This is a genomic window from Vibrio sp. 1CM8B (assembly GCF_023161685.1).
GTDB classification, from domain to species: Bacteria; Pseudomonadota; Gammaproteobacteria; order Enterobacterales; family Vibrionaceae; genus Vibrio; species Vibrio coralliirubri.
In genome coordinates this window covers 1-57,671 of the sequence record NZ_JALNTU010000011.1, presented here as the reverse complement: position 1 = coordinate 57,671, position 57,671 = coordinate 1, and the positions used below count along the sequence as shown (strand labels likewise).

Genomic DNA, 57,671 nt, shown 5'->3' with positions numbered 1-57,671 from the left:
ACAACGTCACCCTGGGTAAGCACGATATCACTGACCAAGTTGTCGAGAACGCACTTGAGCAGTCTTTTGCTAACGAATTCGTAAATGAGCACGGCTTGGATTACATGATCTCTGATCGCTCTGGCGGTCTGTCTGTGGGTCAATCTCAGCGTTTGGCTCTGGCTCGCGCAATGATTCAAGACGGTCAGTTCTGGTTGCTCGATGAACCAACAGCCAGCCTAGATACTCGTAGCGAACAGTTGGTGATGAAAGGCATTAATAGCAACATCGAAAGCCGCACTGCCCTGCTTGTGACACACCAACTTGCCCCGCTTAAATCGGTCGATAACATTCTGGTTATGCGCGATGGTGGTCTTGTGGAACAAGGTCATTATTCTCAGCTTTCGACTGCGGGTGGTTTATTCGAAGAGATGCTTAACGCGAATTTAGCTCAACAAGATAATAAGGGTAATTTAGATGCGTGATTTACTGCCTTACCTGAAACTCTATAAAAAGCATTGGTTTGGCCTATCGCTAGGCATGCTATTGGCTTTTGCTACTCTGTCGGCTTCTATCGGCTTGTTAACGCTATCAGGCTGGTTCATTTCAGCTTCTGCGGTTGCTGGCCTTACGATTGCGCGTGAAACCTTCAACTACATGCTACCGGGCGGTGGTGTACGTGGTTTGGCAATGAGCCGTACTGCGGGTCGTTGGGGTGAACGTGTTGTGAGCCACAATGCGACATTCAAACTGTTAACTGATCTGCGTATCTTCTTCTTTAAGAAGCTGGCTCCGCTGATTCCAGGTCGTATTTCAAACCTTCGTGATGCTGACCTTCTCAACCGTTTGGTTGCTGATGTCGATGCCATGGACCACGTGTACTTGCGCTTAGTAAGCCCAGTGACGGTTGGTGTGTTCGGGATCTTCTTCCTGACTCTGTTCTTGATGTGGTTCGATAGCTCACTAGGTTTAATCTTAGGTTCTATCCTTCTTATCATGCTGTTGGTTTGGCCAATCTTGTTCTACAAATTGGGGAAACGTAACGGTGGTGAACTGACACAGAACAAAGCGGATCTTCGTGTCACTACGCTAGATTGGATTGAAGGCTACAGCGAACTGACTCTGTTCGGTGCTGAAGAGCGTTACCGTAATGCGATTCTAGAAACGCAACGCAAGCTGATGGCGAATCAGTTTGTGAACGCTAACCTAACCGGTATGGCTTCAGCAGCGCTAATGCTGTTCAACGGTTTGACGCTGGTTCTTATGCTTTGGCTTGCGGCTGACGGCGTGGGTGGTAATGCACCAGACCCGTTCATCGCGCTAATGGCATTCGCAACTATGGCAAGCTTCGAGCTATTAATGCCAATTGCAGGTGCGTTCCAGCATTTAGGCCAAACTCTGTCTTCAGCACGTCGCTTGAACGAAGTGATTCTGTCAGAGCCTGAAGTTCAGTTCGCTGAAGAGAAACTCGACATCAACAAGCCACTTGATATTACGTTCTCAAACGTGACGTTCAACTACCCTGATTCTGAGCGCAGTGTTCTGAACGCTGTCGACCTGACAATCCCTGCAACGAACAAGGTTGCGATTGTTGGTCAAACGGGTTCTGGTAAATCGACTCTGATTCAGCTTCTGACTCGCTACTGGGATCCTAAGAAGGGTTACATCTCAATTGCGGGCATTGAACTGACTCAATGGAATGAATCACAGCTTCGTGAATCAATCAGTGTGGTAAGCCAACGTGTCGACATTCTAAATGGTACTTTGCGTGACAACTTGTTGATTGCAAGACCAGAAGCAACCGATGATCACTTAGCGAATATCCTAAGAGATGTTGGCCTTGAAAAGCTGCTTGAGAATAACGCGCTTGATAGCTGGTTAGGTGACGGTGGTCGTCAACTGTCTGGTGGTGAGAAGCGCCGTATTGGTATCGCACGTGCGATTCTTCATGATGCTCCTATCCTGCTTCTAGATGAGCCAACAGAAGGCTTAGATAAGCAAACCGAGCAGAGCATCATGACGCTGTTCGAGAAGCACTTCGAAGGCAAGACGGTTATCTTCATTACACACCGTTTGATTGGTCTGGAATCGATGGATTCTATCGTTCTGATTGAACAAGGCGAGATTGTTGAAAACGGCTCTCATGAGAAGCTGTTAAACGAAGAAGGACGTTACTTCCAACTTCGTCAGGCAATCTAGCTTCCCCTTAAGCTATAAAGAAAACCATTCAAAGCCCGAGTTTATGCTCGGGCTTTTTGTTGCCTGTGATTCTAGTTTCGAACAACCATTCCCGCCTAAACAGTTGTTCATGTGCTGATTAGTTTTGCCCTTTCCTACAAAAACTTACCATTTATAAAGCAACGAGTTGCGCATAATTCAAGTCGTAGCACATTACTATGATCATCTTTCTAGGATAATACGTATCGATCAACCTCATGGAATAACCTCCCCTATAATAATGGAGAACAGTGTATGTCTTTACGATTAATCGCAACAACGATAGCGCTTGTAGGTGCTAGCTTTACCGCTCAAGCGAGCTCGGAATGTGAAGTATCGATTGATGCTAGTGATCAAATGAAATTTTCAACTGACACATTAAGCGTTCCAGCGAGCTGTAAAGAAGTGAAGCTGACGCTAAACCATACTGGCTCTATGCCAGCCCAATCAATGGGTCACAACGTCGTTATAACAGACACTGCGTCGCTACAAGCAGTGGGTATCGATGGTATGTCGGCAGGTATCGACAATAACTACGTAAAACCTGACGACAGCCGCGTTTACGCCTTCACTCGTGTTATCGGTGGTGGCGAGTCAACCTCAATCACTTTCAGCACAGAGAAAATGACAGCCGGTGGCGATTACTCTTTCCTATGTTCATTCCCGGGCCACTGGGCAATCATGAAGGGCAAGTTTGAGTTTAAATAACTCGACATTCAGAGAAAATCCGAGCCTTTGCTCGGATTTTCATTTCATACCAGCGAACTAGATTATACAACACACCAAACTGTTAAATGCTGGTGTATTATGAATCGATTCTTACTTAACAATATTGGAGATAGAGACCATAAGACTATTTATAGTCCTCTGTCTAAACATGCCATATTTGATTGTTCACCTACCCAATTAGGTTGGGAGCACTACAAAGATATCCATATTGGCGACCACGTTTTTATTATTGATTCATTTAGGCAAGTATCAAAAGAATTTAGAGTGACTATGATAGCCGATGAGGTTGCTTTGAAAGGTGATTGTTGGGGAGAGTTTGAATCAGTTACGGGTGGTGATGCTAGAGTACTATTTGGTGTTTTAGTCTCAGAACCTAAAGTAGATTATGGTGATTTCGTATTAGAGCATTCCGTTAAATACGGAAAAAAGTTTACCCCTGCGACAGGGAAACTTACCTCCCCTGGGTTTAATTGCTGCGCGTTTTAATGACTAATTTAAAAAAGCCCCAACCTAGGTCGGGGCTTTGTTATATTGGCTTCGCTTACAGCTTGAAGCGGCTGATTTCGCTTTCTAGCTCGTGAGACAGCTCAGAAAGTTGAGCAGCTTGCTCTGCAGCTTGGTGTGCTTCGTCTGCTAGCTCGTTAGACACGTCACGGATTCCTTCAGTGTTACGAGTAATCTCAGACGTTACTGACGCTTGCTCTTCAGCAGCAGAAGCAATCTGTGTTGCCATGTCGCTAATGCGTTCAACAGCAGCATGGATTTGCGTTAGGCTTGCAGCCGCTGAGTTAGCGTCATCAACACTGGTTTCAGCAAGTGTACGGCTATCATTCATGATGTTAACCGCTTTGCCTGTTGTACCTTGCAGCAACTCAATCGTTTGTTGAATTTCTTGCGTTGAACCGTGTGTACGTTGGCTCAGAACTCGAACTTCATCCGCTACTACTGCGAAACCACGACCTTGCTCACCGGCACGTGCTGCTTCAATAGCGGCGTTCAGTGCAAGTAGGTTCGTTTGTTCTGCAATACCTTGAATGTTAGACAAGATAGCGTTGATGCTGTTGCCGTGCTCTTCAAGCTCTAGAATCACGTTGGTTGCGATTTGAACTTCTTGAGCAAGGTTTTGGATAGAGCTTTGAGTCTGTGTTACTTGACCAGTACCGTGCTCACACGCGCCAACCGCTTCAGATGAGTTCTGTGCAGTGTGGTCTGCGTTACCTGCGATCTCTTGTGTTGCTGCAGCCATTTCGTTAACGGCTGTTGCTACCATGTTGATCTCGTCTTGTTGCATTTGGATACGAGCACTACGTTCTTCAGCTTGAGAAGCCGTTTGACGCGCTTGGTTACCCAGCGCAGCAGATACTTCGCTTAGCTTGATCACCATGGTGTGCATGTTGCCCACAAAACGGTTGAAGTTTGCAGCAAGCTGACCAATTTCGTCATCGCTCTTAGGCTCAAGACGTTGAGTAAGGTCGCCCTCACCTGAAGCAATTTCTTCAAGTGCTGCTGAAACGCGGTTTAGGTCGCGGAATAGGAAACTTACTAACCAAGACACAAGTACGATTACGATGAGCGTAATAATGACAGCAGTGATGATCAGCTGAGTAAGTAGCGTTGAGTGGTTCGCTTCTTCTGTTGCTTTGTCCATCTGAACCGCGAAGATCCAGTTAGTGTTAGGCACCTTCGTGAAGTAAAGCAGCTTGTCTGCGCCGCGCTCTTTGATGATCTCGATGCTACCCGTACGCACTGCGTTTTCGATGATAGGCATAGAGATATCGTTTGAAAGCTGGCTTACTGGCTTCAAGCTTAGTGCTGAATCTGGGTGTGCTAGGAATGTGCCGTCAGAGGCATCAATGAGCATTGCGTAAGCGTTGTCACCAACATCAAGGCTGATTACATCGTTAACCAATTGGTCGATAAGTACGTCTGCACCAACAACACCAACAAGTTGGCCGTTGTGGCGAACAGGTTCTGCGATCGTTACTAGAAGTGCTTTGGTGATTGCATCTTGGTAAGCCGTAGTAATGATTTGCTTACCTGCAGCGTTTGCTTCTTGGTACCAAGGACGTTGACGAGGATCGTAATCTGCACGGTTACGTTCAGGATGTGAACGGTACATTCCACCTTCTGGAGTACCTAAAAAGATATCGTCAAAGCCACCCGCTACACGAGCTTGTCTAAGGAAAGGGACAACATCACCTTCTCGTGAAAACTCATTAAATGCTGATGCGATATCAGTACGGATATCAATCCAGTTTTTAATACCTTCAGATGCTGCTTCAGATACGCTTTCAGCTCGTAGGTATACGCCATTACGAGTCTGTTCAAATAATTGGTTTGCTGATAACCAAGTCAACGCTGTAGCCATAACGACAACAGCAGATAGGCTAGCACCTATCAACTTCTGCTTTAGTGTTAGTTTCATGTCAAAGTTTCACGAGTGGTGGGAAATCCCGCGCATACTACCCAATATCAGTATTAAATTCGAGCAATTTTATAATTTAATATCGGAATATAATTTTAATCAAACCATAAGCTTACCTAATGTCAATTCCTTGGCTTGTCGCCAAATTTAAGGCGGCATTATCTCTGCGGTTATTAGAATTTTTATCGCACTTTACACGCTAAAAATGGACAGAAAACATGGTAAAGAAGAAACAAAAAAGGCAGAAGAGTTTCCTCTTCTGCCTTCATATTATTTACCACTCTACTGCGTATAAATTGCTGTAGATTTCAGCTTAAAAAGCCTAGCGCTTTTCTGTACGCATACCCATTAGCAAGCTCACACACATCAGTAATAGAATGATGGTGAATGGCAATGCTGTAGAGATTGCACCCGCTTGTAGAGCTTGTACTGCTTCAGTACCACCAACCCACAATAGAGCAACAGCAATAGCACCTTCAAGGAACGCCCAGAACACACGTTGAGGCACAGGCGTATCAACTTTACCACCCGCGGTGATGCTGTCGATTACTAGAGAGCCTGAGTCAGACGATGTAATGAAGAATACTAGAACCAATACAACCGCAATGATTGAAAGCAGAGTACCGAACGGCAGTGCATCAAACATTTGGAACATTGCTAGTGATACATCCGTTAGGCCGTCTTGACCAAGAATACCAACGTTATTCACGATTTGGTCAATCGCCATGCCACCGAATACTGACATCCAGATGATAGTCACTGTAGTCGGTACGATCAGTACTGCTGTGATGAACTCACGAACGGTACGACCTTTAGAAACACGTGCGATAAACATACCTACGAATGGAGACCATGAGATCCACCAAGCCCAGTAGAATACAGTCCAACCGTGCATCCACGTTTCATCTTCACGACCGTGAGGGTTACTTAGCGGAATGATGTTTTCAATGTATGCCATCAATGTTGTTGGGATAGAACCTAAAGTCACCGCGTAGCCGATTAGAGCCACTAAGATAAGCAGTAGGAAAGCAACCAACATGTTGATGTTACTGATAACTTTAACGCCACCATCAATACCACGAAGTACTGATACTACCGCCAATAAAGTCACCGCTGTAATCACAATAACTTGCAGACCTAGGCCCGCTTCAATGCCGAATACATGCTGAATACCACTTGCCGCTTGTTGTGCACCAAGACCTAACGATGTCGCCAGACCAAATAGCGTTGCAAGTACAGCAAGAATATCAACAATGTGACCTGCCCAGCCCCAAGCTCTATCACCTAAAATTGGGTAAAAGATAGAACGGATAGAAAGAGGCAATCCCTTGTTGTAAGAGAAAAACGCAAGTGACAGTGCTACTACGCCATAAATCGCCCAAGGGTGTAGACCCCAGTGATACATGGTTGCACCTAATGCCAGTTTTGCAGCTTCTGGTGTGTTTGGTTCAACACCTAACGGAGTTTCAAACCAACCCGTGAAGTAAGCAGCAGGCTCAGCCACACTCCAGAACATCAAGCCGATACCCATACCTGCGGCAAACAGCATCGATAGCCAAGAGATGAATGAGTAATCTGCCGTCGCATCAACACCACCAAGGCGGATTTTGCCGTATGGAGAAACAATCAAGCCCAAGCAGAAAATTACGAAAATATTACCCGACCAGATGAAAAGCCAATCAAACGAATTGATAATCTGGCCTTTAACGCCATCTAGTGCAGCCTTTGCTGAAGCGGTATCTGTAATAAGAACACCGATCAGGAACAAAGCGATAAGTCCCGCACTGATACCAAATACTGGGTTATGAACATCAAAACCCCATTTTTGGACGTTATCTTGACCGACAGTGTAATCCGTACTGTCGATACTGTATTTATCTATACCTTTAGTCATTATCCCTCTCTACGGAATACTATTAGGGTCTATTGACCTCGTATTCCTTACTTACCTGCGACTTAATCACAAACTCGAACCTACGATCCAAGTAGTACAAGCTGTTGTCACAATAATTCAAATACTTGGATGTCTGAAGTTTAGCAGGTTAACTTGTTGTTTTCAGTAAACCAGAATCGGTTCGATGGAATTTCAAACAATATTCACGTAATTACTCAAGTTTATGACGAAAAAAAGGTCGACCATGTCGACCTTTTTATCAAAAATACTTTTAACTCAAAGCATTTTGGTGCTTAACCAATTGATTTTCAGTTCGTAAACCTAGCAATAAGCTTAGGCACATAAGCAATAATATGAAGGCAAATGGTAGCGCCATTGATACCGTTCCAGCTTGCAGTGCTTGAATTGATTCCGTACCACCAACCCATAGTAGAACCGCTGCAATCGCGCCGCCCATCAACGCCCAAAATACACGTTGTGGAACCGGTGCATCGACTTTACCGCCAGAGGTAATGCTATCGATAACCAATGAACCTGAATCAGAAGAGGTGATAAAGAACACCATAATCAAACCAATCGATACTACTGAAAGCACAGAGCTCATTGGCAGTGCATCGTAAGTATGGAAAAGAGAAAGTGTAATATCTTGTAGGCCATTCACACCAATCTCACCCACCTTGTTCGCCACTTGATCAATCGCGATGCCACCGAAAATAGCCATCCAGATGATGATTACTGTCGTTGGGATGAACAATACAGCAACGATGAATTCACGAATCGTACGACCTTTAGAGATACGAGCGATGAACATGCCTACGAATGGAGACCAAGACATCCACCATGCCCAGTAGAATACTGTCCAACCTTGCATCCACGTTTCATCATCACGACCATGAGGATTACTTAAAGGAATGAAGTTTTCGATGTAGCCCATTAGCGCGGTTGGGATTGCTTTAATGCCCGCCATGCCACCAGCGATGGTAACGAAGATAAGCAAGCCCAAAGCAACCAGCATGTTCACATTACTCAGAAGCTTTACGCCACCGTTAATGCCGCGAACCACTGACATTGTTGCTAAGAAAGTGACCACAGCGATAACAATCAGCTGCATGCCAATCCCGCCATCGGTACCAAATACATGGTTAATACCACTTGTTGCTTGTTGAGCACCTAAGCCCAGTGAAGTTGCAAGGCCAAATAGCGTTGCAAGCACAGCGACGATATCAACGATATGACCAAACCAACCCCAAGTTCTATCACCCAAGATAGGGTAGAAAATAGAGCGGATTGATAGAGGTAAACCTTTATTGAAGGTGAAGAAGGCAAGCGCTAGAGCAACAACAGCATAGATAGCCCAGCCGTGTAAGCCCCAGTTATAAATGGTTGCGCCTAGCGCTAATTTAGCGGCTTCAGGTGAATATGCTTCGACACCTAATGGCGTTTCATACCAACCCGTGAAGTAAGCCACTGGCTCAGCCACACCCCAGAACATCAAACCAATACCCATTCCCGCGGCGAATAACATCGACATCCAAGATAGGTTGGAGTGCTCTGCTTTGGCATCATTGCCACCAATACGTATCTTGCCATACGGGGAGACAATGAGGGCAAAACAGAAAATAACGAAGATGTTTGCTGCCCACATGAAGAAACCATCGAAGTTACCGATGACTTTCCATTTGATTCCATCAAGCGCCGCTTTTGCAGTATCAGGGTCTGCAACTAGAAGTGCCAACAGGAAGATAATGATCGCTCCTGCACTGATTCCAAATACTGGGTTATGAACATCGAACCCCCATTTCTGAACGTTATCTTGTCCTACTGTATAATCGGTATTTTCAATACTATACCTATCTTTTACAGGCTCCATGCTTCCTCTCTAATTTGCAGCGCACTGTTTGCAACATTGCATTCGGCGCTTGAATTTCGAAAAGAAGAATATCAACCTGTCGCAAAAATACTAAAAAAACCTCCACAAAGGAGGCCTAAATTACACATTTAGTAATTAAATTACACATTTAATGTAATTTAGCGTAAGATCAGTCCACAAGCCCGGAACTGACCGCGTACTTAGCAAGCTCTGCTGTAGAGTGAATATCTAGCTTATGCTTAATATTTTGTCTATGGGTTTCGACCGTTCGATAGCTGATATTCAGTGCCTTCGCGACCTCTTTACTGCTCTCCCCTTTCGCGACTAATTTCAATACCGCTTCTTCACGTCTGCTCAATGGATTCTTCACAGATTGCGTCGGAGTAATTGGCTGAGTAAACAAATTCTGCGTTACTTTTTCACAGAAATAGGTCGAACCTTGATTGACGGTTTTGATTGCCTGCACCATTTTTTCAGCCGAAATCTCTTTCAACATATAGCCGACCGCACCCGACTGCATCACCTTCATGATGTATTCACGGTTGTTATGCATGGTCAGCATCAACACCTTGGCTTCAGGGTCTTCTTCTTTAATCAGGTGGGTCGCATCAATACCATTCATGATAGGCATGCTAATATCCATCAGCACCACATCAGGGCGCAGCGTTTTCACTGTCTCAACCGCTTCTAATCCATTACTGGCTGTGCCTATCACGCTAATATCAGGCTCGAGTTCTAATCTCGCCATAAAGCCATCCAGTACGACTTGGTGATCGTCAGCAATCACAACTCGAATAACTTCACTCATTCACTAATCCTTCTAGTGTCAGTAACACTGTAATTTCCGTTCCGAAACCAATCTCACTCATCAACTCAAAATCACCGCCGATGAACTCCACTCGCTCTCTCATGTTACGCAGTCCGATCCCTCGTTTCTCCATCGCTTTATAGGTATTGAAACCAACACCGTTATCTTGGATAAGCAGTTGCAACACGTTGCCAATTTGCTGAGCGATAACCGTTACCTTGGTCGCTTGCGCGTGTTTCTCTATGTTGTTCAATGACTCTTGCACCACTCGATACAAGGTCGTTGCGGCTTCTGATTTTAACTTACCCGGTTGAGTGCTAAATAAAGTTTCCACCTCAATACCGGAGTGCGCCTGAAAATCTAATAACAACGAAGACAATGCCGCTTCTAAGCCTATGTCATCCAGTGAACTTGGGCGAAGTTGATGTGAAATGTGCCTCACCTCTTCAATCGCTCGCATCAGTGAATGCTGTGACTTATTCAAATGTGCTTTGAGATCCTCACTCTGTAGCTTATTACCGAGTAGCTCTAAGTGACAACGACTCGACACTAATAATTGGTTAATACCATCATGTAACTCACGTGCTAGGTGTTTCTTCTCGTCTTCTTGGAACATCACCGTCTTATGCGCCAGTTCTTTGAGGTTGTTATCGGCAATACGATGTTCATGCATGTTGATGGCTAAGGTAAGCACGATAATAACCGCCACCGTCACACTCAAAATCACCACAATAGAAAAGAACGTGGTTTCAATATTCTTGTTTATCTCAGCCTGCATTGAAGCCACTTCTTGGTGCACATCTTCAATATACAAACCGGTGCCAATCATCCAATCCCAGCGTTCTAGCCATGCGGCGTAACTCAACTTAGACACCACCTCACCCGTCGATGGTTTTTGCCATAAATACTGGTGAAATCCTCCGCCCGTTTGTGCCTCTCTTAGCAGGGCTTCTATCAGAAAGTCGCCATCCTCGTCTTGCAGTTCAAGTAGGTTTTGACCAATCAATTCAGGCTGAATCGGATGAACTAAATTGGTTCCGTGGCGATCGTAGGCAAAGAAATACCCGTCCGACCCGTATCTAAGTTTAGACAATATGGCTCGAACTTCCGTTTTGGCTTGAGCTTCTTGGATGTCAGGGTCGTTGTAGATGTGCTCAATGGCATCGAATGCTAGGTCTACTGTGTCCTTGAGGGCGTTTTCACGTGACTTGATTAAGCTGTCTCTGAAGATTTCGACCTCTTTCGCGCCCAACGTTTTGGTTTGGTGTAACGAGATCCAACTAATACTCGCCGTTACCAATAGCAACGGGAGCAGCGTCAGCAAAATCAGCTTGGCTTTTAGAGGCATTCCTTTTCCTCACAAAAAACGGCTTACTGAACATCAATAAGCCGTTTTATTTTAGCAATTTATCGTTAACCCTTGAAACATATCATTCACATTCTTGGCTTCACTCACATTCCATAGAAGGCTGGAAATGCGAGAAGTGATCCAAGTACGAGGATCTGAATCAGAATGAATGGCATCACACCTCGGTAGATATCCTTCGTAGTTACGCCTTTTGGTGCCACGCCTTTTAGGTAGAACAGGCTGAAACCAAACGGCGGTGTTAAGAATGAGGTTTGCAGGTTCATCGCAATCAGGATAGCAAACCATGTCATGTTAATGCCCATCAACTCAGCAACCGGCGCAATGATTGGCACGATGATGAAACAGATCTCTACGAAGTCGATGAAGAAACCCAGAATCAGAATCACCAGCATGGTAATGATCAGGAAGCCCCATTTCTCACCTGGCAGTTGTAGCATCCACTCTTCAACCAGATAATCACCACCAGTGTAGGTAAACGCCATTGAGAATGCCGTTGCACCCAACAAGATAGCAAATACCATCGCCGTTACTTTCACCGTCTCTTTCGACGCCTCGTACACCATCGACCAACTAAACTGACCGTAAAGCAGTGCAAGTATCATCGCACCCGCGCCACCTAATGCCGCTGACTCTGTTGGCGTAGCAACACCTGCGAAGATAGAGCCGAGTACAACAATGATGAGCGCTAAAGGCGGAAGAATCGCTTTCAGTGCATTAAACACTTCTTGCTTACGGCTGATGGAGTCATCACGTTCAATCGGTTGAGCCGCTTCAGGGTGTAGCTTCGCGTATATCAAGATATAAACGATGTACGCGCCGACCAGCATCACACCCGGCCAAATCGCCGCTTGGAACAAGTCGCCAACCGGAACACCGAGTACATCACCTAATAAGATCAGTACGATAGAAGGCGGAATGATCTGCCCTAGCGTACCAGACGCACAAATAGTGCCGCAGGCTAAGCCTTTGTCGTAGTTGTACTTAAGCATTACGGGTAACGAGATAAGACCCATCGCCACTACCGAAGCCCCTACTACGCCGGTTGACGCAGCAAGCAGTGAACCTACGAGTACCGTCGAGATTGCGATACCACCACGAACACCACCAAACAGTCGGCCCATTGACTCAAGCAACTGCTCAGCAAGCTTGGTCTTTTGCAGAACAAGCCCCATGAAGACAAACAATGGAACGGCCATCAGCACCGTGTTTTCCATGATTGATTGAATTCGATATGGCATGAAGGCAAACATTTCGATGCCTTCAGCCCAAACACCAAAGATTAACGCGATACCACCAAAGGTGAACGCCACAGGGAAGCCAAGTAAAAGTGCAAACAAGGCTACGAAAAACATTACTATTCCAATCATGTTCAGCCTCTACTAATTCTTTGTATGAGTATTGTTTGCATGGATAAGATGCGGATTAAAAATCTTATTAAGTGAATGCAGGATTAAACCCACGCCACTGAGTGCCATTAGGAAGAATGACAGCGGGATCATAGCTTTGATGATCCAGCGATATGGCAAGCCACCCGGGTCACCTGAGGTTTCGCCGAGGTTATAGCTCTCTTTGGCCACATCAATACCAAACCAAGCAACCAGCAAACAGAAAGGCATCAGAAAGATAAGTGTGCCGAGCAGGTCAATAATCGCTTGCGCCTTGAAGCTCAGTTGCTCGTAGAACACATCCACTCGCACATGGCCACCAGCCTTGATGGCATAAGGAACACCTAATAGGAAAACGGCTGAGAAGAGGTGCCACTCCATCTCTTGGAAGGCGATTGAGACATCATTGAAGGCATATCTCATGACAACGTCATACACAACGTTGGCGATAAGTAGAATAAACAACATACTGGAAAGCCATCCCAGTGCATCACCGATACGATTAAACACGCGTTCAATATAAATTAGACTTCGCATTCCCGACTCCATGGAATTTGAAAAAACATCGCGCAGCGAGCTAACAAGCTGTTCGATGTAGAAAGGATTCTTGAGCGTAATACAGGATTTATCCTGCTTAGTTATTATGTTTAAAATGAACCCTCGGCTTATTCACTCTTAAATACTCAATAAGAAAAGCTTTGGGTTCATTAATCTTCAGTTCAACAACTGTCGATTATTTCGCTTGGCTATTTAGATAAGCTCTGTGTGAAATATCCGTCCATGAACGTACTTGCTCTAGGTAAGCTGCTTGTGAAGCTTGGATCTCTTTTGCTAACTCATCTTTCTCAGCATGGGCAGCGAGCAGGCGATCGTTCGCTTCTTTCAGTGCCGACATTACTTCAGGCGGGAAATCTTTAACTTGTACATCTGGGTATTCTGTTTTCATTGAAACCCAGTTCTTACCACTTTCGTGCGTTGCTTGTGTGTACATGTCGTAAGCCGCTGTACGCATGGCAACACGCAAGATTTCTTGTAGGTCTTCAGGCAGCTTGTTCCATGTGCGTTTGTTCACTAAGAATTGAAGCTCTGAACCCGGCTCATGCCAACCTGTGTAGTAGTAAGGCGCGATTTTGTGGAAACCCATACGTAAATCCAGTGATGGACCTACCCACTCTAGTGCATCAATCGTTCGGCGCTCTAGAGACGTGTATAGCTCACCTGGGGCAATGTTGGTCGGCTTAGCGCCTAGCTCTGCAAGAATCTCGCCTGCAAATCCTGGGATTCGCATTTTCAGACCTTGTAGATCTTCCACGCTGTTGATCTCTTTTTGAAACCAACCGCCCATCTGGATATCCGTGTTACCACCTGGGAACGACATCAAGTTGTGTGGAGAGTAAACCTGCTCCATCAACTCCATACCACCACCGTGATAGAACCACGCGTATTGTTCTGCTGGCGTCATACCGAAAGGCATAGAAGTGAAGTAAAGAGTGTTTGGAACTTTACCTTTCCAGTAGTAAGAGCCTGAGTGACCCATGTCGTATTGACCAGACTTAACCATGTCAAAAACGCCAAGAGGGGCTTTGTGTTTGTTTGCTGAATCGATTCTGATTTGCAGTCGACCATTCGACATCTTCTCAGCCATCGCTGCCATGTTCTTAGTTGCATCACCGAAAACTGGGAAGTTTGGTCCCCACGTTTCTGCAAGCTTTAAACGGTAAACCTTATCAGCAGCTGTAGCACCAGTAGCGACCAAAGCTAAACAAGCCGCAGCGGTTACTGCAACGTTTTTAAAAACTCGTGTGAGGGAGTTAGAAATGAGACTCATGTTCACGTCCTTTGTTGGGTTAACACTCTTTCTATGAGCATTTTTTATGATTCAACATAAGAGTGCACCGCGATGAGGCAACAAGATATCAGGGAGAGCACGCACGACGGACGCACACAAACTGCGTATTAGACCAAAGGATTAAGTAGAACTACGTAGGAGATGATTGAATAGTGTCGATTTTAAAGGAGTTTGGATATTCACCAAGGGAATGCGTATTGATAAATACCTAAGTAGTTATAATGAACCGCGATTAACAATTGATTCCCATTTCGTGATGAAGCTCTACCCATTGCTGCATTTTAGGGAAAGTCACCCGCGCTTTTTAGTAAGGCGCCCTACTTTAGGGCTTGCTGATGAGAAGCAAAGCTAGAAGTTAAAGTGAACAAGTTAAACGGTAGATTGGAATGGGAATAACCAGTAAATGAGAATAAGCGATAAATGAAGTTTATGACAGATACAAAAAAGCCTCGATAATCGAGGCTTAAAAACTTAACGAAGCGAATGTAATCCCACAGGATTAGATAGCTTTGTAGATAACCTTGTTACCTGCTAGCTGCTCTTTCGCTACTAGGTTTTCTTCAAGAAGTTTTTTCAATGCGCCTGTTGCCCATGAAGCTGCTTTCGCGTCTTCTTGACCAGCTGCTAGGCCGATACCTTTAGGGTTAATGCCTTCAGCATTGCTAACAACGATGTCTAGAACTTGTTGTTGCTTTGGAGTCAGTGCTACTGCAACTTCTTTTGTTGCTACTGTTTTCTCTACCGCTGGTTTTGCTGCTACAGTTTTTTCTGCTACAACTTTCTCTGCGACAGGCTTCGCTTTTTTCGGCGTTGCCACTGCTTTAACTACAGCCGCTTTAGTGCGTTTCTGCAGTTTAGCCTGCACCTTACGCTTATGAGCAAGTCTCATTGAATATTTCTCCAGTTCACTGCTCTTTTCGCAGTGGTGAAAATTTGAAGCGCGATTTATACCAAAAAACAGGAGCTATTTGTAGAGTGAAGCGTCGAAAGTCGACGAAAAATACCGATATTGTCTACTAGCGTCTATTATTTAAACATCGACTTATCAATTCAGGGTCATATACACTGGTTATCCATCCAGACAAAAATATGAAAACTTGGTGTTGCCTATGGACACTCGTCACCTAACAAATTTCTCTTTGCCCTCGTTCACACGTTCGTACCGTATTCTCGCCGTTATTTTAGGCTTCGTTTGCTTGATCATTGCACTCTACAGCGACAATCCAAAGTTACTGATCGTGGGTGCATTTTGCATTATTGCCCTACTAGGAACTGGCTATTATTTAATGTTGCGCAGCAGAGTGATGTTCACCCTCACACCGACTCATTTTCAACAACATTTTTATAAAGGGGGCTGGGTCTTAAAGTGGAACAACATCCAAAAAATTGGCCTTTGCACCTATGAACAAGATGGTTGGCACCAACCTCTGCCTTGGATTGGTATCAAGGTTAAAGATTACTCGCCCTACCTCGATTCGATCTGCCCCAAAATCACCTGTGAGTTATTGCTGAGCCAACGAGCACTTTTGTATCTAGGTGCTAAACAAGCGGGAAAAGAGTCAAACTTTGAAGATATGGTTTTAGACTCATCGCACTACCACACTCGTTGTACCGAAAACGGGTGTGTTGAATTGAGCCAATATAAAGAATCAAAGAGTAATGACGAGGTGCATTTCAACGCTCAACAAGCACAAATGGATGCGGATTCACACGATGAAGCAAATAATCAAAATGCGATAATCAAAGACTATTCAGGGTTACAGGCGATGCTCGCCAACAGGATGAAGTACCAAAGAGGCTTCCACGGTTATGACATTTTCATATCAACCCATGATTTGAATATTAGTGGAGAAGAGTTTGTTGGTCTGGCTCGACGCTACTTAGCCGCTGCCGAGCGCCTCTCTGATTAAAATCAAACCGGTTCATAAATAAACTCGCACCCAATAAAAAAGCTTAGCTTTCATAACAAAAGCTAAGCTTCATTTTCAATCGTTCTTTTACTAGGTCAGAGGCTTAGTAGAGTGGCATTTCATCTGCGACGAACGGGTTTGATGCACGCTCACGACCGAATGTCGATTCAGGGCCATGACCCGGAACGAATGTTACGTCACTGCCTAGCGGCCAAAGCTTAGTCTTGATTGAAGCGATAAGTGTATTGAAATCACCTTGTGGGAAATCAGTACGGCCAATTGCACCGTTAAACAACACGTCACCTACAAATGCTATACGTGCTTGCTCACTGAACAGTACAACGTGACCTGGCGTGTGGCCCGGCGTGTGAATCACATCGATAACTTGGTTACCAAAAGTCACTTTGTCGCCCTCTTCTAACCAAGTGTTTGGTTCAAAGGCTTTACACAGTGGGAAACCAAACATTTGGCTTTGATTCTCTAGGCCTTGCAACCAGAAATTATCAGCCTTATGTGGGCCAACAATTTCAACGTTCAACATCTCTGAAAGTGGCACCGTACCACCAACATGATCTAAGTGACCATGAGTCAGCACCAAGTTCACCACCTTCACACCTAGCTCTTCGATGATTGCAGCTAGCTGTTGGATGTCGCCACCTGGATCAACAACGATGCCTTCCATGGTTTCATCACACCACACAATCGAGCAGTTTTGAGCGAAAGAGGTAACAGGTACAACTTGATACTTAAGAGACATATACAAACCTTAGAGGGCAAACTGAAATTTGGGCAAACTATGACATTGGATGTCTACTTTGACAAGTGCCTACGGTATCGCCCTTCAACTCAGATTCGCTTTACCAGCTGCGTACTGGACCAGTATCAATATGGATAAAGTTGCTACGCGCATAATACCCCACACCACCTGCGTTCAGGCTTTTAGCTACGTCTCTCAGCTCTTTCAGATCAACACCATCAATACGGAAGTCGATTGCTTTACCTAACATATGGTAACTCTTTTTAGCCACACCACTCGACTTAGAACGAAGTGCTTCATTGGTCGCTGGAGAACGGTAACCAGAGATGATCTGAACTTCTTTTTGAATACCCAACACGTTTTGAATCTGAGTGATCTGATCAAACAGGTTCTTGTCCATTGGGTGAATTTCATTACGACGGAAATCGCGACATAGTTTGCTAAGGCGTGCCATTTCGTCACCGACATAGTTAGTGCCATCGAAATAACAAGTCTCTAAACGTTCACCAGTGTGAAGATTGTTCATGCTAATCGTTCTTGGTTGATCAGGGTATGAAGCAAAAGCGATAGAAGGAGTAAGAGAGGCGACAACAGCAGTACCACCAGCGTAAGTCAGAAACTGACGGCGTGAAAATAAATTTTGAGACATACAGCAAAAAACCAATTAGATCGAACGAAAAATGCACGATACATAATGGCATTTGCTGCGTCAACGTACAAAAACCGCACAAAACGTTAGTATTTGTAACCTTTGTACGGTTAGTTATTGATACTCATTATAATTTTATCAATAGAAGCTTGGTTGTCATTTTTTGGTCAAGATCACCTTAGTTGAACTCATTTCAATCAACCACCCTCTTTATCATATTGGTAGATATCACCGCGGTACTGTATGCCGCCCTCTTCAAACAACACGGTTTGATAGATGATATGCACTGGAATCCGCTTCTTGAGGCGAACCTTAGTATTCGGAGCGAGGTCAGCATTTTGGTTCGGGACTTTCCTTACCTTAGTGGCAAACAATAACTCAGCCAGTTCTTCTGCGTGTTCAACACGTATGCAACCTGAGCTATAAGCACGGAAGTCGTCATTAAACAGGCCTTTACTTGGTGTATCGTGCAGGTAAATGGCTCGCTTATTAGGTGTGTTGAACTTATACAAACCTAATGCATTTCGCGAGCCAGCCTGCTGACGCATCCGATATGGAAACGAATTGAAGTTGATTGTCTGCCAATCGATCTCTGTGGTGTCGACCGTTTCCATTGAACGCCAACCGTCAATCACTTGGAAGTTGTTCGTTTCAAGGTAGCTTTCGTCCGCTTTTACTTTAGGCAGTATGTCTTTGACCATGATTTTCCATGGCACATTCCAAGTCGGGTTTAGAATGACAGAATCTAGGTTTATCTCTAAAAGCGGTGTTTTTCGCGATTTTCTTCCCACGACGACTTTAGACTCAAACACCTCTTCGCCATCTTCCCAGTACTTCATGTCAAAACTCGGCACGTTAACGACGATAAGAGAGTCTCTGTCTCTTGGCCACAAACGAACACGTTCAGCATTCAGAGCCAATGAGGTTAATCGATCATCAAAGCCCATGTTGATCCACTTTATCGTGTCAGGGCCGATGATCCCATCGTCTGTAAGACCGTGCATACGCTGGAAGGACTTAATCGCCGTTTGCAGATCTCGATCGAACTTAGGGAAATCGACCGCGATCATCGAAGTATCAACACCGACCAAGGCAATACGTTCAACAAGAATGGCTTTATCTGAAAGCTGGTCGCCCAAGCGTTTCAAGCCTTTCTGTCTGTACCGATCAATCTTGAGCTCGGACGCGGTTTCTAATACTGAATAAGTCGCCTTGAATTGGTCGAAATCCCCCACTGGCGGTGCGTAAGACAACACCATCTCCAATAAGTAATCATTGGCGACACTGCTTTTCAGTCTCATCAGAATATGGGGCGAAGGCGCTGGTAATTTGGAATGTAGCTTACCCGAAAAGTACCACTCCTTACCGGCAAGTGGCGCATTTTCAACGTAGCTTAGGTAGTAGATAAAGGTATCGGTAAGTAATATGTCCAACTCTTGCCATTGAGCGTAGGATTGATAGTGACGGATTTGCTTAAGTTGTCGTTCAAAGAGCGGTGCCATTTGAGCTTGTTCGAGAAGCGACAATTGAAATTCAAACGCTTTAACCAGTTCTGGCGAATCCCAAAGGATAGGAAGAGAAGTGTCTTGATAAATACTCTGGGTAAGCTCTGGATAAATCAGCATAAAAGAGAGCTCTGAATCAGCCGGAATGAAACGGCTCTCGTCAGAACTCGTATAGCTCCATGCGTGCACAGAAACTAACACCAATAATCCACAGAAGTATTTCGCTAACATGCTTAACTCCATCCCCATAATCTAATAAGTATGGCAAAGAAATTGGAGTAAGCATGTTAATTTTTAAGGTGCTATATGCATCAAATTGACGACCAGTGGTTATCCCACTGAACCGTAGATTGCTGGGTCGATTTCTCATGAGGGTTTCGCTGGCTAACCACACTCCCCGCCCCAGAGCTGAGTCGAAACTCTCCATCAAGTAACACGGCACCAGAGGCATCCGACAATGCAGACAGCTCGACTAATTCTTTGCTCTCTTTAGACCAAATACCGTAGCAATTCCCTCTTGGCGAGGTCGCGATAATCCAATCATCTGACGCCGCAATACTTGCGATGTAGTGATTGAATCTTGCCCATTGCTCAGGCTCTGCGTTCAGTGATTCAAACTGCCCACCTCTAGTATGCATCGCCAAAAGCGAAGGATACTCGTCTGGCTCACCACGATATTGCTGACCACAAAGCACAGTTTCAGCACCATCATGGGCTAAGTGTCGAATACTCAGCTTCTTGTCTAGCAGTTCAACCTGATCAAGTAACACACCTTCAGGAGAAACATAACTCAAACTAGGCAGCATTGAATCGAGGTTTTTCGGTGTTCTGCCATCAGTATGAACGCCACCAACGCCAATCGCGAGATTACCATCAGGCATGATGATCACTTCATGTGGGCCGATACCAAAACCAATGAACTCTTCGACCTTACGATAGCCTTGCGCGACATCGTAAACGCCAATCACGCCTTGGCTGGTGTCCGTTTTCCCTTCGGTGGCATACAGTAACTTACCATCCAATGAGTAAACGCCATGACCATAGAAGTGGCGGTTGTTACCTTTCACTATCATTTTGATCTGCTGACCACTTTTATAGTCAAACACCATAAAATAGTCACCAGGACGACGAGCAAAAACCACCGCATGTGATGAGGTTGGGCAAATAGCAACGCCATGACCACGATCGGGGATTGGTAGTTGACTCATTGGCATTCCAAATTCGTCAGCCACAACTGCAGAATATTGACCACGACCATTCAGCGCACAACCAATCAACTGGGGATCATTAGATGTGCTCATGCCATCCTTTCGACTCGCACAGCCAAATGGAAGTACTGGAACAGCTGCGCAACCCAGTACGGCCTTGAGTAACGTTCTTCGTGTAGTATCAGTCACCATCGGTAGCATTAAATCCTATTACCACGCCAAGCTCTATCGCCACTTCTTCATGAATCAGGTACTTCAAACGTTCTAGTTTGTTGTATTGAGTCAGCACATCTCGGTAGCCTTCTTTGCTCTGCAGTAACTCAAACAAGCTTGAGTCTGTAGGCCAAGTATCTAAGGTTAGCGTGAACTGGGCTGCAACACGATCGGCAAGGTCATTTAAGCCCTTCTCTCTCAATAAACCATCAAGACCATTACCTTCAGCTAGGTACAATTTCTCTAGCGCCGCTACGTTCGCTTTCAACTGAGTCATTGAGGTCTGAGCGCGCCAAGATTCCGAGAAATATGGGCGTGGATGACCAATTTTAGCCATTGGGCGACTCAGCTTTTTCATGCTGTAATCAAGTTGGTTAGTCAGTAAAGCGATGTATTCAGATTCCCAACGCATCTCGTCTAACGCTAACCAAGGGTTAACCTGCCAAGCCTCAGCAATAGAGGCCGATTTCATCGCCAAGTTTTGTGCGATAGCTTGTGAAGATAGACAGCCAGACGCTTTATCTTGCAGTAGTGGAGATTGCTCGTCGTACAGAGACCACTCCAACGCACCTAACCCTTGAACAGTCACACTCTGCTGAGCAATTTCATCTTGAGACCAAGCTTTATCTTGCTGAGTCAGCTGGCGCATTTTTAGGCCGGTAGTGTTCTTTTTGTCTGGCCAGAATTGAACATTCCAGCTCTCTTCTAATGCCGCTGTTGGGCCTCTTTCTTGTCCTTGCAGTGCCATCCAACTGTTCATGGTGAGCTGCCACTGATTTTTCAAAGCATCTAACTCAACATCATTAGTTTGGCAGTACCCTTGCATCAAGACTTCCAGCTCGTTGGCTTGCTTGGCGAATAGGACGGCAGAATTAAACTCCTGCTGATAAACACTGCGACTAATATGATTCGTCGTGTCTGCTTGATAAGAGACACCGTTAACCTCAGATGAAGCGGCTTGCTCACCCGATGATTGACAGCCTGCTATGACTAATACCGATAAAGGCATTAACAAAAATTTATGTGCCATGCTGTTACCTTACTTCCTAGTTTTTCTTTTAATTATATGAGTTCAATAAATATGAAACGACCGCTGACCTCGTATTGCTACAAGTTCAGCGGTAGTCAGTCTTTTGTTAGCGGCTTTCTTAAGTAACTAAGCCGTTGGCTTAACTGAATTCAAGACAGCCTATAATGAGTCCAAAAACGCTAGTAGTGCTTCGCGTTCACTGCTACTCAAAGCTAATACTTTTTGTTTTGCCATTTCTGCTTCGCCACCATGCCAAAGTACCGCTTCCATAACGTTTCTTGCGCGACCGTCATGAAGTAAGAACGTATGACCATTAACTTCTTTGGTATAGCCTAATCCCCAAAGTGGTGTGGTACGCCACTCTTGACCATTAGCAAGATATTCTGGGCGATTGTCGGCTAAACCTTCACCCATATCATGCAAAAGCATATCGGTGTATGGGCTAATCAACTGTTTCGAAAGAGCAGGCAGACCCTCACGTTCTGCTGTGCGAATTTCAGCTTGGTGACAGCTTTGACAACCAATCTCTTTAAACAGCTTTTTACCTTGAACAACCGCTGGGTTCTCGACATTACGACGAATAGGTACCGCGAGATGCTGCGAATAGAACTCAACAAAATCTAAGATGTTGTCGCTAACTTCTGGCTCGCCACCATTTGGGAAATCATCACAGGTTGATTGCGCTGATGTGCAGTTTTCATTCGGGAATAAACTGCTTGTCAGGCCTAAGTCGCCGTTAAATGCCGCTGCGTTTTGCTGCATTAAGTTTGGCTGCCCAGCTTTCCAACCAAAACGACCTAGCACCATTTCATTGGTTTGAACATCAAGAACATAGTTAGCTTTACCCGACACGCCTTGCTTGTCAGCCAATTGCTGCTCTGCAAATCCTAGAATCGTTTCTTGTGGGATACTTTCAAGCAGACCAAGGCCAATCATTGGCGGCGCGACTCGAGCTGAGAATTCTGTTTTAGGGTGCATTTCACCGAAAGCAAGTTCAGTGATCTTTAAAGAGGGTTTACGCAGAGTAACAACCGTGCCGTCTTTGAATTCAACAGGAACATCCGTGTAGCTAATGTTCACTTTTCCCTCTGGTTTTACACCTTGAAGCGCAAAATCTTGTAGCTGACCGCCGTACGTCGGTTCGGGAATACCACCATCTCGAATGAAGGCTTGTCTCTGTTCTGGCGTTTCTGCTGGAATGCTTAAACGAACCAACATTGAAACCGCATTCTCATCGCCTTTTTCTGGCGCGTGGCCACGACCATCTTTAATATGGCAGTTTTGGCAGCCGTTGGTGTTAAACAGTGGGCCAAGACCATCACGAGCATCGGTTGATGAAGGTGCTGGAACCCAAGGGTTTCTAAAAAAGCTGTTACCTACGCTGAAATCTAAGCGTTTACTCATGGGTAGGTTGGCAGCAGGAAGAGAAAAAGCGTTCGCTCCCTCTTTCTTCACGGTCGTTTTGCCACCAGAGTAGGTTTCATGGGCGTGTAGCGGAGATAAGAAAAACAGTGCGGTTAATAGTGAGGCTGAGAGATACGACTTCATACATTGCCTTGCTGTGTATTTGATTTTAGTTTTTATGTGGGAGTGACTTTTTTGAGTAGCAAACAATTAAGGGCCCAATGAGAGCCCTTATATTTGTGTTCGCTCGGGTTCTTAGAACTCGTGATCCGCTGTGTCTGGGTTTAGGCTATCAATGCCAATCACACCCGCAGCACGCTCAATAGCAGCTGTTTGAGATACTAGCGCGACAATTGTTTTGTTAACTAGTGCGTTACCCGCAGCGTTGTCAGCAGCGATTAGCTGATCGAAGTGCTGGTTGTTTTTCTCTGCAGACGTTACTAGTTCGCCTACTTGTGCACGCGCTAAGTCAAACTGCTTTTGAATCTCTTTCGCAGCTTGCTCATCTTTTTGCTCTACTAGGTCGAACAGGCTTGGACCTGAAAGCAGAGTACCGTCTTCACGCTTGTATAGACCCGTGTAAACGTTGTAGATGCCTTGCTCGTTGTAGTAGTGAGAGTTGTGCGTGTTATCAGAGAAACAATCGTGCTCGTCTTCAGTAGAGTTTGCTTCTAGTGCAACCTTCATACGCTCACCCGCTAGCTCACCTAGAGACAGTGAACCCATGCCGAACAGCATTTTACGAAGACCATTCTCGCTAGATTCAGAAAGAAGCTCTTGACGGTAGTTGCCTTTCTCGCCTTCAGCCCACTGCTTTTCCATCCACTCTAGGTCTTGAATAAGTAGCTCAGCTGATGCTTTTAGGTATGCGCCACGACGGTCACAGTTGCCGTTAGTACACTCAGCACCAACAACGAAATCAGTGTAAGCACGCTCACCTGCACCGCTGTTTGTACCGTTTAAATCTTGGCCCCAAAGTAGGAATTCAATTGCGTGGTAGCCAGACGCTACGTTCGCTTCAGAACCGCCGATCTCGTTCAAGTCTGCGATTAGCTCTGGAGTAATGTTAGTTGCATCAACCGTAGTCTGACCAATTTGGAAAGTCTTATTAGCCACGATGTTTGCGCTAGCGCCTTCGTTACCAAGTTCATATTGGTAATCAGTCGAAACGTAATCAATCAGGCCTTCATCTAGTGGCCATGCGTTTAGTTGGCCTTCCCAATCATCAACAACAGCGTTGCCGAAGCGGAATACTTCTGACTGTTGGTATGGTACGCGAGACTCAAGCCAAGCTTGTTTTACTTGTTCGAAGTTGCCAGCAGAAGGAGAAGCTAAGAAGGTATCAATAGAAGAGTTCAACGCTTTTGCTGTAATTACTGAATCTGCAAACACTGCATGCGCAATATCTGCGTAATGTTCTACAACTTGATCTTGAGTTACTGCTGCGAAAGAAGAAGCAGAGGCAAAAATGAGTGACGAAGTTACGGCTTTTGTCACTAAAGATTTAATGGTCATGAAGCATCCTTGTTGAGCTTTAAATTATTATTCGTAGTAATAGTGCAAACTATTATCATTTACACTACGGATTGGAATAATACAAACTTACAATTTTATTGCAAGATAAATACAAAAAAACCTCACATTTGTGAGGTCTTTGAACATTTTTGTGTTATGCGCAACAAAGGAGGCTAATCAGATATCCAGGTTATGCTTACCGTGTGAGACTTTCGCCTTTAGGTAGCTTTCATTACCCGATTTGATATGAGCAGAGGTATTCACCACTTCTTCAATCTCAATACCAAAGGATTTTAGCTCATTGATCTTCTTAGGGTTGTTGGTGACTAAGCGGATTTTTGTGGTACCTAAAGCGCGTAGCATTTCAGCAGCTTCAGTAAAATCGCGTAGGTCATCGCCAAAACCTAGGTGGTTGTTGGCTTCATAAGTGTTCATGCCTTCGCTTTGCAGACGGTACGCATCGATTTTGTTGTACAAACCAATACCACGACCTTCTTGACGAAGATAAAGGATCACGCCACCCGTCTCACCCATAATTCTAATGGTTTCGTCTAGCTGCTCACCACAGTCACAGCGAGAAGAATGGAAAACATCACCAGTAAGACACTCAGAGTGCATACGAACAAGAGGTATGTCTTGTGTCTTGTCTGCTGATTTAAATATCACAGCAACATGCTCTTTATCTGTTTTCAACCCATGAAAAGACAGAAGTTCAGCATCAATACTGCTTGTTGCCCCTACTTTGAAATCTATTCTGGCACGTACTTCCGCCATAGCTATACTCACTTGAAAATTCGATGTATTTAACGACGCTACATTATATGTCTAGGCAATATTTTGTAGCTAACTATCTAATGATAGACACTATGAGGCTGTTAACAATTTTTTTCAAGGTCGACCTTGTACAAATTGTTATAATATAACAATTATTTTTCAGGTAAGAAAAAACCCCACATTGGGATGACCAACATGGGGTTATAAATTAAACAGTTGCGGCTAAAACTACACTTTTTTACAGAACGCTCAACTTACTTGAGTTTGCTTCCAGATGACAAGTTGCACCCAAGCATTCTCTAATTCGGTTAGCTCTTCTTGCGTAAGCGTAGAAATGCTCGACTTAGCACTGTATCTCTCTGCCCATTTATCTGACTGGACATGAGTATGGAACTCTTTCTTTAAATTTGAGATTACGTTATCCACAGATACATCCTTATATAGCAGTGCTTAGCCTTTATAATCGGTTAATGTTACAAAATACAGCTCAATTGGTAAACACTAATACACAATTTTTATGAGCTCTTCCTAACACTTTTTACTGACAAATATATAAATAAGAGAAATAATAGGCTCGGTAGCAACCAAAGTAATAGATTTGAAGCCGTCATTGCCGGTTTATAAAGTACAAATTCACCAAATCTTTCCGTCATATATTGAGTGATTTCACTATTGCTCTTCCCTGCTTTCACCATATTGAACACGACAAGGCGTAAGTCTTTTGCTATCGGTGAGTTGGATTCAATCAGATTTTGGTTTTGACATTGTGGGCAGCGTAACGTTTTCGCCAAGCTAATAGCGCGTTGCTGTTGCGCTGGGTTTTCAAACTCAAACAGTTCAACTTGAATACTCGTCTCTTTATTACTGGCAGTAAACAGATCTTCAGCCATAGTCGGAAGGCTAATCACTAAAAGAGCTGACAGCATAAACAACGTTTGTATTAGAGACTTCATCATCCATTCACACCATCAAAATACATCGCAAGTTCATCTTTCCATACCGTTTCATTAATCACGCCCAATAGCTTTTTAATGATCTGGCCATTGGCATCAACCAAATACGTTTCAGGTGTGCCGATTACGCCCAACTCTAACGCTAACTTACCTTGAGGGTCACTGATCACGGTTGAGTACGGGTTGCCATCGTTCGATAACACGTTAATCGCAGCCCCAGAGTTATCTCGATAATTAAGCCCGACGATGGGAATGCCTTTATCGTGAAGTTGAAGCAAAAAGGCGTGTTCGGTTTTACATATCCCGCACCAAGAAGCCCACACATTAACCAGTTGATAAGGATGCTGCGTGACATCAGCGAGCGTAATTTTCTGCTGACCACTGACGTCTTCACTATTTACTAACGCACTCGATGTAAATTCTGGAAATGCCCTTTGTTGTTCAGACACCATGGTCGACTGCTGCTTATTATCAAGCGCAAAGACAAACCCCAGCACCACAATCAATGCTAAGGCAATTAGACTAATTAGCTTGTTACGAACGCTGGTATGCATATTGAGACGCCTTAACGGTTTTCTTTTTGCGATGAGTCAATGAGAGCAAAGCGCCGATAATGGAGAACAGCCCACCAAACCAGATCCAGCGCGCATACGCCTTATACTGAACACGAAATGCGTAAGCGGTGGAATCGACTTTCTCGCCCATGGTGATATAAACATCACCATGCCAGAACCATTTCATTGCGGGCTCACTCATGTTCATGACTCGAACTTGGTAATGCCTTCTTTCCGGCGAAATAGAAAAGCGCTGCTCGCCAGACTCTAGGCTGAGTATCGCTTTTTCTGCGGTAAAGTTTGAAGCGACATACAGCTCAGTATCACGATGAGAAAGCTTCCAATCCATGAATTCGACTTCTATGCCTGGGCTTAACTTATAGCTGCGCTCAAACGAGTGGTAGCTATTCATGGCAGCACCTACCGCTAACACCGCAACCCCAACATGGGCAAAGGTCATCACCCAGACTTTGCGTTGGAACTTGGAACTGCGCGTTACCACCAAGCCATACACATGAGTGAGTAAAACCCAAAATGCGAATGACCATGTCATTAGTGCCATCACTTGAATCTTCTCTACTTGCAAAGTGTAACAGGCGAACCCGAGACCAATAGATGCTAGAGCGATCAACGTAATAACGCCTTTCGACGCTTGAGGCTTAATGCTCAACAATGGGGCAAGGCCGACGACGGCTAACGCAAGCAAAGCCAAAGGTGCAATCAAGAGGTTAAAATAAGGCGCACCGACCGAGATGTTTCCTAGGCCAAGCAACTCAAAGACCATTGGATAAAACGTGCCGAACACCACGACAGCAGTCGCGAGAACAAAAATAAGCACCGCAACTAAGCTCAAAAAGCTTTTGCTGGCGAAGCTAGTAATCGGATTAGATTCAAAAGACTCTCCTCTGACGATAAGCAGAGAAAATGAGCTCACCAGTACCAAAACCAATATAAGCAACAGTGCGATACCTTTGGTTGGGTCAACAGCAAAAGCGTGTACCGATGTAAGTACGCCAGAACGAACAATAAAGGTGCCTAAGATACTCAAACAAAACGTAATAAAAGCAAGACTGAGAGACCATTTCAGTAGTTGTTGCTTGCCCTTTGCAACGCCTAGGCTGTGCAGCAAAGCGGTCGAAGTAAGCCACGGCAACAAGCTGGCATTTTCAACAGGATCCCAGAACCACCAGCCACCCCAACCTAATTCGTAATAAGCCCACCACGAACCAAGAATGATCCCTGCAGTTAAAAAGATCCAAGCGACTAAGCACCAACTGCGACAATGGGCAACCCAATCAAACTCAATAGGATCAACAAGCAAAGCTGCGACAGCAAATGCCAGCACCACAGAAAAGCCGACATAGCCAAGGTAAAGCAATGGAGGATGAAAAATCAGACCGACATCTTGCAGCATGGGGTTAAGGTCACGCCCTTCTAGCGGCAATGTCGAGTTCATTTCAAATGGGTTTGATGCGAATAAGGTGAACCAAGCAAATATCGCGAGCAGTAGATTCATCACCCATAGCACTCGGCTTTGGTATTCATCCGAATAGTGTTTTTGTAAGGCGATAACGCCAGACCAGACGCTGATCGTCAGAACCCAAAATAACAAGGAACCTTCATGACCTGACCATACAGCTGCTAGCTTAAAAAATGAGGGTAATTGAGTATTTGAATGCTCAGCGACGTATAAGATAGAGAAGTCATCACTGACAAAGGCATAGCCAAGCAACGCGACAGAAGTGAGAGAAAACAGCGCACTTGAAAGAGAGAAACTGCGGATTAAACCTAGATTTTGCGTCCGTTTATTTAGCATTTGGTAAAACGAATGCACACCAATAATGCTGCTGAGTACAGCAACCAACACCAAACTAAACAGCCCCAAAGAACCGACCATATCACCTCAATAAGGCTCTACCTGAGCAGAGCCGATCTAAACACGCATCTCATGTTTATTAAGAACATGTTCATTAATAAGCAGATATTTAGTATCCAACATCTGCTCACTAATAAACTTGAGCGAAATTAAGCTATCGTTAACTGCCCTGCATAAAGGACAAAAGTTCGCAGCATTAATACGCCCATTAGGCTTAGTGAAGTCACCGAGAAAATATACACCGAGCTATGGCGGATTGAGGTTGGTGTAACGGCATTCAGCAACAACGGTAGAACCATGCCAACACCGATAACGCCATACCAGAACCAACTCGCCCAGAAACCACTGCCAATTGCGTTCCATACTGCTTGCTCACTTTGACCACCAGCGAAGATAAGCCCAGTAAAGAAAGTAATAAGAACAAACAACTCAAACATCACGACCGGACGTTCGAATCCGTGGATCCATGAAATACTCGGGCTATGAGGTGATTCCTTAAAGACCAACACACCAAATAAAATACACGCCGCCGCTCCTGAGGATAAGCTCGAGAATAAGAACAAAATCGGCAACACTGGGTTATTCAATAGTGGGAAAGTATTCAAAGCTGACAACAAGAATCCGGTATAAGCGGCAAGCATCAGAGCAAGAACAGCTAAGAAGATTTCCAAAGCATTCTCAAACACTTCCAATTTGCCAATCCAGTTACCGACAAAATCGAGTCGCCCTTTTAACCAAGCTTGGTCATTCAAGAACACGACAATTTGATCTCGGAATATAATGCCGATCCAAAGGAATAGGATCACCATATACACTTGGAATAAGATCACACCCATCGACATCACAGACGTTGGGTTATAGAAGATCATGATCTTCCAAAAGGATAACGGTTTTGTCAGGTGGAAAACCAAGATAAGCAGACCTGAAATGATCCCAAATGGCGCAAGAAAAGCGGTCGCCTTTAACACACCATTATGAGCAGGATCGCCTTCAATGACCTTACGTTTTAGGTAAATGGAGATCATTACGGCACCTGCCGACATCCCCGCGAGAAATAGATAGATTGCTATAATCCAGTCCCATACCACAGTACCAGACTGAAAAGCTGTGTCCCATGCACTCATAATCAAATCTCCCCTTTTTGGTGTGGCACTTTGTAGAGTTTTGGCTGAGTGCCTAGATAAGCTTTATCCCTGTAAACCACCTCAGATTTAAGCACCTGGTTTATCTCACTCTTAGGGTCATTTAGATCGCCAAATACTAGCGCCTTGGTCGGGCAAGATTCGACACAAGCAGGCAGCTTCCCTTGTGCAAGATTGGTATCACGACAGAAGTTACATTTATCAGCCGATTTATTCTCAGGGTGGAAGAAGCGCACTTGATACGGGCACGCTAACAAACAGTAACCACAACCGACACACTTCTCTTTATGCACATCAACGATGCCAGTTTTTTCATCTTTGTAGGCCGCGCCTGTTGGGCAAACCATCACGCAGGGTGCATTATCACAATGTTGGCAAGAGTTACGAGTAAAACGGTAATCAACATTTGGATATTCGCCTTGGGGTTCGCTCTTAATAATTTCTAAGCGCGACACGCCTTCAGGCACTTTGTTTACTTCACGACATGCTTCTGTACAAGCGGTGCAACCAATACACGCGGTCTCGTCATGAATCATTCCATAACGTTTAGCCCCGTCCTCTTGAACATTGGCTAGCGTTTTACGGCTTGTTACCGCCGCCGTTCCCGCAACACTTGTAGTAAAAATAACGGCACCAGCGCCAGCTAAAAAGTTTCTTCTTGAGCAGCTCATAGATTACTCCTCTTCTTTCTTCTGGTTGAAGTCTGAATGGCAATCCACACACAGCTTGATGGTTTGCTTTTTATCTAAGCCCAACACCTTTGCTTCAGTCGCATGAACATCATGACAGTTTGAACACGTTAAATTTTGTGCGTGAACGTCGTGGGTCCAGCTCGCTTCGCGCAGATCATCAGGCTTGTGACAATCGACACACTGGCTATTGGCATCTAAAATTAAGCTAGGATCTAGGTAAACCTTGTCGGTACCTGGTTGTGATTGAGCCTCACGATACTTCACCACTTTAGGCGCGCCTTCGCGGTGATCGGGGCTAATAGAACTATGACAGTCGGTACAATTTACTTCACGGCCAAGCAAAGCGTGTGCACTTTCACCATGTGAACCCAATACCGTTTCTTTTGAATCTTTATGGCATTGAATACACTTGTAATCTTTGTCACGGATTAATTCGACTTCATGTCTTGTTGATTCTCCTACTGGCGTAACAGCAGGCTCAGCAACAGCATGAATGGAATAACCATAGAGGCAGAATGCTAGAAGGGATTTAAGCATTATGACTATGGCCAATTTAATATTGCCCATTTTATCCTTTCCTTATACCGGCATTATTTAACTCTCAACTAAATAATATTCCGGTTAAACAAAAGTACCCTTAAACGATATTATTACCGCTTAAATGATATCAATTCTTATTTTGGATAAGCCACAACGCTTTCTATAGTTAGAATATACCTCTAATTGGGTAATACGAAATTTGAATGGGTTAATCTGTGAACGCAATCACCCTATTTATATCATGGTCAATCTAGGTAATTGATTGTTATATATGATAATAATTATCAATTGAACTTTGATACCCCTACCCAGCGATACCCCTTTAGGGGTATATAAACTTCAACGTGATTGAAGTCACTACCATTAATTGATCTAAGACAAGCTATATCCAACACGTAACAAAATGTGTTTGTTTATGAATTAATATAAACAGGAATTCTCCAGTTCTTAATTTGAATAGCAAACTCACAACGCTTGGTATAAGAATCAGTATATTGGAGATATCACTGTGAAAAAGCATTGGATACGTAATTCGGTCACAGCACTATTAATGGTTAGCGCGTCATTAGCAAGCGCAACCAGTTTTGCTGCGTCTGAACAAAAAGAAATTGGCGATCCTCGTAACGATCAGTTCGAGCAAAACCACCCAGATCAATATCATTCATGGAGACAAACTTCAGAAAGCGAAACGATTGAAGACGCACTAAAAGAAGATCCAAACATGGTTATCATGTGGGCTGGCTACGGCTTCGCAAAAGATTACAACAAGGCACGTGGTCACTTTTATGCGATTGACGATGTACGACAAACACTTCGTACTGGCGGCCCAACGGACGAAAGTTCAGGCCCTATGCCTATGGCGTGTTGGAGCTGTAAAAGCCCAGACGTAGCACGTGTTATCGAAGAGCGTGGCGAAGACGGTTACTTTGAAGGTAAATGGGCGCGTCTTGGCAACGAGATTGTGAATCCTATTGGCTGTGCAGACTGTCACGATACCCAAAGCGAAGGCTTTAAAAATGGTGAGCCAGCACTGAAGGTGACACGTCCTTATGTTGAACGTGCGTTCGATGCGATTGGTAAGAAGTTTGAAGACCAAGGTCGCTTAGATCAACAAGCTTCTGTTTGTGCTCAATGTCATGTGGAATACTACTTTACAGGGCCAACCAAAGGCGTGAAATTCCCTTGGGACAAAGGGACTCGTGTTGAGCAAATGGAAGAGTATTACGATGGAATCGGCTTTAAAGATTGGACGCACAAAGTATCTAAAGCGCCAATGCTAAAAGCACAGCACCCTGGCTATGAAACGTGGCGTGAAGGCATTCACGGCAAAAACAAAGTTGCTTGTGTTGACTGTCATATGCCGAAAGTGACCAAAGAAGATGGCACCGTTTATACCGACCATAAAGTGGGTAACCCATTCGACCGCTTCGAAGATACGTGTGCAAACTGTCACACTCAATCTAAAGAAACCATGCGTAACATCGTTTCAAGCCGTAAAGCGCAAGTGTTGAACATGAAGCTGACTGCTGAGAAACAAATCGTAGCCGCTCACTTTGAAGCAGGCGCAGCATGGGAAGCGGGTGCGACCGAGCAAGAGATGGAACCTATCCTACTGGATATCCGTCATGCTCAATGGCGCTGGGACTACGCTATTGCGTCTCATGGTGTTCATATGCACGCTCCTGAAATCGCTCTAGAAGTGCTAGGTACTGCCGTTGACCGCGCAGCCGATGCTCGTACGAAGATTGTTCGTCTACTGGCGAAGAAAGGCATCACTGATCCAATCGAGATTCCAGACATCTCGACCAAAGAAGCGGCTCAAAAAGCGCTTGGAATGGACATGGATAAGATGAACGCTGAGAAACAACACTTCTTAGACACGGTTGTTCCTAAATGGGAAGAGCAAGCTGAAAAGCGTGAAGCCAACTACGAATACTAGTTTCTTCAATTAGACCATTACGTAAAAACCAGTCACACTATTATTGTGTGGCTGGTTTTTTAGGTTTGGGGCAATACACATCAATATCTCGTGCCCAATCCACTCGCCAATTCAAGGAATAGACAATGAAAACCTTACTTTCACTTTCAGCATTATGTATCGCACTACTCAGTTCAGGCGTTCACGCTTCTGAGCGTGCTGAGACAGGGTGGGAATTAATAGAGAAAGGCGCATTAGTGGTTGATGTCAGAACACCAGCAGAGTTCGAACAAGGGCATCTAGACAACGCCATCAACTACCCTCTTTCTGAAGTGGCTACTCACTTCGCCAAGATAGATAAAGACCAACCGATCGTTTTGTATTGCCGCAGTGGTAATCGCTCAGGACAAGCCTATCAATTCTTGCAAGCTCAAGGGTTTACCCAAATCCATAACGCAGGTGGGTTGATTGAAATGCAGGAAAGTAAATAACTAAAGATTAACGACTATGCCAAGCCTAGCGGATCATCTGTTTGGCTTGGTTGATCGAGTGAATAATCGAAACACGATCTATCCCCTTTTGATTGGAATCGAGGATTTGAGTCCATGCATCAATCGCTTGTTGATAACGCATGCTAATGAAGTGATCGGTCGCAATCAGCATCAATGCCGTACGATCATTGGGATCAAGCCGCATGGAGTGATCCAGTAACGCATTCACATCATCGCTCATCGCTTGTGAACTAAGATAGTAAAGTGCCGTTGCTTTGGCTGCATAGAGGCCCGAAGGTGCTTGAGGATCTAACCGAATCGCATAGTCGTAGCAGGTGAACGCTGCATCAAATTCCCCTTTCTGCATATACACACCACCAAGCTTAAACCACAAGTCGGATTGATTCGGATCTTGTTTGAGGCTTTGCTGAAGCTCATCTTGGAAATCTGTTGCCGTGTAACTATTGTTATCATCTAAAGGAAGTTGAGGTATCTCTTGTTTCAGTTGAGACCAAACAAGCACGCTCAAAGCGACCGCAGTAATCGAAATCACTACATTGCTTTTTAGATGACTGCTGTTTTTGTTCGCCGCAATAACGACCACAATCAAAAACAAGCTCATTAGTACCAACGCAACCAACAACCAGATGTCCATTCCACACTCCTTTCTATCCACTCCCTACTCTATCGTTTTCATCTCTCCTCTATATTGATCAAGGTTTAGCTATCGAGATTTTATCGATCACGGCTCTGTTATAAAGTCACACCAAGCTCCACAAATAACAGGTAATAAAAAACCGAGCCCTTAGGCTCGGTTTTTTCAATGGTAAGCTTAATTACTTAGCGTAATAGAGATTACTCAGTGTCTTGCTCGCTATCACTTTCAGAGTCAGAAGCATCTGATGCTTGCTCTTCACTTGATTCAGCAACTTCAGCGTTGATAGTTTCAGCACCAGCTTCTTCAGCTTCGCCTTCTACAATCTCAGCTTCTTCTACTTCGTCGATACGTTGTAGACCTACAACATTCTCGTCTTCAGCAGTACGAATCAGTGTTACACCTTGAGTGTTACGACCAACTTGGCTAACTTCCGCTACGCGAGTACGAACTAGCGTACCTGCGTCGGTGATCATCATCATTTCATCGCCTTCTTCAACTTGAACAGCGCCAACAACTGGGCCATTACGTTCAGAGACTTTGATAGATACTACACCTTGCGTTGCACGGCCTTTCGTTGGGTATTCTGCTAGCTCAGTACGCTTACCGTAACCGTTTTCAGTCACAGTTAGGATATCGCCTTCGTTAGAAGGAACAATCAGTGAAACCACTTGATCGTCTTCTGGAAGCTTCATACCACGAACACCAGAGGCAGTACGGCCCATTGCTCGTACTTTGTCCTCGTTAAAGCGAACAACTTTGCCCGATTTAGAGAACAGCATGATGTCGCTATCACCGTTAGTGATATCAACGCCAATCAGTGAATCGTCGTCACGTAGGTTAACTGCGATTAGGCCGTTAGCACGTACGTTTGCGAATTGATCCAGTGATGTCTTCTTAACTGTACCGTCACCCGTTGCCATGAAGATGAATTTCTCGTTAGAGAACTCAGAAACAGGCAGGATAGCCGTAATACGTTCACCTTCTTCTAGAGGAAGAATGTTAACGATAGGCTTACCACGAGCAGTACGACTTGCTAATGGTAGTTGGTAAACTTTCAGACGGTATGTCTTACCACGAGTAGAGAAACATAGGATGTTATCGTGAGTATTAGCAACAAGCAGACGCTCAATGTAATCCTCATCTTTCATCTTAGTTGCACTCTTACCTTTACCACCACGACGTTGAGATTCGTAGTCGCTTAGGATTTGGTACTTAACGTAACCTGCGTTAGAAAGCGTTACTACAACGTCTTCTTGAGCAATCAGCTCTTCCATGTCGATGTCATGAACTGCCGCTGTGATTTCTGTACGACGCTCGTCGCCATAGATTTCACGTACCGCTTCAAGTTCTTCACGGATAACTTCCATCAAACGCTCAGTGCTTGCAAGAATGTGCATTAGCTCAGCGATTTCTTCTAGAAGTGCTTTGTACTCGTCTAGAATCTTCTCGTGCTCAAGGCCAGTTAGGCGGTGAAGACGAAGTTCTAGAATAGCTTGTGCTTGTGTTTCCGTTAGGAAGTATTGGCCATCGCGGATGCCGTATTGGTCTTCCAACCAATCAGGACGAGCCGCATCAGTACCAGCACGCTCAAGCATTGAAGCAACGTTACCAAGATCCCAACCGCGTGCAACTAAGCCAGCTTTTGCTTCAGCTGGTGTTGGAGCGTTACGGATAAGCTCAATGATTTCGTCGATGTTAGCAAGTGCTAGAGACAGTGCTTCAAGGATGTGTGCACGATCGCGCGCTTTCTTCAGTTCGAAGATAGTACGACGTGTCACAACTTCGCGACGGTGGTCTACGAAGCACTTAAGCATGTCTTTGATGTTGAACAACTGTGGTTGACCGTTGTTCAACGCAACCATGTTGATACCGAAAGTCGTTTGCAGTTGAGTTTGAGCGTATAGGTTGTTTAGAACCACTTCGCCTACTGCATCACGCTTACATTCAATAACAATACGCATACCATCTTTATCAGATTCGTCACGCAGTGCACTGATGCCTTCTACTTTCTTATCTTTAACCAGTTCAGCAATCTTCTCGATCAAACGAGCTTTGTTTACTTGGTAAGGGATCTCAGTAACGATAATGGTTTCTTTACCATTCTTCTCTACTTCGATATCCGCTTTTGAACGCATGTAAACCTTACCGCGGCCAGTCTTATAAGCATCAACGATGCCTTTACGACCACTGATAAGTGCTGCTGTTGGGAAGTCAGGACCAGGAATGTAGTCCATTAGCTCATCAATAGTGATCTCTTCATTATTGATGTAAGCCAAACAGCCATCAACAACTTCACCAAGGTTATGTGGTGGAATGTTGGTAGCCATACCTACTGCGATACCAGAAGCACCGTTTACCAATAGGTTAGGAATTTTTGTAGGAAGTACTGCTGGAATTTGTTCTGTACCATCGTAGTTCGGTACGTAATCCACAGTTTCCTTATCAAGGTCAGCCAGTAGCTCGTGAGCAATTTTCGCCATACGAACTTCGGTATAACGCATTGCAGCCGCGGAGTCGCCATCGATAGAACCAAAGTTACCTTGGCCATCAACTAGCATGTAACGCAGTGAGAACGGTTGAGCCATACGAACAATTGTATCGTATACAGCACTATCACCATGCGGGTGGTATTTACCGATTACATCACCTACTACACGAGCAGACTTTTTATATGGTTTGTTCCAATCATTACCTAGTACATTCATCGCGAACAAAACGCGGCGGTGTACTGGTTTTAGGCCATCACGCACATCTGGAAGGGCACGACCAACGATGACGGACATCGCGTAGTCTAGGTATGAACCTCTAAGCTCATCTTCAATATTTACGGGCGTGATCTCTTTCGCTAGATCGCTCATAGAGCCATTTTCCCTCTATAGTCAGATCGTATTTTTGAATACGTATAAGACCGAAAAATATAACACAAATTTACCTACGGAGGCATCACTTTCCCTCTCCTTTTACCATCTTGTGACCCTTGTAGCCAATCAATTGATGAGAAATTGCACCTCCGCATCATATCTTGCTGAAACATGGTCACTTTACATCCAATAAACTAGCAAAATTGTAGATCTTCTGGTCAGCGCGAAAAGGCAAGTTATAATGCCTGCAATTTCATGGATGCATTATTTAACTTGGAAATGCCGATTATGACTAAATCACAGAACGTAGACCCAGCAGAAATCAAGAAATTCGAAGACATGGCGTCACGCTGGTGGGATCTAGAAGGCGAATTTAAGCCGCTACATCAAATCAACCCACTGCGCCTAAATTACGTATTAGAGAAGACTGAAGGCCTGTTTGGCAAGAAAGTCCTCGATGTTGGCTGCGGCGGCGGTATTCTTGCAGAAAGCATGGCGGTTGAAGGTGCGATAGTAACAGGCCTAGACATGGGTAAAGAACCGCTAGAAGTCGCGCGTCTTCACGCATTAGAAACTGGCACCAAGCTCGATTACATCCAGAGCACTATCGAAGACCACGCAGAACAGAACCCACAGATGTATGATGTAGTAACGTGCATGGAAATGCTTGAACACGTTCCTGACCCGCAATCTGTTATCACTGCCTGTTCAAAATTGGTGAAACCGGGCGGCCACGTGTTCTTTTCTACATTGAACCGTAACTTCAAATCTTACTTGTTTGCGATTGTTGGTGCAGAGAAGCTATTGAAGATCGTTCCAGAAGGCACTCATGAACACGAGAAGTTCATTCGCCCTGCTGAACTTATCAAGATGGTCGATAACACTCCGCTGCAAGAATTAGGCATTACAGGCCTGCACTATAACCCGTTGACGAACACCTACCGTTTAGGCCAGAAAGTCGATGTGAACTACATCGTTCACACACAAAACTTTGGCTAAAAAATATCGGTAGCCCTACCGTAAAATCTTTTGTAAAAAAGACGAATGAAAAGAGTTGCAATTACCATAACTTTGCGACTTTTTTCAGTCTAAATTTCGTGCGCTAGCTTCCATTTTGACCACCTCGATTTAAATTTAATCGCCCAAAATCCATCGCCCATTTTGGCCAAAGATCAAGGGATTTTTTTTTATGGGCGTGCAAAAATAAAGCATCATTAAAAGCCGGCTTTTATACAATCAAGTCACATCTAACCTCATCAGTTAGTGGTCACTTACAGTTTTTTTTCAATCCACCACTTATCCACAAGCAACCCCATTTCTTTACCTTGAAAAATATCAGTTGTAGCACTATCTTGTAACCCAACAAACAAATGACCCCTATATGTTGTGTTTGAACTACAATGTATGGGTAGACCAAGATCACAAAGCCGAAACGTAATTTACAAAAATTACAAAGAAATACACAAAAACACGGCCTTGTTCAGTTTTGTTAGGGAAATTAAGCAGAATGAACCAACAACTTACTGTTACCAAGCGTAACGGGCGCAAAGAAACGATCGATCTAGAGAAGATCCATCGCGTGATTACATGGGCAGCTGAAGGCTTGCACAATGTTTCTGTATCACAAGTAGAATTGAAAGCTCACATTCAGTTTTACGATGGCATCACCACTACTGACATTCATGAAACTATCATCAAGTCAGCAGCGGATTTAATCTCTGAAGAGACTCCTGATTACCAATATCTAGCAGCACGTCTGTCTGTATTCCACCTACGTAAAAAAGCGTACGGCGAATACGAGCCGCCTGCACTGTATGACCACGTTGCAAAACTGGTTGATATGGGTAAATACGATAGCCACCTTATGGAAGACTACACGAAAGCTGAATTCGAAGAGCTTGACGAGTACATCGACCACAAACGTGACTTAGACTTCTCTTACGCAGCGGTTAAGCAGCTCGAAGGTAAATACTTCGTGCAAAACCGTGTAACGAAAGAAATCTACGAGAGTGCTCAGTTCCTTTACATTTTAGTTGCTGCGTGTCTATTCGCTAAATACCCGAAATCGACTCGTCTTGACTACATCAAACGTTTTTACGACGCATCGTCTACGTTTAAGATTTCTCTACCTACACCGATCATGTCTGGTGTACGTACGCCTACTCGTCAATTCAGTTCTTGTGTACTGATCGAGTGTGGTGACAGCCTTGATTCAATCAACGCAACAGCAAGCTCAATTGTTCGTTACGTATCTCAACGTGCTGGTATTGGTATCAACGCAGGTCGTATCCGCGCACTTGGTTCTGAAATCCGTAATGGTGAAGCGTTCCACACGGGCTGTATCCCTTTCTACAAATACTTCCAGACAGCAGTAAAATGTTGTTCTCAAGGTGGTGTTCGTGGCGGTGCAGCAACAGTGTTCTACCCACTATGGCACGGTGAAGTTCAGTCTCTATTAGTACTGAAAAACAACCGCGGCGTTGAAGAGAACCGTGTTCGTCACATGGATTACGGCGTACAACTGAACAAGCTTATGTACTCTCGCCTAGTTCAAGGTGGCAACATCAGCCTGTTCTCACCTTCAGACGTACCTGGCCTTTACGATGCGTTCTTCGAAAACCAAGACCGTTTTGAAGAGCTATACGTTAAGTACGAAAACGATCCTTCAGTGAAGCGTGAAACGGTTAAAGCCGTTGAGCTGTTCTCTCTGCTAATGCAAGAGCGTGCTTCTACTGGTCGTATCTACATTCAGAACGTTGACCACTGTAATACACACAGCCCGTTTGATTCTGAAGTTGCACCTGTTCGTCAATCGAACCTATGTCTAGAAATCGCGCTTCCTACTAAGCCACTTTCTAACGTAGAAGATGACGAAGGCGAAATTGCACTATGTACGCTTTCAGCATTCAACCTTGGCGCAATCAATGAACTAGACGACCTAGCAGAGCTTTCTGAGCTGGTTGTTCGTGCTCTAGATGCACTGCTTGATTACCAAGACTACCCGCTTCCAGCTGCATACAAGTCGACAATGAACCGTCGTACTTTAGGTGTAGGTGTAATCAACTACGCATACTACCTAGCTAAGAATGGTGTTAAGTACTCTGATGGCAGCGCGAATGGCCTGACTCATCGTACTTTTGAAGCAATTCAATACCACTTGCTAAAAGCATCTGTTGAACTAGCGAAAGAGCAAGGCCGTTGCCCATCTTTCCACGAGACCAACTACGCGAAAGGCCTACTGCCAATCGATACTTACAAAAAAGATATCGACTTAGTATGTGAAGAGCCACTGCACTACGATTGGGATTCTCTACGTGAAGAGATCATGGAGCACGGTCTGCGTAACTCTACGCTAACAGCGCTTATGCCTTCTGAGACATCGTCTCAAATCTCGAACGCGACTAACGGTATCGAGCCACCACGTGGTTACGTATCAGTGAAAGCATCGAAAGACGGCATCCTGAAGCAAGTGGTTCCAGATTTCCTAAATCTTAAAGAGAACTACGAGCTACTTTGGAACATTGGTTCTAACGACGGTTACCTACACCTAGTGGGTATCATGCAAAAATTCGTTGACCAAGCTATCTCTGCAAACACTAACTATGATCCAAGTGTTTACGACAGCGGTAAAGTACCAATGAAGAAGCTGCTTCAAGACCTACTAACAGCGTACAAGTACGGTGTTAAGACGCTTTACTACCATAACACTCGTGATGGTGCTAAAGACGACCAAGGCGATGCAGTTCAAGTGCCGGAAGAAGATTGTGAAGGCGGCGGTTGTAAGATCTAAACCGCAATAAACATTAAGACCCCAGAGAAGAGTTATCTTCTCTGGGTTTAAAGCATTAACAGGGTCCGTTTTATTACGGGTCTTTAAAGGATTTGAGGCATTTATGGCTTACAGTACTTTTTCTCAGCAAAAAAATGACCAACTAAAAGAACCAATGTTCTTGGGTCAGTCGGTAAACGTTGCACGTTACGACCAACAAAAATTCGAAATCTTCGAAAAGTTGATCGAGAAGCAGCTTTCTTTCTTCTGGCGTCCAGAAGAAGTAGACGTGTCTAGCGACCGTATCGACTACAACAAGCTTCCTGAGCATGAAAAGCACATCTTCATCTCTAACTTGAAGTACCAAACGCTTCTAGATTCTATCCAAGGCCGCAGCCCTAACGTTGCCCTACTTCCACTGGTATCTCTACCAGAAGTTGAAACTTGGATTGAAACTTGGTCTTTCTCTGAAACGATTCACTCTCGTTCTTACACGCACATCATCCGTAACATCGTGAATGATCCAGGCGTAGTATTCGACGACATCGTTGAAAACGAAGAGATTCTAAAGCGCGCTAAAGACATCGCTTTCTACTACGACGACCTAATCAAGCTAACGGCTGACTACCACCGCTACGGTGAAGGCAACCACAGCATCAACGGCGAAGACGTTAAGATTTCACTTCACGACCTGAAGAAGAAACTTTACCTATGTCTAATGTCTGTAAACGCACTAGAAGCGATTCGTTTCTACGTAAGTTTCGCATGTTCATTTGCATTCGCTGAACGTGAGCTAATGGAAGGTAACGCGAAGATCATCAAGCTAATCGCTCGTGATGAAGCACTTCACCTTACTGGTACACAGCACATGATCAACTTGCTACGTAACGGTCAAGATGACTTCGAATTCATGCAGATCGCTGAAGAATGTAAGCAAGAGTGTTTCGACCTATTCAAAGAAGCGGCTGAGCAAGAAAAAGAGTGGGCAGAATACCTATTCAAAGATGGCTCTATGATTGGTCTAAACAAAGACATACTTTGCCAATACGTTGAGTACATTACCAACATCCGTATGCAGGCTGTTGGTCTAGGTACTGCTTACCCAGCAGCAACGTCGAACCCGATTCCATGGATCAACGCTTGGTTGTCTTCAGATAACGTTCAAGTTGCTCCACAAGAAGCAGAAATCAGTTCTTACCTAGTTGGCCAAATCGACAACGAAGTAAAAGCTGACGACTTTGAAGGATTTGAGCTGTAATGCCAACAATCAAAATCAACAAGCTGACTTCTATTGAATCTAACCCTTCAAACACTCTATTGGAAACAATGGAACAAGCGGGGTTAGAGCCAGAATACAACTGCCGAGATGGCCACTGTGGCGCTTGCCGTTGCACGTTGGATTCTGGAGAGGTCGAGTACGTTGGTTTTGCTATGGCTTACACGCAAGGTAATGAAATATTGCCTTGCATCTGTAAAGCAAAGACTGAGCTATCGCTGAGTAACGTTATTCATAGAAACAAGCAAAAACGCGCATAAGCCAACTGGCTTTAGGTCGCTTTGTTCGAATATCTTCAATAAGAATTAAAAAGGGTCCGCTTCCTTTAGGAATGCGGACCCTTTTCTATTTATGTCTTTAGATATCTGAAACAACTCATACAGCACTCAGCCAAAGTCTTCCTGTTGGCTTGCGTCATACAAAGTCAAACGTTTATTGCCGAGTCAGGTTAAGAGTCACAGAGCCAATATAACAAGCGCTTCGGCACTCTCCACAGCCGTTACACTTATCTTTGTCCACTGTAGGCAACTCTCCTACTTCGATGTGTATCGCACCTGCTGAACACGCAGTTTGGCATGCTGAACAATCCATTTGCATGTAATTATTGCAGCTATCAGCAAAACTCGGCTTGAGGTCGATATAAGGTGTGACCGTTGGATGAAGTGCGCCAGTCGGACACACTTCAGTGCATTTGTTACACATAGAACAACTGTTGTAATCCAAATTCAGCAGCGCACTGCCCTCTAGCATTTCAATAACGCTATTCGGACACGCTTGCTCACACAGCTCACAACCGTCGCAAAGACGCTCAAACAGCACCTCGTCGACCGCTCTTGGCGGCCTTGCGTGCAAGCGCTGTGATATCTCTTCATAATTCGCGGCTGCTTTAACCGGTTTAGAAAGTCGAGTTAAAAAACCGCGTCTATTTGAATTTATTTGTTCAGACATTAGTCGATATATAACTTTTTAGTAGCAACGTTTAAATTATATTCAGATGTTAAGTACTTAAACCAATCTATTACATCAACCGATAGCTTTTTATAAAAAGATAGCTCTGATGCTTTATTTAATTTTTCTAAATAAGCAGAAGACCAAGTGAATAAGTGACTCTCAAGTAATTCACCAGCTGAATTGATATTTTTATTTTCTAACAAATACGCATGAGCGAATAACATTAAACCAAATTGATCTTCCGGCTCTCTTAACCCAGTGTCTAATTCAATCTGATTCAATTCTAAAAACTGGCGATACTCTACAGTAGAAGCACCGAACACAACGCGATCTTTATCTAAGTACACAGACCCCCAAGGCGGAGCAGGCATGTCTCCAACGCCTTCAAACAGGCGACTGAACTCTGCAGCGAGCGCATCTTCGTCTTCGCCTCTCAATGCCTGCAAGCATTCCTCAGAGAGCACTTCGCTCTCAACCAAAGCTTCAACAATGGTGACCAACTGTTCTTTACTTGTCGCTTGATAAAATAGCGAACCCAATAATTTATGCGTATCGATAATCATTATTATTTATACCGTTATAGGTTTAAAGATAATTATATTAATTAATCCATTTCATTCTTTGATCTATTTTATACATTCGATTTATAAGATTTAAATTTCGATCTTATTTGATGTTAATCAACCAACATTTATATATTAAAAGACAAAACCAAAACTACCTATAAAGTGCTAGTCATCAATAACAATAGGCATCTTAGAATGACGAATAAGAAAGAATCTGGGGTAATGAATCTTACTCGAAGAGGCTTCATGAAAGCTTCTTCTGCAGTAGGTAGTGCAGCCGCACTTGCGGGCGGTATCGCGTTACCTTTCAAATCCAAACCAGTAGCGGCTGCGGTTGCTGAGAATGTGGACGAGAAAATCGTATGGAGTGCATGTACGGTAAACTGTGGCTCTCGCTGCCCGTTACGTATGCATGTACAAAACGGTGAAATCAAATACGTAGAAACCGACAACACAGGTACTGACGAATACGGTCATCACCAAGTGCGTGCGTGTCTACGTGGTCGCTCGATGCGCCGCCGTGTTTACAACCCAGATCGCCTAAAATACCCAATGAAACGTGTGGGTAAACGTGGTGAAGGTAAGTTTAAGCGTATTAGCTGGGAAGAGGCTTACGATGAAGTCGCTGGCACCATGCAACGCCTTATCAAAGACTACGGTAACGACACTATCTACCTAAACTACGGTACAGGTACACTGGGCGGTACGGTTACTAAATCTTGGCCACCAGCTCAAACGTTGATTGCTCGTCTAATGAACCTAAGTGGTGGTTACCTAAACCATTACGGAGACTACTCAACAGCGCAAATCGCGAAAGGCTTGAGCTACACCTACGGTGGTTGGGCAAACAACAACTCTTTCTCTGACTTAGAGAACACTAAGCTTAACATCCAATTTGGTAACAACCCTGCCGAGACACGCATGTCTGGCGGCGGTCTGATCCACCACTACGTTGAAAGTAAAAACAAATCGAACGCAAGAACGATCATCATTGACCCTCGCTACACCGATACTGCTGGCGGCCGCGAAGATCAATGGATCCCAATTCGTCCTTCTACAGATGCGGCATTGGTAGCGGGTCTTGCACACGTGATGATCACTGAAGACCTTGTCGACCAACCGTTCCTAGACAAATACTGTGTAGGTTACGATGAGAAGACCCTTCCTGCATCAGCGCCTAAAAACAGCGACTACAAATCTTACATCCTAGGTTTAGGTGAAGATAGCGTAGAGAAGACACCAGAATGGGCTTCTAAGATCACCGGTATTCCCGTTGATACTATCGTCAAGCTTGGCCGTGAAATGGGCACAGCAAAACCGTGCGCAATCCACCAAGGCTGGGGCCTGCAACGTACTGCGAACGGTGAGCTAGCTTGTCGTGCAATCGCAATGCTGTCACTGCTCACCGGTTCTGTGGGTGTATCAGGTGGTTCTACAGGTGCTCGTGAGAGTGACATCAACATTCCGTTTGTGCGCTTCCCTACTGTGCCAAACCCAGTTGAAACGTCTATTTCAATGTTCATGTGGACAGACGCGATTTACCGTCACCATGAAATGACCGACATCACTGATGGTGTTCGCGGTGCAGAGCGCCTTAAAAACCCGATCAAGATGATCTGGAACTACGCAGGTAACTGCATCATTAACCAACACTCAGACATCAACAAGACTCACGCGATTCTTCAAGATGAAAGTGCGTGTGAAATGATTGTCGTGGTTGATAACCATATGACTTCTTCCGCGAAATACGCCGATATCATCCTGCCAGACTTAACAACGTCTGAGCAAGACGACTGGTGTATGGACGGTAAAGCGGCGAACATGCCTTACTTCATCTACGCGCAGAAAGCGATTGAGCCTCAGTTTGAAGCGAAATCTATCTACGAGATGTGTACTCAGCTTGCGAAACGCATGGGCGTAGAAAAAGAATTCACCGAAGGCCGTACTCAAGAGCAATGGATTGAGCACCTTTACGCTGAAACTCGTAAGAATGATCCAACACTGCCAACCTTCGAAGAGATGAAAGAACTGGGTATCTACAAACGTAGCTACGACCACCACTACATCGCTTACGAAGACTTCCGCAAAGATCCAGAAGCGAACCCACTGACCACACCAAGTGGCAAGATTGAGATCTACTCAGAGCAACTGGCTGATATCGCGAAGACTTGGAAGCTGAAAGAAGACGAAGTGATTCACCCACTTCCGATTTACGCGGACTCTTTTGAAGGTCATAACGATCCACTAGCAGATAAGTACCCACTTCAGCTAACCGGTTTCCACTACAAGGCTCGTACTCACTCAACTTACGGCAACGTTGCAGAAATCAAAGCAGCCGCACCGCAAGAGTTGTGGATCAACCCAATCGATGCAAAAGAACGTGGTATTGAAAGCGGCGACATGGTGAGTATTTTCAACGACCGTGGCGAAGTACACATTCCAGCGAAAGTGACACCAAGGATTCTTCCTCGAGTTGTCGCACTAGGCGAAGGTGCATGGTACGCACCCGATGGTCAGAAGATCGACCATGCAGGCTCTATCAACGTGCTGACTACTCAGCGCCCGAGCCCACTTGCTAAGGGTAACCCTCAGCATACAAACCTAGTTCAAATCAAAGCGCTAAAGAAAGCATAAGGTAGGTTGGAATGAAACAATACGGCTTTTACATTGATTCAAGTAAATGCACGGGTTGTAAAACCTGTCAGCTTGCTTGTAAAGATTATAACGATCTAGACATCAAAACGAACTACCGTCGTGTATACGAATACGCCGGTGGTGGCTTCACTCAAGATGGCGATACCTGGGTTCAGAAAGATGTCTTTTCTTACTACCTTTCTATCGCTTGTAACCACTGTACTAACCCAGCGTGTGTGAAAGTGTGTCCTTCGGGCGCGATGCACAAACGTGATGAAGACGGTTTGGTTGTGGTTGATGAGAGCGTATGTATTGGTTGTCAGCACTGTAGCAATGCGTGTCCTTACGGCGCACCACAATACAATGCTAAGAAAGGTCACATGACGAAATGCGATGGTTGTTACCAACGTGTTTCTGAAGGCAAACAGCCTATCTGTGTTGAGTCTTGCCCACTTCGTGCATTGGAATTTGGCGAAATCAATACACTTCGCGAGAAGTACGGCTCAGGTGCGGATGTGGCTCCACTGCCATCTTCAACAGAAACGCTACCAAACATCGTGATTAAGCTGAACAAAAACGCGAAACCGACTGGCGATACCAGTGGTCACCTAGCAAACCCGAAGGAGGTGTAAGATGATTTTTCATGAGTGGTCTTTAATCTTCTTTACGGTGCTGGCGCAAACTGCGGTTGGTGGTTACTTACTGATTGGCGCACGTGCACTGGTGCTTGGTCATGACGAAGAGAAGCTGAACAGTTACAAGGTTCCAATGTTCATTCTATGGGCATTAATGGGTCTAGGCTTCATGTTCTCGACAACGCACCTTGGCTCTCCACTGCGCGCGTTTAACGCTTTTAATCAGCTAGGTTCGGCTTGGTTGTCTAACGAAGTGTTCTTCGGTGCGGCATTCTTCGCTGTCGGTGGCCTGCAATGGCTATTGTCTGTGCTTAAGAAAGGTGGCGTAGCGATCCAGAAAGCACTGATGGTTGGCGCGATGGTACTGGGTGTTATCTTCATGTACGCGATGATCAACGTATACATGATCAACACAGTACCGACGTGGGACAACATCTACACACCACTGAGCTTCATCATGACGATGGTTGTGGGTGGCTTGCTGCTATCTCAGTTCGTGATTGTGTTCGCAAACGACAGTCGCTTTACGGTTGACCGTAACATCACCATGCTGGCTGTTATCGCAGTTGCTATCAGCTTGCTTGTGACAGTAGGAAAACTGAACCTAATCGGTGACATCCAAACTTCAGCGGCAAAAGCGTCGGAGTTAGTCGATGGTTTAGGTAGCTATGTGATTCTTCAAGTGGCACTGCTAATGGCAAGCTTGTTGATTTGGATTCTACCTATGCTGAACAAAGCAAAAGTGAACCCAGTTAACCTTGGCTTAGCACTAGTATTGTTCTTGGCTTCAGAGTTAATCGGCCGTGGTTTGTTCTACAGCCTACATATGACAAGCGGTTTGTAATCGAGTTCTTAGAGATATGAGTTGCGTATAAACATCGCTGCTTGTTTGGTTATCTAGAAGGCTAGATAAACAAAAGGCCCAACACCTATTTAGATGTTGGGCCTTTTTATTTCATTTTTTCTAGCGTTTTTAGTACAGACTTAACGAGTTCACTTACATCGTTAGCTTACATAGCTACTTAATGATAGCCGCTGGAATAAACATATCTTTCAATCGCTTAACCGAAGAGTAAGTACCAAACATCGGCTTATTGTCTAGATGCCTTCTCAGCATATCGGCGGCGACGGTCTTAATCACGTTGCGTTGGTCTTCACGCGAGTACTGACGATAAAACTCAAGTACCTGACCCCACTCGCCTGCTTCAGTCGACAATGCAACGCTGAATGTGTTGCCTTCCAGCTTACCAGTCACCAAAGCCAATTCGGTTCCGCACTTCTCTCTTGTTGCTCCAGCCAGAGCAAAGGTCGCGGCTAATGGATCGCTTTTTTCAAGCTCGCTCTCTTTTGGCTCAGCCATCACCCACGAGTGTCCGAAGCAATCTTCTATCTGCTCATTCAACTGCAGCCACGCTGACAGTGAACCTTTGGTCGACACTTCAGACACAGATAACGTCTTCTTTTTTTCCGCCATGATGTGTCCAATATGGTCAATCATCGGCTCATCGACACTAACGACATTACTCTCTAGCAGCTTGTAAACCATCTGCAGAAGCTTAACGCGAGTTTCTAGGTCTGCCTTAGGACCAAACAGTTTAACCTCAATGAATGGCAGATAAGAGCGATAACCCAACTCATAACCTTCTGGCAGCTTTAGTTGGTCCAAAACATCAGAGATACCAGACTCAGACAAACCAAACGTAAACAGTCGACTGCATTCAGAGGCAACCACTTGAGGGTAGGTACGCGACAAGTCAGGAAGAATCTCAAACGTGACCATGCGTTTGAACTCACTCGGTACACCCGGCGTGAAATAGAAAGTCGCATCGTTGATTTTCAGTTTGAAGCCACAAGCCGTCCCCACAGGGTTATCGACAATATCTGAACTCGCAGGTAACAAAGCTTGTTTAAGATTGCTGTCAGGCATGGGCATGCCACGTCCGGAGAACATCTCTTCCATACGAGAAAGCCATTCAGGGAACATGACGAGTTTCTGCTCAGAAGCCGTTGCAGCGGCTGCAGCACTCATATCATCGGTTGTTGGCCCTAGACCACCATTAACGATAACCACATCATAGTTAAAGCTCAGCATCAACAGTTCTTCAACAAGAGCATTCATTTGATCACCCACAGTTGAGCGCTTAGCAAGAGCAAAACCATGCTGATAAAACTCACCAGACATCCAAGCTGCGTTTGTATCTACAATGTCTCCATGAAGAACTTCTTCACCTGTACTTAACATTGCGATTTTCGTCATATTTCTATCCCTTGTTGTCATAAAAAGACACTGCATTATTTACAAACTGGTCTATGGTTGAATTTGGAGCAATTCGCCTTTTCACTAATATTAATAATGTTAAACCTAAGGTTTTCTTAGGAAAAGCTATAAATTATTAGTTCCCTAAATCAGGCATTTAATAGATAATTGTGACCCTGATCAATTCCAAACTTTCTCATGGAGACCCTTGTGGCCAAATCACCGTTACTAGCAAAGGTTACTGCTGCATTTACAATGCTAATGTCAGTTAACTCGGTTGCAAGCCAATACGACTTCGACCAGCCAATCAACCTTTCTTATTCGGATGAATGTGCTCAAGATTACTGTGTTAATGATAGCTTGTACACCTACAAGCCTAATACCAATTACGCACTGAGCGAATCAAGTGAAGAGTATGACTTCTCAATCCAACAACCAAAACACATGTTGGTAAGCCAAGAGAAAGATTGGGATTACCTAATGGGTCAAACCTACACTATTCTTGGCCTAAGTGTTGCAACGGTTGGTTTGATGACCTTCTTACCTGAAAGTATTACTAAATGGGACGACGACCAACGTGACTTAAGTAAGCTAGGTCAAAAGTGGAAAGACAACGTTTCTGCTGGTCCAACATGGGACCGTGACGAACACTTCCTAAACTATGTCATGCACCCCTATTTTGGTGGTGTTTACTACACAGCTGCACGTCACGCGGGTTACAACGAGTTTGAATCGTTTGTGTACTCTTGGACGATGTCGACCTTCTTCTGGGAATACGGCGTAGAAGCATTTGCTGAAGTACCTTCATGGCAAGATCTCTTCATCACACCTTTCTTCGGTGCGGTTGTGGGTGAAATAATGCTAGAAACCGAGCAAGATATCATTGCTTCAGGTGGCGAAGTGATGGGTTCTCAAACCATGGGTGATGTGTCGCTATTCTTCCTTAACCCTGTTGGCCATATCCATTACTGGGTAAGTGATGCATGGGGCGGTGACGCAGAAGTGAACCTGAATACTAACCCTTGGTGGGATAACCAAGACGCTGCACGTTTTGCTTACGATGCTGGCGCGCCATACGACTCTCAGTTTGTTGGTATGAACTTCAAAGTAACGTTCTAATTCGTCTCTAGGACTACTCAATATAAGTTGCTGAATCATCAATCACAGTGACAACTCTTCTAAAAAGCGGCTCTCTAGCCGCTTTTTTTGTGCCCTACTCTTCATTCTCTTTTTTTGCATCGAAGCTTAGTTTCAAAAATTGACCTAGGTCAAACATTGTTCGATGTAACCTTCTACACTGAAATTAAAGAACTTTATCGCGTGATATCAAACATTTAATTAGCAAAGAATAATTGAAACCTTGGGGGCTGATATGAACAGTACATTTATCGTAAACTTTATCGGAAAAGCATCACCAGCAACAATCAAACAGCTTGCTGCGGTTACTCACGAAAACGACGGCAAATGGCTCATCAGTAAAGTGAACTTTATTGAAGACCAAGTCGCAGGCGTACTAAAGGTTCAACTTCCAGCCATCAACGAATCGATTGTCAAAGAAGCTTTTAGCGCCAATCCGGATCTCATCGTGCAGTTTGTCGATTCCGATCATACGCACAATGCTCAAGACACAATCCATCACCTAAGACTCGATTCTAACGACCGAGCAGGTATCGTCAACGAAGTGACTCATGTATTGGATAGACAAGGGATCAGCATTCTCGATATGGACTGTCACCGCGTATTTATCGCAGGTGGTGGCGGTGTTAGCTCAAGCCTATTCACATCAAAAATCGCCGTTAAACTGCCTATCGAAGTACAGATCGACGACGTCGTTAATGAACTCGAAACGCTCAGTGAAGATACTCGGGTGATGATTGAAAGCTAAATAAACAAAATTGAAGAACAAAAAAGAGCAGCTCATTGGCTGCTCTTTTTATTGCTCTTAACTTGTAATTCAGTTACTTAACTGACCATTGTGATAATGAGCGTTTGAAGTCTTCATAACCGAATTCATTTAGCTTCTGAACTTCACCACTGCTACGTTCGCAGTAGATTGATGGCATTTTAAGGCCATTGAACCAGTTCAGTTTCACCATGGTGTAACCCGCGCTGTCTAACAGATGCAGCTTTTGACCAATCTTAAGTGGCTCATCAAAGCTCGCTTCGCAGAACTGATCGCCCGCAAGGCATGAACATGAGCCAATCACATAGTCGTGACTGCCTGTTTCTGAGGCTTCCAATACTGATGCTGGCTCATTGTAGATAAGCGTGTCAAGGCGGTGCGCCTCAGTCGCTGAATCCACAATCGCTGTTTTCTTCACGTTCTCAACAATATCGACCACTGTCACAACTAGATCGGTTGTTTTAGTGATGATCGCTTCACCCGGCTCAAGGTACATCTGCACGCCGTGTTTTTCAGAGAAGGCTTTTAGCGCAAGACCAAGCTTTTCGATATCATAGCCCGGCCATGTGAAGAACACACCGCCGCCCATGCTCACCCAATCTAACTTATCTAGGTGTTCACCAAACTGTTCAGAGATAGAGTCAAGCAGGCTAATAAAGGCATCGACGTCTTTGTTCTCACAGTTCATGTGGAACATCACGCCGTCAATAGTCTCAAAAATCTCGGGCTTGATATGGTCAGCTTGAACGCCTAAACGAGAGAATTGACGTGCTGGGTTTGCCAAGTCTTGCCCCGCATAGCTCACGCCCGGATTTAAACGTAAACCCAGTGACGCTTTACCTTCAACAATATGACGGTAAGCAGCAAGTTGGCTTTGAGAGTTGAAGATCATCTTGTCGCAGATGTCAGCAACTTCTCTCACGTCATCTTCGCTGTAACCGACACTGTAAGCGTGCGTCTCACCACCAAAGGTTTCGTGGCCAAGCTTCACTTCGTATGGGCCAGAGCTTGTCGTGCCATCGAGATAAGGTTTGATGATGTCAAACACACCCCATGTCGAGAAACACTTCAGTGCCAATACCAACTTCACACCTGAAATCTCTTTCAGCTGCTTAGCTATCTCTAAATTCGCGATCAACTTATCTTCGTTAATCATGAAATAAGGCGTTTTTAGTTCGTTGTTTTGCATGTTAATACCTTGCTGCCGTCGAGTTCACGAAGGCACATGATAATCGAACAAAGCCGACGCAACAGCATCGGCTTGTAATTATACGTTCTCGTCAATCATATGACTTTGAATGGAATTCGCAGAGCTTTGCCCTTGTCGCTAGGACAACGCGACGAGGGCAAAGAGCCAGAAATTACTTCAAAGTGTGGATCAGAGGTAAACCGGCTGTCGGCTCTAGCTCTTGAACGTGCCAATCTAGACCGATTTCCGGCATGGTTGCTAGGAACGGGTCTGGGTTTAGCTGTTCCATGTTGAACACGCCTTTGTCAGCCCATTCGCCACGGAAGAACTGAAGTGCAGCAGTAATCGCTGGAACACCGGTTGTGTAAGAGATCGCTTGGTGCTCTACGTCTTCGTAAGCCACTTCGTGGTCTGCGTTATTGTAGATGAATACGCTACGCTCTTTACCGTCTTTCTTACCTTGAACCCAAGTACCGATACACGTTAAACCTGTGTAACCCGGAGCTAGAGATGTTGGATCTGGTAGTAGTGCTTTAAGAACATGCAGAGGCTGAACCACAGTGCCGTCGTGCAGTGTTAGCGGATCTGGGCTAAGAAGACCGATATCACGCATGCAGTTGAAGTAATTCAGGTATGCATCACCAAAGCCCATCCAGAATTCGATACGCTTAGCTGGGATGAACTCTTTCATTGAACGAACTTCATCGTGCGCCATTGAGTAAACTTTGTGTGAACCACAGTTCGGGAATTCAAACTCAAGCATACGAGAGTGACAAGGTACTTGTTTCCACTCTTCATTTTCCCAGTAGAAAGAGTCGCCTTGGATCTCAAGCATGTTGGTTTCTGGGTCAAAGTTTGTCGCAAACTTCTTGCCGTGGTCGCCAGCATTCACGTCCATTACGTCAATTGAGTCAATCTCATCAAACAAGTGCTTAACCGCGTATGCAGCAAAGATTGATACCACACCTGGATCAAAACCAGCACCAAGAATACCTGTGATGCCCGCTTCTGCGAACTTCTCACGGTAGCCCCACTGCCAATCGTAAGCTTGTGGTACTTGTTGGCCTTCAGAACATAGGTCAACCGCTACCGATGTATCTAGGTAAGAGACTTTAGTTTGGTAACACGCTTCCATGATCGCCATGTTTACCCAAGGAGGACCAGCGTTGATCACTAGATCCGGCTGAACTTCTTTAATCAAAGCAACAAGCGCATCAACATCATCAGCGTCTACTGAACGTGCTTCTAGTTTCTTAGTTGAATCTTTAAGGTTGTTTTTGCCCTTGATAGATTCGATGATTTTTTCACACTTCGCGATTGTGCGAGAAGCGATTGTGATATCACCCAGTACTTCGTTATTTTGTGCTGCTTTGTGTGCAACAACCCAACCAACGCCGCCTGCACCAATTTGTAGAATAGCCATAGTTTTAATTACCCTTGTTGTTCTGCTAGCTCAATAGCTAAAGTTTGAATTTTGTTTATTAGAGATTTGAAATCTGATGTCGTTAAGCACGGATTCAAGATAGTAAATTTCAATGCACTTTTACCGTCGACGACCGTTTCGCCAAGCACGGCAACACCACGAGTCAGTGCTTCCAGTCTTAACGTTTGATTCAGTTTGTCTAAATCTAGCTCACCGTTTTCTGATTGCCCATTGCGAGGCACCGATCGGAACAGCACAGTAGACAGTGACGGCTCAGCAAGCAGTTCAAAATCGTCATGCTTCTGAATCAGGTCTGCAACTTGAAGCGTCTGCTCTAGGAGATGATCGTACATATCACCCAGCTGCTTTGGCCCAACGTTTTGCATCGTCATGAAGACTTTCAGTGCATCAAAACGCTTGGTGGTCGCAATAGACTTATCGACTAGATTTGGCAGTTCATCGTGTTCGCGGTTCAAGTAGTCTGCGTGATGCAGTAGGTACTTAAAGTTCGCTTTGTCTTTCAGCAGCACAGCACCACAGCTGATTGTTTGAAAGAACAACTTGTGGAAATCAACACTCACTGAATCCGCTTTCTCGATGCCTTTCAGGCGAGCTTTATGGCTACTTAAAATAAGCGCACCACCGTAAGCACTGTCGACATGGAACCAAAGATCTTGTTGGTTGGCGATGTCAGCAATCGCTTCAAGGTTATCAATAGCACCGTGATCGGTTGTACCCGCAGTACCGACAACCGCAAAAGGAATCAACCCTTGTGCTTTAAGCGCTTTCACTTCTGCATCTAACAAGTCAGGCTTGATAGTGCCGTTTGCATTGGTGTCAACACAGCACACTGCCGCTTCGCCTAACCCTAGTAGAGAGGCTGACTTTTGAACCGTGAAGTGAGATTTCTTTGAACATAAGATACGCAGCTTGCTCGCGTATTCTGGTAAGCCAAGCTTTTGGATAGAATGACCATTGTGCTTATCCGCGACCCAGTCTCTCGCAAGCAATAAACCCATTAGGTTACTTTGCGTGCCGCCGCTGGTGAAAACACCGTCAGCTTGTGCGCCAAGTTGGTATTTGTCACACATCCAATCCACAACGCGCTGCTCAACATAAGTCGCAGCCGATGCTTGGTCCCATGAATCCATTGATTGATTCAACGCCGCGATAATCGATTCCGCAGCTACCGAAGCCATGAGAGGTGGAGTGTGAAGGTGTGCAATACAGTCAGGGTGTTGCACGAAGATGGAGTTTGCAGCGACAAGGTCCGCAGTGCTATCTACAACATCAACCAAAGCGTGTTGATTGTTATCAAGGTCGACAGCATTGATGGATGCTTCTAACACTTTTGGATCTAAACCCGAATAAGGGGTTTCAACCTGTTCAAAAACCGCTTTCATCGCTTGAGTGGTTTGGTTCATCACGTTAGCAAATTCGTCGCTACCGCCTAAACCTGTCTGAATGAAATACTTGTTCCATTCTTGGTTTGCTTGTTCGCTTGAAGCTGGGTCTTGTTGTAGACCACCACCAGCTGCGATGATCGCTTCTTCCATGACGCGCAATGCAAAGTCGATCTGCTCAAAAGAGATAATCATTGGTGGAAGGAAGCGAATAACCGAACCATCACGGCCGCCCTTTTCGACCATCAAGCCGCGCTCTAATGCTGCTCGTTGAATCGCAAGAGTCAGTTCGCCGTCTGATTGTGGTTCACCAAACTTGTTAAGCTCACCATTTGGTTGCTTGATCTCAGCGCCGAGCATCAGGCCTTTACCGCGAACTTCAGCGATACAGTTCACACGAGATTGAATCTTCTCAAGCCCGTGACGTAAGTATTGACCTGCGATGTTCGCGTGCTCAACCAAACCATCTCGCTCAATGATTTCCAACGCCTTAGCGCCAGACACCATTGCTAACTGATTACCACGGAATGTACCGGTGTGCTCACCCGCTTTCCATGTATCAATGCTCTTATCGAACACAAGCAGCGACATAGGCAGTCCGCCACCAATTGCTTTAGACAAGCATAAGATATCAGGGTTAACGCCTGACTCTTCAAACGCAAATCGATGACCCGTTTTACCCACACCACACTGAATTTCATCAAAAATCAGTAGGATACCGTGCTCGTCACAGATGCGACGTAGGCCTTGTAACCAAGATGCTGGAGCAGGAATCACACCGCCCTCACCTTGCACTGGTTCAACGATCATCGCGGCTGGTTTCATGATGCCAGACTCGTCATCGTTCAACATACGCTCGATGTAACGAATGCTCGCGTTGGCACCCGCTTCACCACCAATGCCAAACGGGCAGCGGAGGTTGTATGGGAAAGGCATGAAATGTACGTCAGACATCAAACCACTACGACGTTCTTTAGTGCCGAGGTTACCCATCATGCCCATAGTGCCGTTGGTCATACCATGGTAAGCACCACGGAAAGCAAACATGGTGTTGCGACCTGTCGTTTGCTTAGCGAGCTTGATCGCCGCTTCCACAGCGTCAGCGCCAGATGGGCCACAGAATTGAAGAACCGAGTTATTTGAAAAGTCTTGAGGAAGAAAAGCTTTAACTCGCTTGATAAACGTCTCTTTTGCTTGAGTCGTGATATCAAGTGTTTGGTATGGCAAACCAGAATCGAGCTGGTCTTTCAGTGCTTGGTTAATCTCAGGGTGGTTATAACCCAGAGAAAGTGTACCTGCACCGGCTAAGCAATCGAGAAAGAGTTGGCCACGAGTATCTTCAACTAAAGCGCCACATGCTCGTTTAATAGCAATAGGTAAGCGTCTTGGGTAAGAGCGAACATCCGACTCATGCTGTTCTTGCTCTAGCAAAATAGCGTCAGGTGTCAGGTCGTACGTTCCCTCTAAGATAGGAACCATAGTTGAAAATGAATTTGCGATAGTATTGATATCGACTTCAAAGGCGGTAGTCATAAAAGTCCCCTTGAATGTGTTCATACTCACCTCCATCAGACGCAATTACCCACCAACTCTCGTTAAATTTGGAGAGAGTTCATAGCGAAGCACGCGTATTGTCTAGAAATGAGATATAGCTGTACGCTCGCATAAGTCAAATGACGAATACGAAATTAAGCCGTCTTAAGACAGCGATAAATTGTTAGCGTGAGCTCAAGGTTCAGTAATGCTACTGTTTTGAAGAATTGGACATTTTTGCAGGATCGGGCAGCTATGAGGAGCTGGTCCCTTTGGAAATGCAGAGCTGATTAGCAATGTTGTAATTAGTGTGTTCAATGTTGGGTTTCCCATTAACATGGCGAACTGCGCCATAAGTATCCCGTCTATCAGCTAAAGGACTAGCCAATACCTACCCTACGTAATGTCCCAATCAGCAAGAATGGTCACTACGCGTATCCCCCAGAAGCAATCGTTGCTCTTCTTGAACATTGTTCATTCCGAGATTGCGCGGGAAAGTAACATAAAGTGAAATGAACGATCAATAGTTTTTAATAATAGCTTGATAAATAGCAGCGGTGGCTAAGGAATTGCTGAAAATATCGTCAACACTAAGTTTAGGAAAGAGATCCCCGGTTCATTCGTTCCTCACGCCCGAGGATGACGACGTAGGGTTACAAACGTCACTAGAGAAGCTTTGAGGCTGTGGCGCCTTTACGTAATTCCCTAGCACGAGGAACGAGTTCATAGGGAATCTCACTTTTAAAAACGAACTTGATTGCGAAATTTTGAGGCAAGAATAAAAATGAATTTTTAGCGCGGATTCGAACAAGAAGAGTTCTTAAACGTAAAAGCTATACGTCAGAAACCAAAAAGCCCGAACATTTCTGTTCGGGCTTTTTAATTTGGAGCGATACATCGGGTTCGAACCGATGACCTCAACCTTGGCAAGGTTGCGCTCTACCAACTGAGCTAGTA

At 44.8% G+C, this 57,671-nt stretch carries 48 protein-coding genes (1 of these 48 running past the window's edge); 16 read left to right on the top strand and 32 right to left on the bottom strand.

What is annotated here, in order from left to right:
- From cydD to MSG36_RS18490, 4 genes are all read left to right on the top strand, one after another.
- On the top strand, positions 1 to 464 hold the final stretch of the coding sequence (gene cydD / locus MSG36_RS18505) for a cysteine/glutathione ABC transporter permease/ATP-binding protein CydD (protein ID WP_048613625.1). Its footprint begins 1,321 nt before the window's first position; the window shows 464 of its 1,785 coding nt (coding positions 1,322-1,785); its start codon lies beyond the left edge, outside the window; the stop codon is at positions 462 to 464.
- Positions 457 to 2,178, top strand: a complete 1,722-nt coding sequence (cydC, locus tag MSG36_RS18500; protein WP_248369219.1) for a cysteine/glutathione ABC transporter ATP-binding protein/permease CydC — start codon at positions 457 to 459, stop codon at positions 2,176 to 2,178. Before cydD ends, cydC begins: the two co-directional genes overlap by 8 nt.
- A 273-nt stretch (positions 2,179 to 2,451) precedes the next feature.
- Entirely contained in the window at positions 2,452 to 2,904 is a 453-nt protein-coding gene (gene azu, locus MSG36_RS18495) for an azurin (RefSeq protein WP_017063577.1), read from the top strand.
- Between the two features lie 99 nt (positions 2,905 to 3,003).
- Positions 3,004 to 3,411, top strand: coding sequence for a hypothetical protein (locus tag MSG36_RS18490; RefSeq protein WP_248369217.1), 408 nt, complete (start codon positions 3,004 to 3,006; stop codon positions 3,409 to 3,411).
- A gap of 55 nt (positions 3,412 to 3,466) precedes the next feature.
- Here MSG36_RS18490 and MSG36_RS18485 read toward each other — a convergent pair whose 3' ends face one another.
- The 9 genes from MSG36_RS18485 to MSG36_RS18445 form a co-directional block, all read right to left on the bottom strand.
- Positions 3,467 to 5,350 (bottom strand): methyl-accepting chemotaxis protein, encoded by a 1,884-nt coding sequence (locus MSG36_RS18485; protein ID WP_048613181.1) that lies wholly within the window; start codon positions 5,348 to 5,350, stop codon positions 3,467 to 3,469.
- Positions 5,351 to 5,672: 322 nt separating this feature from the next.
- Entirely contained in the window at positions 5,673 to 7,244 is a 1,572-nt protein-coding gene (locus MSG36_RS18480) for a BCCT family transporter (protein WP_048607163.1), read from the bottom strand.
- 271 nt (positions 7,245 to 7,515) lie between these two features.
- The gene (locus MSG36_RS18475; protein ID WP_248369214.1) at positions 7,516 to 9,114 is read right to left on the bottom strand and encodes a BCCT family transporter; all 1,599 of its coding nucleotides are present in this window, start codon (positions 9,112 to 9,114) and stop codon (positions 7,516 to 7,518) included.
- Positions 9,115 to 9,283: 169 nt separating this feature from the next.
- Positions 9,284 to 9,922, bottom strand: a complete 639-nt coding sequence (locus tag MSG36_RS18470; RefSeq protein ID WP_048659561.1) for a response regulator transcription factor — start codon at positions 9,920 to 9,922, stop codon at positions 9,284 to 9,286.
- Positions 9,915 to 11,270 (bottom strand): cache domain-containing protein, encoded by a 1,356-nt coding sequence (locus MSG36_RS18465; RefSeq protein WP_048664744.1) that lies wholly within the window; start codon positions 11,268 to 11,270, stop codon positions 9,915 to 9,917. The genes MSG36_RS18470 and MSG36_RS18465 overlap by 8 nt, the downstream gene beginning before the upstream one ends.
- A 104-nt stretch (positions 11,271 to 11,374) precedes the next feature.
- Positions 11,375 to 12,658, bottom strand: a complete 1,284-nt coding sequence (locus MSG36_RS18460) for a TRAP transporter large permease subunit (protein ID WP_248369211.1) — start codon at positions 12,656 to 12,658, stop codon at positions 11,375 to 11,377.
- A 12-nt stretch (positions 12,659 to 12,670) separates the two neighbouring features.
- A complete protein-coding gene (locus MSG36_RS18455; protein WP_050635125.1) occupies positions 12,671 to 13,213 on the bottom strand; it encodes a TRAP transporter small permease subunit in 543 nt (180 codons plus the stop codon).
- A 196-nt stretch (positions 13,214 to 13,409) separates the two neighbouring features.
- Positions 13,410 to 14,504: a TRAP transporter substrate-binding protein gene (locus MSG36_RS18450; protein WP_050711965.1), complete on the bottom strand. Its 1,095-nt coding sequence runs from the start codon at positions 14,502 to 14,504 to the stop codon at positions 13,410 to 13,412.
- A gap of 520 nt (positions 14,505 to 15,024) precedes the next feature.
- Complete coding sequence (locus MSG36_RS18445; RefSeq protein ID WP_248369208.1) at positions 15,025 to 15,414, bottom strand: MarR family transcriptional regulator; 390 nt, start codon at positions 15,412 to 15,414, stop codon at positions 15,025 to 15,027.
- 220 nt (positions 15,415 to 15,634) lie between these two features.
- On the opposite strand from MSG36_RS18445, the gene MSG36_RS18440 reads away from it, so the two are divergent.
- Positions 15,635 to 16,435, top strand: a complete 801-nt coding sequence (locus MSG36_RS18440; RefSeq protein ID WP_102432396.1) for a DUF2982 domain-containing protein — start codon at positions 15,635 to 15,637, stop codon at positions 16,433 to 16,435.
- A gap of 103 nt (positions 16,436 to 16,538) precedes the next feature.
- Here MSG36_RS18440 and MSG36_RS18435 read toward each other — a convergent pair whose 3' ends face one another.
- From MSG36_RS18435 to nrfB, 15 genes are all read right to left on the bottom strand, one after another.
- A complete protein-coding gene (locus MSG36_RS18435; RefSeq protein WP_102432395.1) occupies positions 16,539 to 17,192 on the bottom strand; it encodes an MBL fold metallo-hydrolase in 654 nt (217 codons plus the stop codon).
- 100 nt (positions 17,193 to 17,292) lie between these two features.
- On the bottom strand, positions 17,293 to 17,841 hold the full coding sequence (locus tag MSG36_RS18430) for a YcbK family protein (protein ID WP_248369205.1): 549 nt from the start codon (positions 17,839 to 17,841) through the stop codon (positions 17,293 to 17,295).
- A 197-nt stretch (positions 17,842 to 18,038) separates the two neighbouring features.
- Positions 18,039 to 19,577 carry a L,D-transpeptidase family protein gene (locus MSG36_RS18425; RefSeq protein WP_102530454.1) on the bottom strand — a complete coding sequence of 513 codons (1,539 nt, stop codon included), beginning with the start codon at positions 19,575 to 19,577 and terminating at the stop codon, positions 18,039 to 18,041.
- 80 nt (positions 19,578 to 19,657) lie between these two features.
- Positions 19,658 to 20,746, bottom strand: a complete 1,089-nt coding sequence (locus tag MSG36_RS18420) for a DUF1513 domain-containing protein (RefSeq protein ID WP_248369203.1) — start codon at positions 20,744 to 20,746, stop codon at positions 19,658 to 19,660.
- Complete coding sequence (locus MSG36_RS18415) at positions 20,736 to 21,797, bottom strand: imelysin family protein (protein WP_248369200.1); 1,062 nt, start codon at positions 21,795 to 21,797, stop codon at positions 20,736 to 20,738. Before MSG36_RS18415 ends, MSG36_RS18420 begins: the two co-directional genes overlap by 11 nt.
- 159 nt (positions 21,798 to 21,956) lie before the next feature.
- Positions 21,957 to 23,345, bottom strand: a complete 1,389-nt coding sequence (locus tag MSG36_RS18410; protein ID WP_048607186.1) for a di-heme oxidoredictase family protein — start codon at positions 23,343 to 23,345, stop codon at positions 21,957 to 21,959.
- 111 nt (positions 23,346 to 23,456) lie between these two features.
- Positions 23,457 to 24,716 (bottom strand): imelysin family protein, encoded by a 1,260-nt coding sequence (locus MSG36_RS18405; protein WP_017063566.1) that lies wholly within the window; start codon positions 24,714 to 24,716, stop codon positions 23,457 to 23,459.
- Between the two features lie 177 nt (positions 24,717 to 24,893).
- A complete protein-coding gene (gene ribA / locus MSG36_RS18400) occupies positions 24,894 to 25,490 on the bottom strand; it encodes a GTP cyclohydrolase II (RefSeq protein WP_017632055.1) in 597 nt (198 codons plus the stop codon).
- Positions 25,491 to 25,739: 249 nt separating this feature from the next.
- Positions 25,740 to 25,916 carry a hypothetical protein gene (locus MSG36_RS18395; protein ID WP_017060980.1) on the bottom strand — a complete coding sequence of 59 codons (177 nt, stop codon included), beginning with the start codon at positions 25,914 to 25,916 and terminating at the stop codon, positions 25,740 to 25,742.
- Positions 25,917 to 26,005: 89 nt separating this feature from the next.
- Complete coding sequence (gene nrfF / locus MSG36_RS18390; protein ID WP_052879085.1) at positions 26,006 to 26,446, bottom strand: heme lyase NrfEFG subunit NrfF; 441 nt, start codon at positions 26,444 to 26,446, stop codon at positions 26,006 to 26,008.
- Positions 26,443 to 26,997, bottom strand: coding sequence for a DsbE family thiol:disulfide interchange protein (locus MSG36_RS18385; protein WP_086969576.1), 555 nt, complete (start codon positions 26,995 to 26,997; stop codon positions 26,443 to 26,445). The genes nrfF and MSG36_RS18385 overlap by 4 nt, the downstream gene beginning before the upstream one ends.
- Complete coding sequence (locus MSG36_RS18380; protein ID WP_086969574.1) at positions 26,978 to 28,894, bottom strand: heme lyase CcmF/NrfE family subunit; 1,917 nt, start codon at positions 28,892 to 28,894, stop codon at positions 26,978 to 26,980. The genes MSG36_RS18385 and MSG36_RS18380 overlap by 20 nt, the downstream gene beginning before the upstream one ends.
- Positions 28,895 to 29,022: 128 nt before the next feature.
- Positions 29,023 to 29,997, bottom strand: coding sequence for a cytochrome c nitrite reductase subunit NrfD (nrfD, locus tag MSG36_RS18375; RefSeq protein ID WP_048607198.1), 975 nt, complete (start codon positions 29,995 to 29,997; stop codon positions 29,023 to 29,025).
- Positions 29,998 to 29,999: 2 nt separating this feature from the next.
- Complete coding sequence (gene nrfC / locus MSG36_RS18370) at positions 30,000 to 30,686, bottom strand: cytochrome c nitrite reductase Fe-S protein (RefSeq protein ID WP_048659577.1); 687 nt, start codon at positions 30,684 to 30,686, stop codon at positions 30,000 to 30,002.
- Between the two features lie 3 nt (positions 30,687 to 30,689).
- The gene (gene nrfB, locus MSG36_RS18365) at positions 30,690 to 31,274 is read right to left on the bottom strand and encodes a cytochrome c nitrite reductase pentaheme subunit (protein WP_086969572.1); all 585 of its coding nucleotides are present in this window, start codon (positions 31,272 to 31,274) and stop codon (positions 30,690 to 30,692) included.
- 481 nt (positions 31,275 to 31,755) lie between these two features.
- Here nrfB and nrfA point away from each other — a divergent pair, with 481 nt between their 5' ends.
- Together nrfA and MSG36_RS18355 are read left to right on the top strand one after the other, a co-directional pair.
- Positions 31,756 to 33,186, top strand: coding sequence for an ammonia-forming nitrite reductase cytochrome c552 subunit (gene nrfA / locus MSG36_RS18360; protein WP_170930195.1), 1,431 nt, complete (start codon positions 31,756 to 31,758; stop codon positions 33,184 to 33,186).
- A gap of 125 nt (positions 33,187 to 33,311) precedes the next feature.
- A complete protein-coding gene (locus MSG36_RS18355; RefSeq protein WP_052879081.1) occupies positions 33,312 to 33,656 on the top strand; it encodes a rhodanese-like domain-containing protein in 345 nt (114 codons plus the stop codon).
- Positions 33,657 to 33,681: 25 nt separating this feature from the next.
- Here MSG36_RS18355 and MSG36_RS18350 read toward each other — a convergent pair whose 3' ends face one another.
- Together MSG36_RS18350 and gyrA are read right to left on the bottom strand one after the other, a co-directional pair.
- Positions 33,682 to 34,311, bottom strand: a complete 630-nt coding sequence (locus tag MSG36_RS18350; protein ID WP_086969570.1) for a tetratricopeptide repeat protein — start codon at positions 34,309 to 34,311, stop codon at positions 33,682 to 33,684.
- A 200-nt stretch (positions 34,312 to 34,511) separates the two neighbouring features.
- A complete protein-coding gene (gyrA, locus tag MSG36_RS18345) occupies positions 34,512 to 37,172 on the bottom strand; it encodes a DNA topoisomerase (ATP-hydrolyzing) subunit A (RefSeq protein ID WP_048613586.1) in 2,661 nt (886 codons plus the stop codon).
- A gap of 291 nt (positions 37,173 to 37,463) precedes the next feature.
- Between gyrA and ubiG the strand changes: the two genes are divergently transcribed.
- The 4 genes from ubiG (at position 37,464) to yfaE (ending at position 42,480) form a co-directional block, all read left to right on the top strand.
- Positions 37,464 to 38,174 carry a bifunctional 2-polyprenyl-6-hydroxyphenol methylase/3-demethylubiquinol 3-O-methyltransferase UbiG gene (ubiG, locus tag MSG36_RS18340; protein WP_048613216.1) on the top strand — a complete coding sequence of 237 codons (711 nt, stop codon included), beginning with the start codon at positions 37,464 to 37,466 and terminating at the stop codon, positions 38,172 to 38,174.
- 508 nt (positions 38,175 to 38,682) lie between these two features.
- Positions 38,683 to 40,965: a class 1a ribonucleoside-diphosphate reductase subunit alpha gene (nrdA, locus tag MSG36_RS18335; RefSeq protein WP_017060992.1), complete on the top strand. Its 2,283-nt coding sequence runs from the start codon at positions 38,683 to 38,685 to the stop codon at positions 40,963 to 40,965.
- Between the two features lie 103 nt (positions 40,966 to 41,068).
- Positions 41,069 to 42,202 (top strand): class Ia ribonucleoside-diphosphate reductase subunit beta, encoded by a 1,134-nt coding sequence (gene nrdB, locus MSG36_RS18330; RefSeq protein ID WP_017063554.1) that lies wholly within the window; start codon positions 41,069 to 41,071, stop codon positions 42,200 to 42,202.
- Positions 42,202 to 42,480 carry a class I ribonucleotide reductase maintenance protein YfaE gene (yfaE, locus tag MSG36_RS18325; protein ID WP_010438115.1) on the top strand — a complete coding sequence of 93 codons (279 nt, stop codon included), beginning with the start codon at positions 42,202 to 42,204 and terminating at the stop codon, positions 42,478 to 42,480. The genes nrdB and yfaE overlap by 1 nt, the downstream gene beginning before the upstream one ends.
- Positions 42,481 to 42,652: 172 nt before the next feature.
- On the opposite strand, the gene napF is transcribed toward yfaE, so the two are convergent.
- Both napF and MSG36_RS18315 read right to left on the bottom strand, forming a co-directional pair.
- Positions 42,653 to 43,168, bottom strand: coding sequence for a ferredoxin-type protein NapF (gene napF / locus MSG36_RS18320; RefSeq protein WP_059020627.1), 516 nt, complete (start codon positions 43,166 to 43,168; stop codon positions 42,653 to 42,655).
- Positions 43,168 to 43,734 (bottom strand): molecular chaperone, encoded by a 567-nt coding sequence (locus tag MSG36_RS18315; RefSeq protein WP_086969568.1) that lies wholly within the window; start codon positions 43,732 to 43,734, stop codon positions 43,168 to 43,170. The genes napF and MSG36_RS18315 overlap by 1 nt, the downstream gene beginning before the upstream one ends.
- A 198-nt stretch (positions 43,735 to 43,932) precedes the next feature.
- On the opposite strand from MSG36_RS18315, the gene MSG36_RS18310 reads away from it, so the two are divergent.
- Genes MSG36_RS18310 through MSG36_RS18300 form a run of 3 tightly spaced genes read left to right on the top strand, consistent with a single transcriptional unit; the run spans position 43,933 to position 47,850 of the window.
- The gene (locus MSG36_RS18310) at positions 43,933 to 46,371 is read left to right on the top strand and encodes a DmsA/YnfE/YnfF family dimethyl sulfoxide reductase (RefSeq protein ID WP_248369198.1); all 2,439 of its coding nucleotides are present in this window, start codon (positions 43,933 to 43,935) and stop codon (positions 46,369 to 46,371) included.
- A gap of 11 nt (positions 46,372 to 46,382) precedes the next feature.
- The gene (locus tag MSG36_RS18305; RefSeq protein ID WP_004733360.1) at positions 46,383 to 47,003 is read left to right on the top strand and encodes a DMSO/selenate family reductase complex B subunit; all 621 of its coding nucleotides are present in this window, start codon (positions 46,383 to 46,385) and stop codon (positions 47,001 to 47,003) included.
- A gap of 1 nt (position 47,004) precedes the next feature.
- Positions 47,005 to 47,850 carry a DmsC/YnfH family molybdoenzyme membrane anchor subunit gene (locus tag MSG36_RS18300; protein WP_048613147.1) on the top strand — a complete coding sequence of 282 codons (846 nt, stop codon included), beginning with the start codon at positions 47,005 to 47,007 and terminating at the stop codon, positions 47,848 to 47,850.
- A gap of 174 nt (positions 47,851 to 48,024) precedes the next feature.
- Here MSG36_RS18300 and MSG36_RS18295 read toward each other — a convergent pair whose 3' ends face one another.
- Complete coding sequence (locus MSG36_RS18295; protein ID WP_081231417.1) at positions 48,025 to 49,263, bottom strand: CinA family nicotinamide mononucleotide deamidase-related protein; 1,239 nt, start codon at positions 49,261 to 49,263, stop codon at positions 48,025 to 48,027.
- Between the two features lie 210 nt (positions 49,264 to 49,473).
- Between MSG36_RS18295 and MSG36_RS18290 the strand changes: the two genes are divergently transcribed.
- Entirely contained in the window at positions 49,474 to 50,382 is a 909-nt protein-coding gene (locus MSG36_RS18290; RefSeq protein WP_060982418.1) for a DUF3943 domain-containing protein, read from the top strand.
- A 253-nt stretch (positions 50,383 to 50,635) separates the two neighbouring features.
- On the top strand, positions 50,636 to 51,148 hold the full coding sequence (locus MSG36_RS18285; RefSeq protein WP_050646057.1) for an ACT domain-containing protein: 513 nt from the start codon (positions 50,636 to 50,638) through the stop codon (positions 51,146 to 51,148).
- Between the two features lie 73 nt (positions 51,149 to 51,221).
- Here the strand turns inward: MSG36_RS18285 and nspC are convergent, their stop codons facing one another.
- The 3 genes from nspC to MSG36_RS18270 all read right to left on the bottom strand — a co-directional run bounded on the left by nspC (position 51,222) and on the right by MSG36_RS18270 (position 56,738).
- Positions 51,222 to 52,355, bottom strand: a complete 1,134-nt coding sequence (nspC, locus tag MSG36_RS18280; RefSeq protein WP_248369195.1) for a carboxynorspermidine decarboxylase — start codon at positions 52,353 to 52,355, stop codon at positions 51,222 to 51,224.
- 172 nt (positions 52,356 to 52,527) lie between these two features.
- Positions 52,528 to 53,778, bottom strand: coding sequence for a carboxynorspermidine synthase (locus MSG36_RS18275; protein WP_050052945.1), 1,251 nt, complete (start codon positions 53,776 to 53,778; stop codon positions 52,528 to 52,530).
- Between the two features lie 8 nt (positions 53,779 to 53,786).
- Positions 53,787 to 56,738 carry a pyridoxal phosphate-dependent class III aminotransferase gene (locus MSG36_RS18270; RefSeq protein WP_248369192.1) on the bottom strand — a complete coding sequence of 984 codons (2,952 nt, stop codon included), beginning with the start codon at positions 56,736 to 56,738 and terminating at the stop codon, positions 53,787 to 53,789.
- Between the last annotated feature and the right edge of the window lie 933 nt (positions 56,739 to 57,671).

What these genes read in the sequence shown, in the direction of transcription:
- MSG36_RS18465 (WP_048664744.1), bottom strand. Translation starts at nt 11,270, where the DNA reads ATGCCTCTAAAAGCCAAGCTGATTTTGCTGACGCTGCTCCCGTTGCTA.
- MSG36_RS18460 (WP_248369211.1), bottom strand. Translation starts at nt 12,658, where the DNA reads ATGATTGGAATAGTAATGTTTTTCGTAGCCTTGTTTGCACTTTTACTT.
- MSG36_RS18300 (WP_048613147.1), top strand. Translation starts at nt 47,005, where the DNA reads ATGATTTTTCATGAGTGGTCTTTAATCTTCTTTACGGTGCTGGCGCAA.
- nrfF (WP_052879085.1), bottom strand. Translation starts at nt 26,446, where the DNA reads ATGATGAAGTCTCTAATACAAACGTTGTTTATGCTGTCAGCTCTTTTA.
- cydC (WP_248369219.1), top strand. Translation starts at nt 457, where the DNA reads ATGCGTGATTTACTGCCTTACCTGAAACTCTATAAAAAGCATTGGTTT.
- MSG36_RS18295 (WP_081231417.1), bottom strand. Translation starts at nt 49,263, where the DNA reads ATGACGAAAATCGCAATGTTAAGTACAGGTGAAGAAGTTCTTCATGGA.
- nspC (WP_248369195.1), bottom strand. Translation starts at nt 52,355, where the DNA reads ATGCAAAACAACGAACTAAAAACGCCTTATTTCATGATTAACGAAGAT.
- MSG36_RS18415 (WP_248369200.1), bottom strand. Translation starts at nt 21,797, where the DNA reads ATGGCACATAAATTTTTGTTAATGCCTTTATCGGTATTAGTCATAGCA.
- MSG36_RS18455 (WP_050635125.1), bottom strand. Translation starts at nt 13,213, where the DNA reads ATGCGAAGTCTAATTTATATTGAACGCGTGTTTAATCGTATCGGTGAT.
- nrfC (WP_048659577.1), bottom strand. Translation starts at nt 30,686, where the DNA reads ATGAGCTGCTCAAGAAGAAACTTTTTAGCTGGCGCTGGTGCCGTTATT.
- MSG36_RS18445 (WP_248369208.1), bottom strand. Translation starts at nt 15,414, where the DNA reads ATGAGACTTGCTCATAAGCGTAAGGTGCAGGCTAAACTGCAGAAACGC.
- MSG36_RS18355 (WP_052879081.1), top strand. Translation starts at nt 33,312, where the DNA reads ATGAAAACCTTACTTTCACTTTCAGCATTATGTATCGCACTACTCAGT.
- nrdA (WP_017060992.1), top strand. Translation starts at nt 38,683, where the DNA reads ATGAACCAACAACTTACTGTTACCAAGCGTAACGGGCGCAAAGAAACG.
- MSG36_RS18270 (WP_248369192.1), bottom strand. Translation starts at nt 56,738, where the DNA reads ATGAACACATTCAAGGGGACTTTTATGACTACCGCCTTTGAAGTCGAT.
- MSG36_RS18350 (WP_086969570.1), bottom strand. Translation starts at nt 34,311, where the DNA reads ATGGACATCTGGTTGTTGGTTGCGTTGGTACTAATGAGCTTGTTTTTG.
- ubiG (WP_048613216.1), top strand. Translation starts at nt 37,464, where the DNA reads ATGACTAAATCACAGAACGTAGACCCAGCAGAAATCAAGAAATTCGAA.
- MSG36_RS18440 (WP_102432396.1), top strand. Translation starts at nt 15,635, where the DNA reads ATGGACACTCGTCACCTAACAAATTTCTCTTTGCCCTCGTTCACACGT.
- MSG36_RS18480 (WP_048607163.1), bottom strand. Translation starts at nt 7,244, where the DNA reads ATGACTAAAGGTATAGATAAATACAGTATCGACAGTACGGATTACACT.
- nrdB (WP_017063554.1), top strand. Translation starts at nt 41,069, where the DNA reads ATGGCTTACAGTACTTTTTCTCAGCAAAAAAATGACCAACTAAAAGAA.
- MSG36_RS18490 (WP_248369217.1), top strand. Translation starts at nt 3,004, where the DNA reads ATGAATCGATTCTTACTTAACAATATTGGAGATAGAGACCATAAGACT.
- MSG36_RS18470 (WP_048659561.1), bottom strand. Translation starts at nt 9,922, where the DNA reads ATGAGTGAAGTTATTCGAGTTGTGATTGCTGACGATCACCAAGTCGTA.
- MSG36_RS18475 (WP_248369214.1), bottom strand. Translation starts at nt 9,114, where the DNA reads ATGGAGCCTGTAAAAGATAGGTATAGTATTGAAAATACCGATTATACA.
- MSG36_RS18285 (WP_050646057.1), top strand. Translation starts at nt 50,636, where the DNA reads ATGAACAGTACATTTATCGTAAACTTTATCGGAAAAGCATCACCAGCA.
- napF (WP_059020627.1), bottom strand. Translation starts at nt 43,168, where the DNA reads ATGTCTGAACAAATAAATTCAAATAGACGCGGTTTTTTAACTCGACTT.
- MSG36_RS18410 (WP_048607186.1), bottom strand. Translation starts at nt 23,345, where the DNA reads ATGAAGTCGTATCTCTCAGCCTCACTATTAACCGCACTGTTTTTCTTA.
- MSG36_RS18450 (WP_050711965.1), bottom strand. Translation starts at nt 14,504, where the DNA reads ATGAGTCTCATTTCTAACTCCCTCACACGAGTTTTTAAAAACGTTGCA.
- nrfD (WP_048607198.1), bottom strand. Translation starts at nt 29,997, where the DNA reads ATGAGTGCATGGGACACAGCTTTTCAGTCTGGTACTGTGGTATGGGAC.
- MSG36_RS18420 (WP_248369203.1), bottom strand. Translation starts at nt 20,746, where the DNA reads ATGGTGACTGATACTACACGAAGAACGTTACTCAAGGCCGTACTGGGT.
- azu (WP_017063577.1), top strand. Translation starts at nt 2,452, where the DNA reads ATGTCTTTACGATTAATCGCAACAACGATAGCGCTTGTAGGTGCTAGC.
- MSG36_RS18430 (WP_248369205.1), bottom strand. Translation starts at nt 17,841, where the DNA reads ATGTCTCAAAATTTATTTTCACGCCGTCAGTTTCTGACTTACGCTGGT.
- MSG36_RS18425 (WP_102530454.1), bottom strand. Translation starts at nt 19,577, where the DNA reads ATGTTAGCGAAATACTTCTGTGGATTATTGGTGTTAGTTTCTGTGCAC.
- MSG36_RS18310 (WP_248369198.1), top strand. Translation starts at nt 43,933, where the DNA reads ATGACGAATAAGAAAGAATCTGGGGTAATGAATCTTACTCGAAGAGGC.
- ribA (WP_017632055.1), bottom strand. Translation starts at nt 25,490, where the DNA reads ATGGCGGAAGTACGTGCCAGAATAGATTTCAAAGTAGGGGCAACAAGC.
- MSG36_RS18380 (WP_086969574.1), bottom strand. Translation starts at nt 28,894, where the DNA reads ATGGTCGGTTCTTTGGGGCTGTTTAGTTTGGTGTTGGTTGCTGTACTC.
- MSG36_RS18315 (WP_086969568.1), bottom strand. Translation starts at nt 43,734, where the DNA reads ATGATTATCGATACGCATAAATTATTGGGTTCGCTATTTTATCAAGCG.
- yfaE (WP_010438115.1), top strand. Translation starts at nt 42,202, where the DNA reads ATGCCAACAATCAAAATCAACAAGCTGACTTCTATTGAATCTAACCCT.
- gyrA (WP_048613586.1), bottom strand. Translation starts at nt 37,172, where the DNA reads ATGAGCGATCTAGCGAAAGAGATCACGCCCGTAAATATTGAAGATGAG.
- MSG36_RS18305 (WP_004733360.1), top strand. Translation starts at nt 46,383, where the DNA reads ATGAAACAATACGGCTTTTACATTGATTCAAGTAAATGCACGGGTTGT.
- MSG36_RS18275 (WP_050052945.1), bottom strand. Translation starts at nt 53,778, where the DNA reads ATGGCTATTCTACAAATTGGTGCAGGCGGCGTTGGTTGGGTTGTTGCA.
- MSG36_RS18485 (WP_048613181.1), bottom strand. Translation starts at nt 5,350, where the DNA reads ATGAAACTAACACTAAAGCAGAAGTTGATAGGTGCTAGCCTATCTGCT.
- MSG36_RS18435 (WP_102432395.1), bottom strand. Translation starts at nt 17,192, where the DNA reads ATGTCTCTTAAGTATCAAGTTGTACCTGTTACCTCTTTCGCTCAAAAC.
- MSG36_RS18405 (WP_017063566.1), bottom strand. Translation starts at nt 24,716, where the DNA reads ATGACCATTAAATCTTTAGTGACAAAAGCCGTAACTTCGTCACTCATT.
- MSG36_RS18385 (WP_086969576.1), bottom strand. Translation starts at nt 26,997, where the DNA reads ATGCATACCAGCGTTCGTAACAAGCTAATTAGTCTAATTGCCTTAGCA.
- nrfB (WP_086969572.1), bottom strand. Translation starts at nt 31,274, where the DNA reads ATGGGCAATATTAAATTGGCCATAGTCATAATGCTTAAATCCCTTCTA.